The 56494-nt window shown below is 69.9% G+C and carries 54 protein-coding genes (1 of these 54 cut by a window edge); 19 read left to right on the top strand and 35 right to left on the bottom strand.

All coding sequences use genetic code 11. The annotated features are described in order from the left end of the window. Positions 1 to 1046 carry the 5' portion of an MFS transporter gene (locus tag CQ044_RS04150; RefSeq protein WP_105687080.1) on the bottom strand. The gene continues 538 nt to the left of window position 1, outside the view, so only the first 1046 of its 1584 coding nucleotides appear in the window; it begins with the start codon at positions 1044 to 1046; the stop codon falls past the left edge of the window. 130 nt (positions 1047 to 1176) lie between these two features. Between CQ044_RS04150 and CQ044_RS04145 the strand changes: the two genes are divergently transcribed. The 12 genes from CQ044_RS04145 to CQ044_RS04090 all read left to right on the top strand — a co-directional run bounded on the left by CQ044_RS04145 (position 1177) and on the right by CQ044_RS04090 (position 12254). Further along, on the top strand, positions 1177 to 1776 hold the full coding sequence (locus CQ044_RS04145) for a TetR/AcrR family transcriptional regulator (RefSeq protein ID WP_181158176.1): 600 nt from the start codon (positions 1177 to 1179) through the stop codon (positions 1774 to 1776). Between the two features lie 72 nt (positions 1777 to 1848). Continuing rightward, complete coding sequence (locus CQ044_RS04140; RefSeq protein WP_105687076.1) at positions 1849 to 3417, top strand: family 20 glycosylhydrolase; 1569 nt, start codon at positions 1849 to 1851, stop codon at positions 3415 to 3417. A gap of 109 nt (positions 3418 to 3526) precedes the next feature. Further along, a complete protein-coding gene (locus tag CQ044_RS04135; protein ID WP_105687075.1) occupies positions 3527 to 4195 on the top strand; it encodes a response regulator transcription factor in 669 nt (222 codons plus the stop codon). 40 nt (positions 4196 to 4235) lie between these two features. Next, a complete protein-coding gene (locus CQ044_RS04130) occupies positions 4236 to 5411 on the top strand; it encodes a HAMP domain-containing sensor histidine kinase (RefSeq protein WP_181158175.1) in 1176 nt (391 codons plus the stop codon). A gap of 77 nt (positions 5412 to 5488) precedes the next feature. Continuing rightward, positions 5489 to 6010 carry a hypothetical protein gene (locus tag CQ044_RS04125; RefSeq protein ID WP_105687071.1) on the top strand — a complete coding sequence of 174 codons (522 nt, stop codon included), beginning with the start codon at positions 5489 to 5491 and terminating at the stop codon, positions 6008 to 6010. Then, positions 6003 to 7157 (top strand): efflux RND transporter periplasmic adaptor subunit, encoded by a 1155-nt coding sequence (locus CQ044_RS04120; protein ID WP_105687070.1) that lies wholly within the window; start codon positions 6003 to 6005, stop codon positions 7155 to 7157. The genes CQ044_RS04125 and CQ044_RS04120 overlap by 8 nt, the downstream gene beginning before the upstream one ends. Further along, positions 7154 to 7843 (top strand): ABC transporter ATP-binding protein, encoded by a 690-nt coding sequence (locus tag CQ044_RS04115; RefSeq protein ID WP_105687068.1) that lies wholly within the window; start codon positions 7154 to 7156, stop codon positions 7841 to 7843. Before CQ044_RS04120 ends, CQ044_RS04115 begins: the two co-directional genes overlap by 4 nt. After that, positions 7840 to 9087 (top strand): ABC transporter permease, encoded by a 1248-nt coding sequence (locus tag CQ044_RS04110; RefSeq protein ID WP_105687067.1) that lies wholly within the window; start codon positions 7840 to 7842, stop codon positions 9085 to 9087. The genes CQ044_RS04115 and CQ044_RS04110 overlap by 4 nt, the downstream gene beginning before the upstream one ends. A 48-nt stretch (positions 9088 to 9135) precedes the next feature. Then, positions 9136 to 9720, top strand: a complete 585-nt coding sequence (locus tag CQ044_RS04105; protein ID WP_105687065.1) for a GNAT family N-acetyltransferase — start codon at positions 9136 to 9138, stop codon at positions 9718 to 9720. A 56-nt stretch (positions 9721 to 9776) separates the two neighbouring features. Further along, on the top strand, positions 9777 to 10502 hold the full coding sequence (locus CQ044_RS04100; protein WP_105687063.1) for a lysoplasmalogenase family protein: 726 nt from the start codon (positions 9777 to 9779) through the stop codon (positions 10500 to 10502). Beyond that, a complete protein-coding gene (locus CQ044_RS04095) occupies positions 10499 to 10900 on the top strand; it encodes an RNA-binding S4 domain-containing protein (RefSeq protein ID WP_105687062.1) in 402 nt (133 codons plus the stop codon). Before CQ044_RS04100 ends, CQ044_RS04095 begins: the two co-directional genes overlap by 4 nt. A gap of 79 nt (positions 10901 to 10979) precedes the next feature. Continuing rightward, positions 10980 to 12254 carry an HNH endonuclease signature motif containing protein gene (locus CQ044_RS04090; protein WP_105687060.1) on the top strand — a complete coding sequence of 425 codons (1275 nt, stop codon included), beginning with the start codon at positions 10980 to 10982 and terminating at the stop codon, positions 12252 to 12254. Positions 12255 to 12266: 12 nt separating this feature from the next. Here CQ044_RS04090 and CQ044_RS04085 read toward each other — a convergent pair whose 3' ends face one another. From CQ044_RS04085 to CQ044_RS04045, 9 genes are all read right to left on the bottom strand, one after another. Continuing rightward, positions 12267 to 13208 carry an NUDIX domain-containing protein gene (locus CQ044_RS04085; RefSeq protein WP_105687058.1) on the bottom strand — a complete coding sequence of 314 codons (942 nt, stop codon included), beginning with the start codon at positions 13206 to 13208 and terminating at the stop codon, positions 12267 to 12269. Positions 13209 to 13293: 85 nt separating this feature from the next. After that, positions 13294 to 14817, bottom strand: coding sequence for a ribosome biogenesis GTPase Der (der, locus tag CQ044_RS04080; protein ID WP_105687057.1), 1524 nt, complete (start codon positions 14815 to 14817; stop codon positions 13294 to 13296). After that, a complete protein-coding gene (gene cmk / locus CQ044_RS04075) occupies positions 14810 to 15505 on the bottom strand; it encodes a (d)CMP kinase (RefSeq protein WP_105687055.1) in 696 nt (231 codons plus the stop codon). The genes der and cmk overlap by 8 nt, the downstream gene beginning before the upstream one ends. After that, the gene (locus CQ044_RS04070; RefSeq protein ID WP_045272406.1) at positions 15498 to 16619 is read right to left on the bottom strand and encodes a prephenate dehydrogenase; all 1122 of its coding nucleotides are present in this window, start codon (positions 16617 to 16619) and stop codon (positions 15498 to 15500) included. The genes cmk and CQ044_RS04070 overlap by 8 nt, the downstream gene beginning before the upstream one ends. Then, positions 16616 to 17443, bottom strand: a complete 828-nt coding sequence (locus CQ044_RS04065; RefSeq protein WP_235281760.1) for a pseudouridine synthase — start codon at positions 17441 to 17443, stop codon at positions 16616 to 16618. Before CQ044_RS04065 ends, CQ044_RS04070 begins: the two co-directional genes overlap by 4 nt. Then, positions 17440 to 18021, bottom strand: a complete 582-nt coding sequence (gene scpB, locus CQ044_RS04060; protein WP_105687053.1) for an SMC-Scp complex subunit ScpB — start codon at positions 18019 to 18021, stop codon at positions 17440 to 17442. The genes CQ044_RS04065 and scpB overlap by 4 nt, the downstream gene beginning before the upstream one ends. Then, complete coding sequence (locus tag CQ044_RS04055) at positions 18011 to 18844, bottom strand: ScpA family protein (protein WP_045272404.1); 834 nt, start codon at positions 18842 to 18844, stop codon at positions 18011 to 18013. Before CQ044_RS04055 ends, scpB begins: the two co-directional genes overlap by 11 nt. Next, entirely contained in the window at positions 18828 to 19691 is an 864-nt protein-coding gene (locus CQ044_RS04050) for a ParA family protein (RefSeq protein ID WP_045272403.1), read from the bottom strand. Before CQ044_RS04050 ends, CQ044_RS04055 begins: the two co-directional genes overlap by 17 nt. Positions 19692 to 19771: 80 nt before the next feature. Further along, positions 19772 to 20800, bottom strand: a complete 1029-nt coding sequence (locus tag CQ044_RS04045) for a LacI family DNA-binding transcriptional regulator (protein ID WP_105687052.1) — start codon at positions 20798 to 20800, stop codon at positions 19772 to 19774. A gap of 146 nt (positions 20801 to 20946) precedes the next feature. Between CQ044_RS04045 and CQ044_RS04040 the strand changes: the two genes are divergently transcribed. The 5 genes from CQ044_RS04040 to CQ044_RS04020 are packed head-to-tail and all read left to right on the top strand — an operon-like array spanning position 20947 to position 27719. Next, entirely contained in the window at positions 20947 to 22233 is a 1287-nt protein-coding gene (locus CQ044_RS04040; RefSeq protein WP_105687051.1) for an ABC transporter substrate-binding protein, read from the top strand. Then, positions 22227 to 23126 (top strand): carbohydrate ABC transporter permease, encoded by a 900-nt coding sequence (locus tag CQ044_RS04035; RefSeq protein ID WP_105687049.1) that lies wholly within the window; start codon positions 22227 to 22229, stop codon positions 23124 to 23126. Before CQ044_RS04040 ends, CQ044_RS04035 begins: the two co-directional genes overlap by 7 nt. Beyond that, positions 23123 to 23950 carry a carbohydrate ABC transporter permease gene (locus tag CQ044_RS04030; protein WP_105687047.1) on the top strand — a complete coding sequence of 276 codons (828 nt, stop codon included), beginning with the start codon at positions 23123 to 23125 and terminating at the stop codon, positions 23948 to 23950. The genes CQ044_RS04035 and CQ044_RS04030 overlap by 4 nt, the downstream gene beginning before the upstream one ends. Continuing rightward, positions 23947 to 26568, top strand: coding sequence for an alpha-L-rhamnosidase (locus CQ044_RS04025; RefSeq protein WP_105687045.1), 2622 nt, complete (start codon positions 23947 to 23949; stop codon positions 26566 to 26568). Before CQ044_RS04030 ends, CQ044_RS04025 begins: the two co-directional genes overlap by 4 nt. Next, entirely contained in the window at positions 26562 to 27719 is a 1158-nt protein-coding gene (locus CQ044_RS04020) for a serine hydrolase (protein WP_105687043.1), read from the top strand. The genes CQ044_RS04025 and CQ044_RS04020 overlap by 7 nt, the downstream gene beginning before the upstream one ends. Here the strand turns inward: CQ044_RS04020 and CQ044_RS04015 are convergent. The 19 genes from CQ044_RS04015 to CQ044_RS03925 form a co-directional block, all read right to left on the bottom strand. After that, a complete protein-coding gene (locus CQ044_RS04015; protein ID WP_105687042.1) occupies positions 27716 to 28441 on the bottom strand; it encodes a gamma-glutamyl-gamma-aminobutyrate hydrolase family protein in 726 nt (241 codons plus the stop codon). The two genes, CQ044_RS04020 and CQ044_RS04015, sit on opposite strands and share 4 nt — an antisense overlap. Beyond that, a complete protein-coding gene (locus CQ044_RS04010) occupies positions 28434 to 29213 on the bottom strand; it encodes a 3-oxoacyl-ACP reductase (RefSeq protein WP_045272395.1) in 780 nt (259 codons plus the stop codon). Before CQ044_RS04010 ends, CQ044_RS04015 begins: the two co-directional genes overlap by 8 nt. Positions 29214 to 29275: 62 nt before the next feature. Continuing rightward, entirely contained in the window at positions 29276 to 30679 is a 1404-nt protein-coding gene (locus tag CQ044_RS04005; protein WP_105687040.1) for an aldehyde dehydrogenase, read from the bottom strand. Positions 30680 to 30713: 34 nt separating this feature from the next. Continuing rightward, on the bottom strand, positions 30714 to 32105 hold the full coding sequence (locus CQ044_RS04000) for a glutamine synthetase family protein (protein WP_258133157.1): 1392 nt from the start codon (positions 32103 to 32105) through the stop codon (positions 30714 to 30716). After that, positions 32102 to 32824 carry a FadR/GntR family transcriptional regulator gene (locus CQ044_RS03995; RefSeq protein WP_052680221.1) on the bottom strand — a complete coding sequence of 241 codons (723 nt, stop codon included), beginning with the start codon at positions 32822 to 32824 and terminating at the stop codon, positions 32102 to 32104. The genes CQ044_RS04000 and CQ044_RS03995 overlap by 4 nt, the downstream gene beginning before the upstream one ends. 7 nt (positions 32825 to 32831) lie before the next feature. Continuing rightward, positions 32832 to 34379, bottom strand: a complete 1548-nt coding sequence (locus CQ044_RS03990; RefSeq protein WP_105687038.1) for an amino acid permease — start codon at positions 34377 to 34379, stop codon at positions 32832 to 32834. An 88-nt stretch (positions 34380 to 34467) separates the two neighbouring features. Then, positions 34468 to 35706, bottom strand: coding sequence for an ABC transporter permease (locus CQ044_RS03985; RefSeq protein WP_105687036.1), 1239 nt, complete (start codon positions 35704 to 35706; stop codon positions 34468 to 34470). Continuing rightward, positions 35703 to 36371: an ABC transporter ATP-binding protein gene (locus CQ044_RS03980; RefSeq protein ID WP_045272390.1), complete on the bottom strand. Its 669-nt coding sequence runs from the start codon at positions 36369 to 36371 to the stop codon at positions 35703 to 35705. The genes CQ044_RS03985 and CQ044_RS03980 overlap by 4 nt, the downstream gene beginning before the upstream one ends. Then, on the bottom strand, positions 36368 to 37822 hold the full coding sequence (locus CQ044_RS03975) for a hypothetical protein (RefSeq protein ID WP_258133156.1): 1455 nt from the start codon (positions 37820 to 37822) through the stop codon (positions 36368 to 36370). Before CQ044_RS03975 ends, CQ044_RS03980 begins: the two co-directional genes overlap by 4 nt. After that, entirely contained in the window at positions 37822 to 38850 is a 1029-nt protein-coding gene (locus CQ044_RS03970) for a hypothetical protein (protein WP_105687034.1), read from the bottom strand. Before CQ044_RS03970 ends, CQ044_RS03975 begins: the two co-directional genes overlap by 1 nt. 88 nt (positions 38851 to 38938) lie before the next feature. After that, entirely contained in the window at positions 38939 to 39841 is a 903-nt protein-coding gene (gene xerD / locus CQ044_RS03965; RefSeq protein WP_105687033.1) for a site-specific tyrosine recombinase XerD, read from the bottom strand. A gap of 1 nt (position 39842) precedes the next feature. Next, the gene (locus CQ044_RS03960; protein WP_105687031.1) at positions 39843 to 40442 is read right to left on the bottom strand and encodes an NUDIX hydrolase; all 600 of its coding nucleotides are present in this window, start codon (positions 40440 to 40442) and stop codon (positions 39843 to 39845) included. Between the two features lies 1 nt (position 40443). Next, positions 40444 to 42129, bottom strand: coding sequence for a CTP synthase (locus CQ044_RS03955; protein ID WP_045272386.1), 1686 nt, complete (start codon positions 42127 to 42129; stop codon positions 40444 to 40446). 36 nt (positions 42130 to 42165) lie between these two features. Further along, complete coding sequence (locus CQ044_RS03950; RefSeq protein WP_105687029.1) at positions 42166 to 43080, bottom strand: carbohydrate kinase; 915 nt, start codon at positions 43078 to 43080, stop codon at positions 42166 to 42168. Then, entirely contained in the window at positions 43077 to 44528 is a 1452-nt protein-coding gene (locus tag CQ044_RS03945; protein ID WP_105687028.1) for a glycoside hydrolase family 32 protein, read from the bottom strand. The genes CQ044_RS03950 and CQ044_RS03945 overlap by 4 nt, the downstream gene beginning before the upstream one ends. Positions 44529 to 44566: 38 nt before the next feature. Then, positions 44567 to 45979, bottom strand: a complete 1413-nt coding sequence (locus CQ044_RS03940; RefSeq protein ID WP_105687026.1) for a glycoside hydrolase family 32 protein — start codon at positions 45977 to 45979, stop codon at positions 44567 to 44569. After that, complete coding sequence (locus CQ044_RS03935; protein ID WP_105687328.1) at positions 45976 to 46824, bottom strand: carbohydrate ABC transporter permease; 849 nt, start codon at positions 46822 to 46824, stop codon at positions 45976 to 45978. The genes CQ044_RS03940 and CQ044_RS03935 overlap by 4 nt, the downstream gene beginning before the upstream one ends. Positions 46825 to 46832: 8 nt before the next feature. Then, positions 46833 to 47771: a carbohydrate ABC transporter permease gene (locus CQ044_RS03930; RefSeq protein WP_219844916.1), complete on the bottom strand. Its 939-nt coding sequence runs from the start codon at positions 47769 to 47771 to the stop codon at positions 46833 to 46835. Then, positions 47771 to 49192, bottom strand: a complete 1422-nt coding sequence (locus CQ044_RS03925) for a sugar ABC transporter substrate-binding protein (RefSeq protein ID WP_105687024.1) — start codon at positions 49190 to 49192, stop codon at positions 47771 to 47773. The genes CQ044_RS03930 and CQ044_RS03925 overlap by 1 nt, the downstream gene beginning before the upstream one ends. 177 nt (positions 49193 to 49369) lie before the next feature. Between CQ044_RS03925 and CQ044_RS03920 the strand changes: the two genes are divergently transcribed. Beyond that, positions 49370 to 50386, top strand: coding sequence for a LacI family DNA-binding transcriptional regulator (locus CQ044_RS03920; protein ID WP_105687022.1), 1017 nt, complete (start codon positions 49370 to 49372; stop codon positions 50384 to 50386). Between the two features lie 20 nt (positions 50387 to 50406). Here the strand turns inward: CQ044_RS03920 and recN are convergent, their stop codons facing one another. The 6 genes from recN to CQ044_RS03890 are packed head-to-tail and all read right to left on the bottom strand — an operon-like array spanning position 50407 to position 55630. Beyond that, complete coding sequence (gene recN, locus CQ044_RS03915) at positions 50407 to 52092, bottom strand: DNA repair protein RecN (RefSeq protein WP_105687020.1); 1686 nt, start codon at positions 52090 to 52092, stop codon at positions 50407 to 50409. Next, complete coding sequence (locus CQ044_RS03910) at positions 52089 to 52997, bottom strand: NAD kinase (protein ID WP_105687019.1); 909 nt, start codon at positions 52995 to 52997, stop codon at positions 52089 to 52091. Before CQ044_RS03910 ends, recN begins: the two co-directional genes overlap by 4 nt. Then, positions 52994 to 53809 carry a TlyA family RNA methyltransferase gene (locus CQ044_RS03905; RefSeq protein WP_105687017.1) on the bottom strand — a complete coding sequence of 272 codons (816 nt, stop codon included), beginning with the start codon at positions 53807 to 53809 and terminating at the stop codon, positions 52994 to 52996. The genes CQ044_RS03910 and CQ044_RS03905 overlap by 4 nt, the downstream gene beginning before the upstream one ends. Next, positions 53806 to 53985: a hypothetical protein gene (locus CQ044_RS03900; RefSeq protein ID WP_045272377.1), complete on the bottom strand. Its 180-nt coding sequence runs from the start codon at positions 53983 to 53985 to the stop codon at positions 53806 to 53808. The genes CQ044_RS03905 and CQ044_RS03900 overlap by 4 nt, the downstream gene beginning before the upstream one ends. Before the next feature lie 38 nt (positions 53986 to 54023). Further along, positions 54024 to 55055, bottom strand: a complete 1032-nt coding sequence (locus CQ044_RS03895; RefSeq protein WP_105687015.1) for an HAD-IIA family hydrolase — start codon at positions 55053 to 55055, stop codon at positions 54024 to 54026. After that, positions 55052 to 55630: a hypothetical protein gene (locus CQ044_RS03890; protein ID WP_181158174.1), complete on the bottom strand. Its 579-nt coding sequence runs from the start codon at positions 55628 to 55630 to the stop codon at positions 55052 to 55054. The genes CQ044_RS03895 and CQ044_RS03890 overlap by 4 nt, the downstream gene beginning before the upstream one ends. A gap of 57 nt (positions 55631 to 55687) precedes the next feature. On the opposite strand from CQ044_RS03890, the gene CQ044_RS19380 reads away from it, so the two are divergent. Continuing rightward, positions 55688 to 56407 (top strand): hypothetical protein, encoded by a 720-nt coding sequence (locus CQ044_RS19380; protein ID WP_146116732.1) that lies wholly within the window; start codon positions 55688 to 55690, stop codon positions 56405 to 56407. Positions 56408 to 56494 lie beyond the last annotated feature (87 nt).

Raw genomic sequence — 56494 nt, 5'->3', positions numbered from 1 at the left:
ACGAGCGCGTAGCCCGTCAGCATCGTCGGGCGGGTCCCCGACCTCGTGACGACGCGCGCCGAGATCGGCGCCATGATGATCAGTCCGACCGCGGCGGGGATGACGGCCACTCCGGCGAGGAGCGGCGTGTAGCCGAGGATGTTCTGCATGAACTGCTCACCGACGAACATCGCGCCGATGAGCGCGCCGAACGCGATGGTCCCGGCGACGGCCGGCACCCAGAAGAGGCGGCGGCGCGCGACGCCGAGGTCGTAGAGGGGCGCGCGCGCCGTGCGCTGCCGCAGGGCGAATCCGGCGAGGACCACCGCTCCCGCGACCAGCAGCACGATCCCGGTCGCCGTCGCGTCCGGCGCGAAGACGATTCCGATCCCCAGCACGAACGCCGCGATGCCGACCGTGGAGAGTATCCCGCCGAGGTGATCCACCGGCTCGCTCGACTCGTCGACGTGCGAGGGCACGAAGAGCCACACCAGCACCACGCCGATGACCGCGACAGGCACGCTGAGCAGGAAGACGCCGTTCCAGGTCGCGACGGTCAGGATCACGCCGGCGACGATCGATCCCGCCACGCTCGCCATGCCGCTCACGCCCGACCACAGCGCGATCGCGCCGGTGCGCGCCGTGCCCTCCCGCCAGAGGGCCGTGATGAGGGAGAGCGTGGTCGGATACGCCATGCCCGCCGCGAGCCCGGTCGCCACCCGGGCGACGATCAGGAACTCCACCGAGGGGGCGAGTGCCGACATCAGGCTCGCGACGATGGTGAGCACGAGCCCGAGCATGAGCAGCTGCTTGCGCCCGTAGCGATCGGCCACGGCTCCGAAGTAGAGGACCGACATGGCCAGCCCGAGACCCGCACCGAGGCCGACGAGGTTGAGCTGGGTCTGCGAGGCGTCGAAGCTCGCGCCGATCGCGGGAAGCGCGACCGTCGCAGCCGCGATGTTGATGTTGCAGACGACCGCGGCGACGAGCAGCGCGGTGAGCACGAGGCCGGCACGGGGCGGACGATCGACAGCGGAGGCGTCGGTCGCGGGGAGGGGGCTGGTCATGGGGCTCCTTGGCTTATCTTCCACATGAAAGGTAGCGGATGTCGTGGCCGCCACGCCACCACCCGTCGGCGTCCGCGGGCGACCGTCCGGAACGGATGCAAGGATGAAGGACGCAGGGGAAGAGGGACGGATGAAGCGACGACTGACGGTCGAGGCGCGGCGCGCCGAGATCATCGAGATCACGCGGCGACGGATCGCGGAGGAAGGCGCCGCCGGCCTCAGCCTGCGCGAGGTGGCGCGCTGGTGCGACATGTCCGCACCAGGGCTCACGCACCACTTCCCCACCCTTCGCGACCTGATGGACGAAGTCCTCGCACGGCGCGACGCAGAGGACCTCCGCGGGATCCAGGCGCTCGCCCGCGCCGACGACCACCACCTCACCCTCCGGCGTCTCGCCGATGCCTCGGTGCAGTACTACGTCGAGCGCCCCGAGGAGACCCGGCATTTCGACACCCTGGAGGCGGAGGCGATGTCGCCCGCACATCCGGCGCACGCCTACTTCGCCGCGATCGACTCGCACACCAGGGGGCTCGGACTCACCCTCGCCCGCGAGGAGTACGAGGACCCGGAGACCGTCATCGCCGTGCTCAAGGTGGTCGTGGACGGACTGCGCAAGCGCTGGGTGCTCCTGCCCGAGAACGCCGATCTCTGGGGCGACTGGGTGCGCATCCGCGACACCGTCTTCGCCGGCTTCACGCCACTGCCCGACAAGGCGTCCGAAACGCCCTAGTCACGTTCGCCCCCGCCGATCTCCTGCTATCTTACAAGCGTAAGATATGAGTCCCGAGCAGGAGGAGCCCCTGTGCCCGTCGCCCTGATCCCGCAGCCGACCTCACTCCGCACCGGCGGACCACGCGGACACGAGGTGCGCCCCGGCGCCGCACTCACCGTGCCGTCCTCGCTCCGCGCCGCGGCATCCGCGCTCCTCCACGACCTCGTCCGCGACGGCGGCCCCGCCCTGCACCTCGACGACGGCGGCGCGATCGAGGCGATCGTGGATCCTGCTCGCGCCCGCGAGGAACCGGCGGCGGGTCTGCGACTCGGCGCCGAGGGCGCCGACGAGGGGTACCGGCTCACGGTGCGCCCGGAAGGGATCAGGATCCTCGCCGCCACCGACGTCGGCGCGTTCCGCGGTCTCACCACGGTGCGACAGCTCCTGGCGCTCGCGTCCCCGGGAGCCGACGGATCGATCCTGCTCGAGGCGGTGGAGATCGAGGACCGGCCTCGCTTCGCCTGGCGGTCGCTCCTGCTCGATGTCGCGCGGCACTACTACTCCGTTGCGGAGGTCTGCGAGGTGATCGACCTCCTCGCGCTCTACAAGTTCAACGCGATGCAACTCCACCTGGTCGACAACGAGGCGTGGCGGATCGAGATCGACGGCCACCCCGAGCTCACGGCAGCGACTCCCGAGCGATACACCCGCGACGATCTCGCCGCGATCGTCGCGCACGCCGCGCTGCGGCACATCCAAGTCATCCCCGACATCGACCTTCCTGGGCACTGCGCCGCCTTCATCCGCGCGCGCCCCGACCTGGGTGTGCTGGTGCACACCGGCGAGCGCGACGTCGCGTACGCCGATCCGGACGTCGACGGCCTCTGGGACCTTCTGCGCGAGATCTATCGGCAGCTTCTGGACATCACCGGAAGCCCGGTGATCCACATCGGCGGCGATGAGGCGTTCCGCATGCCCGACGACCTGTACGGAGTCTTCGTCCGCCGCGCACTGCAGCTCGTGCGGGACCTCGGTGCGCGCCCGATCGCGTTCCAGGAGGGATCGCGTGCCGGATTCGGCCCCGACGACGTCGCGCAGGTATGGATCGACTTCGCCGGCCCAGGAGGCGATCTCGACAAGCTCGAGGCGCTCGCCGCCGCAGGGCAGCCCCTCCCTGCGGGGATGCCGGCTCGGATCCTGCCCTTCTACCGCACGGCCGCAGGCGATCTGGCGCGGGCGCAGGAGCAGGGCGCCGGTATCCTCGTATCCCCCACGCGGGTCGCCTATTTCGACACCCCGCATGCCGAGCCCTCGCTCGACGATGCGCAGACCGTGCGCCGCCCCCATCTCGGTCTCGACGTGTACTCGCCCCGCACCCTGCGCGAGTTCTATGAATGGGATCCGGCGACGGCTTTCGCAGGACTGCGACCGGAACGCATCGCCGGCGTCGAGGCGACCATGTGGGCGGACACGATCACCGACACGGAGGAGATGCAGCTGCTGCTGACCACCCGGCTCCCCGGCTTCGCGGAACGCGCCTGGTCGCCGGCCGAGGAGGGCGTCTGGGACGAGTATCGCGATCGCCTGTCCCTGCACCCGCGCATCTGGAGCGCCCGCGGCATCGGCTTCTACCGCTCCGCACTCGTGGACTGGAGCTAGGCTTCGCTGAGCCTCCGGGCGGATCTCCGCGCCGAAGTGCTTTACGCCAACGTTATGGTCGCCGTGCTTGGCTTTGCAGGAGCCGACCGGCGCGAACTTTGGAGGAGCGGTGCGTGTATTGATCGTCGAAGACGAGCCGTTTCTCGCCGACGCGATCCAAACCGGGCTGCGCCGGGAGGGCATCGCGGCCGATGTCGTGCACGACGGCGACGCCGCTCTGGAGTACGTCACGATCAACGACTACGACGTCATCGTCCTCGACCGGGACATCCCGGGTGTGCATGGCGACCAGGTGTGCGGGCGCATCGTGGCCGAGCATCCTCAGGTGCGCGTGCTGATGCTGACCGCAGCGCGGACCCTCGACGACAAGGTCACGGGGTTCGAGCTGGGCGCTGACGACTACGTGGCGAAGCCGTTCGACTTCCCCGAGCTCGTTGCACGATTGCGAGCCCTCGAGCGCCGCAATCAGCCGGCCGCACCCCCGACCCTTGCCGACGGCGGAGTGCGACTCGATTCGTTCCGGCGCGAGGTGACGAGGAACGGCAGGCGCGTGAGGCTGAGCCGGAAGGAGTTCGCCGTGCTGGAGCTGCTCATGCGGGCGGACGGCGGGGTGCTCAGCGCCGAACGGCTGCTCGAGAAGGCGTGGGACATGAATGCCGACCCGTTCACCAACACGATCAGGGTGACCATCTCGACGCTTCGCAAGAAGCTGGGCGAACCGTGGATGATCCAGACCGTGCCGGGCTGCGGCTACCGGTTCGATGGCTCTCGTGGCTGACCGGTCCGTGTCGCGGAGCGTGCCTCTGTGGCGGCCGCGGATGACGATCCGTGCCCGGCTGACCCTCACGTACGCGACTCTCCTGACGGCGAGCGGCGCGGTGATGCTCGGAACGATCTACGTCTTCATGCGCTACGTGCCGACGTATGCGATCCTGCCCGCGGACACGCTGGAAGCCTCGGACCCGTCCTCTCCGCCACTCAACGCGGCCCCGGCGACGCCACTGCCCACCGGCGTCGACTCCACTGCCGCGCTTGAGCTCACGAGCGCCTCCGACATCCTGAACACCCTGCTCACCATCTCGATCCTGGCCCTCGTGGTGCTCGCCGTGATCGGCGCGGTCCTCGGCTGGGTGATCGCAGGACGGGTGCTGCGTCCGCTCACCGAGATCAACTCCGCCGCGAAGCTCGCGGCGACGGGAGCGCTCGATCACCGCATCGGAATGCGGGGGCCAGGCGACGAGGTGCACGACCTCGCCGACACCTTCGACGACATGCTGGAGAAGCTCGACGGAGCGTTCCAGTCCCACCGCAGGTTCGCGGCTAACGCCTCCCATGAGCTGCGCACCCCGCTCGCGACCAACCAGACGATGCTGGAAGTCGCGCTGGCCGATCCCGACCTCGACACGGAGTCGCTTCGGAGGGTTGCCGAACGGGTCTATCAGACGAACAGGCGCAACATCGAGACCGTCGATTCGCTGCTCACCCTCGCCGAGATCGGTGCAAGGGGAACTCGGAACGAGAAGATCGACCTCGCGCGGATCGCGGCGGACGTGCTGCAGGACCTCCGTGAGGAGATCGCCTCCTCCGGCGTGCGGGTGGAGACGGATCTCGAACCGGCGGAAGCCCTGGGAGATCCGGTGCTCCTGCATCGGGCGGTGGCGAACCTGGTCCAGAACGCCCTCCGTCACAACATCGAGGACGGCACGCTCCGGCTGACAACGGGCCATCGCTCGAACGGCGCGCAGGTGCAGGTCGCCAATACGGGTCCCGTCGTGACGACGAGCACCGTCGCTTCGCTCACCGAACCGTTCGTGCGCGGCACGGGCCGCACGGGCGGACATCGGCACCACGGGCTCGGACTGGCGATCGTCGCCAGCGTCGCCGAGGTCCACAGCGCCGGACTCGCCATCGTCGCGAACCCGCGGGGCGGGCTCACCGTGACCTTCACCCTTATCCCGCCCGCGACGTCAGCAAAACCTAAAGAAGCGCCTTAACGCGGTCACAACGGGCAGTTCGCTGAACTGGTTCCAGAAGAGCAACGCCAACGGGAGTTGCTCCGAAAGGAGAGACCATGTTCCTCACGAAGAGGTCGCGTGTCGCGCTGGCCGCCCTGGCTGCTGTGCCCCTGACGATCGCCATCCTGTCGGGCTGCAGCGCCGGAGGCGGCGGCCAGCCGAGCAGCGACGGAGCCGAGAGGCCCTCAGCCGAAGCCCAGAGCTTCGACGACTGGCAACTCGCGTTCGCCCGGTGCATGCGCGGCGAGGGTCTCGATTTCCCAGATCCCAGCAAGGGCGGTCTCGGCGTCACGATCGATCAATCGAACGCCGCCGCCTTCGACAAGGCGAGCACCAAATGCCGGGAGAAGCTCGGCAATCCTCCCGCCGCCCCCGGCGACGAAGGCAAGACGGACGAGCAGCTGCAGGAGGAGGCGCTGAAGAGCGCGAAGTGCTTCCGCGAGAACGGCATCGACATGCCGGACCCGAAGAACGGAAGCACGGCGGCCATGCCGATGGACGTCCCCCCGGAGGTGCTCAAGAAGTGTCTGCCTGGCGCGGGCGACGCCGACAGTGGAAGCGCGCGACCCAATGGCTGAGACGACCTCAGCGGCCGAAGCCGCAGAGCACGATTCGGCGCCCGCACCGGGAACCCAGGTCGACCTCGCACGCAGAAAGCGGCGACGTCGGCGGGCGATCGCCGGTGCTGCCGCCGGAGTGGTTGTTCTCCTCGGCGCCGGCGCCGGGGCCTATGCCTTCGGCGCGACGCCTTCCTCTCCGCCGCCCGTCAAGAAGACCCTGCACGTCGAATCAGCGCCGATCGAGCGGGGCACGCTCACCGGAACGACGAAGTCGACCGGCACGCTCGCCTACGCGGGCGCCCGAGACATCGTGAGCGGGGTCGGCGGAGTCATCACCTCGCTGCCGGCCCCCGGCACGCAGATCGCCCTCGGCCAGGCGCTCTTCGCCGTCGACAATGTCCCCGTGTTCCTGTTCCACGGCGATCTCCCGGCGTGGCGGGCCTTCGAGGAGGGGATGTCGAACGGTCCGGATGTCGCACAGCTCGAGCGCAGCCTTGCCGCACTCGGCTATTTCTCCCGCGAACCGGATGAGGAGTTCACCGCGCGCACCGCCGAGGCCATCCGGGCCTGGCAGAAGGCCACCGGTCAGGAGAAGACCGGCGTCATCGACCTCGGCCGCGTCGCGTTCTCCGCCGGCGATGTCCGGGTCGCCGCCGCGAAAGCGACGGTCGGCGCGCAGCTCGGCCCTGGCTCACCTGTGCTCGGGGTCACAGCGCTCGACAAGAAGGTGGATGTCGATCTCAAACTGGCCGACCAGCAGCTCGCGACGGTCGGCGGCAAGGTCACCATCGATCTACCCTCGGGCAAGTCCACAGACGGCACGGTCGCCTCGGTGGGTGTACCGACCGAGAAGGAGAGCGGCGCAGGCAAGACGGTGGTGATCCCGGTGGTGGTCGCCCTCTCCGACCCGTCTTCGGTCGGCCCCCTGCAGCAGGCGAGCGTGACCGTGAACTTCCCGTCGGAGGCCCGCGAGAACGTGCTCTCCGTCCCCGTCGGAGCGCTCCAGGCGCTCGACGGGAACCGTTTCGGAGTGGAGATCGTCGATCCCCGGTCCGGCAAGACCACACGCGTCCCTGTGACGACCGGCCTGTTCGCCGGAGGGCGCGTCGAGATCACCGGACCGGGGATCGACGAAGGACAGAAAGTCGTGGTGCCAGGATCATGAGCGACATCATCGTGCTCCGTGACGTCGAGCGCGGCTACGGCGAACCCCCCGCCCTCGCCTGCGCCGGAGTGAACCTGACCATCCGCGAGGGCGAATTCGTCGCGATCGTCGGCCCGAGCGGCTCCGGCAAGTCGACCCTGCTCAACCTGATCGGCACGCTCGACAGGCCCACCGCCGGCACGGCACTCATCGAAGGCGTGGATGTGAGGAGCCTCTCGGATCGTGCCCTCTCGGCGCTGCGCGCCCATCGAATCGGTTTCATCTTCCAGCAATTCCACCTGGCGGAGGGCGTGACCGCTCTGGACAATGTCGCGGACGGGCTGCTCTATGCGGGAATCCCGCGGCCTGAGCGACGGGAGCGTGCGCGCGCTGTGCTCGACCGCGTGGGGCTCGGCCATCGGCATGGCCATCGTTCGCACCAGCTCTCCGGCGGAGAGCGGCAGCGCGTCGCCATCGCCAGGGCGATGATCGGCGAACCGCCACTGCTGCTGGCCGACGAACCGACCGGCAACCTCGACTCGATGGCCGGGGCGAGGATCATCGAGCTGCTGCACGAGATCAATGCCCGGGGAACCACCGTCGTGGTCATCACCCACGACGCGGAGCTGGCGGAGCGACTGCCTCGACGGATCGCGATCCGCGATGGCCGCGTGCTCTCCGATTCGGCGAGCAGGTCGATCGCATGAGCATCACAACGGCACCGGCGGACGCCGCCACGACCACGGCCGCGAACCCCTCAGCGCCCCCACCGCGTTCCCGCTCGCGACTGCTCGCGAGGGACGCCGTGCGCCTGGGCACCGTGGGCCTTCGCACCCGGCCTGCTCGCGCGATCCTGTCGGCGCTGGGCATCGCCATCGGGATCGCCGCGATGATCGCCGTCGTCGGCATCTCCGCATCGAGCCAGGCGAAGCTCAACGCCCAGTTGGCGAGCCTCGGCACCAACCTGCTGACCGCCCAGGCGGGGAAGAGCGTCTTCGGTCAGGATACGAAGCTCCCTCCGGACACGATCGCGAAGGTCGGGATGCTCGACGGCGTCGAGAGCGCCAGCGGCTACGGCGACCTGTCCGTGAGCGTCTATCGCAGCCATCTGACGGATCCGTCCGAGACCGGCGGAATCACAGTGCGGGCGGCCGACCTGCGGCTGCCAGGCACCACAGGAGCGAGACTCGCGGCCGGATCATGGCTGAACGCCGCCACCGCGAACTTCCCGGCCGTGGTGCTGGGCGCGAAGGCGGCCGAAAGACTGGGAGTGGCCTCCCCCGGAGCGCAGGTGTGGCTCGGCGGCCGGTACTTCACCGTGGTCGGCATTCTCGAGGCCGTCCCTCTCGCGCCCGAACTGGACACGTCCGCCCTGATCGGCATGCCGATCGCCCACGCGCAGTTCGGCTACGACGGAAGCCCGACCATGGTCTACGAACGATCATCGGACGCGGCCGTGGAGTCGGTGCGCACCCGTCTCGGTCGTACCGTCAGCCCGCAGGCACCCGACCAGGTCACCGTGTCCCGTCCCTCCGATGCCCTCGCCGCGAAGAACGCCGCGGACCAGGCGTTCACCGGTCTTCTCGTCGGGCTCGGCTCCGTCGCGCTGCTCGTCGGCGGCATCGGAGTGGCGAACACGATGATCATCTCCGTGCTGGAACGCCGCCGCGAGATCGGCCTGCGACGCGCGCTCGGCGCGACTCGGGGCCACATCCGCACGCAGTTCCTCTCCGAGGCGCTGCTGCTCTCGGCACTGGGCGGAGTCCTCGGCGCCGCCCTCGGTGTGGCGGTGACCGCAGGCTTCGCCCTGCTCAGAGGATGGCCAGTCGCCATCCCACCCGTCACCCTCGCCATCGCGATCGGGGCCACGCTCCTCATCGGCGCCGTCGCAGGCCTCTATCCCGCAGTCCGAGCCGCCCGCACCGACCCGACCACCGCGCTGGGCGGGTGAAGTCCCCCGTTCCGCGCCGCTGTCCGAACCGCCGCGTAGGGTCGGACCATGTCAGCGATCACGACGAAGGCAGCGACGCTCACGGAGTGGGAGGACGTGCAGCGCACGCTCACCGGAGGCGGCGACGGCGCCTCGTGCCAGTGCGTATGGCCGGTGCTGCGCAACAAGGACTGGAACGCCACGACGAAGGATCAGCGGGTCGGGATCCTCCGGGACGAGATCGCGACCGGTCCCCCGCCGGGCATCGTCGCGTACCGGGACGGGGAGGCCGCGGGCTGGATCCGGATCGGCCCGCGCCCGGGACAAGCCAGGCTCGCGTACACCCGAGCGATCGTGGCCGCCACGCAGCTACCGCTCGAGGACGACGCCGTGTGGGCGGTGACGTGCTTCTCCGTGCGACGCGATCATCGCGGGCAGGGGTTGAACGCCGCCCTCCTCGCGGCCGCCGTCGACTACGCCCGCGAAGCCGGCGCCCGCGTCGTCGAGGGCTACCCCGTCGACACGGCTGCGGTGAAGGTGTCGCCGAACGAGCTGTTCCATGGAGCACTGTCGACCTTCCTCGCCGCGGGGTTCTCGGTCGTCGGCGAGCTGCGGTCAGGACGCCCCCTGGTCAGCCTCGACCTCGCGGGATAGCGGTGACCGCCGATGCCACGGCGAGCCGCGCGTCCTCTCGCTCCTACGATGGAGGGATGCAGAGCCGCACCCGACTTCGCGCCCTGTGGCCGTTCGCGCCGTACATCGTCGTCGCCCTGGTCCATGTGATCGCGCTCGCTGTCCGGAGCCCGCTCGCGGTTCCGACGAAGGCGCTGCTGATGCCCCTGCTCGCGATCCCCGTGGTGCTCGCCTGGAAGAGTCTGGCGCCACGGGGCGCTGCTGTGCTCCTGGCGGTCGCGCTGCTCTTCTCCTGGCTCGGCGACGAGGCGGGGCTGTTCTTCCCGTTCGCGCCGGAGCTGCCGCTCATGCTGGGCTTCTTCGCCCTCGCGCACGTCGCCTACATCCTGCTGTTCCTCCGCCATCTGCGCGTGCGCCGGCTGCCACTGTGGACCGTCGTCTACGTGCTGTGGTGGCTGTTCATGATCGCCGTGCTCGGGCCGCACACCGGTTCCCTGTTCGCGGCGGTCGCCGCGTACGGCATTGTGCTCGCCGGGACGGCCGCGACCTCGGTGCGCTGCCGCGCGACGATCGCCTGGGGTGGCGTCTTCTTCCTCTCGAGCGACTCGATCCTGGCTTTCCGCCTGTTCCTTCCCGACGCGATGCCCGACTGGACGAGCCCCGCCGTCATGGCCACGTACACGATCGGGCAAGGGCTGATCGTCGCCGGCGCGCTCCTGGCCCTGCGCCGCGGCGAGAACGGCCCGGCACCGGCCGACGCTCGCGCCGATGCCGTCGACCGAGGCACGGAGTCGCTCGCATGAACACGGATCCCTGGGCCAGTGGTCCCGTCCGCATCGACAGCTGGCTCTGGGCCGTGCGGGTGTTCAAGACCCGCTCCGCCGCGACGACCGCGTGCCGCGCCGGCCACGTGCGGCTCAACGGCGATCGGGTCAAGGCCGCGCAGACCGTGAAGATCGGCGACGAGCTGCGGATCAGGATCAGCGGATTCGATCGGATCCTGATCGTCCGCCAGACCCTGGTCAAGCGCGTCGGTGCTCCCCTCGCGGCCGTCGCCGCCGAGGATCGCACGCCACCGCGGGATCCGATGGCCGCCGCCGGTCTGCGGGACCGCGGAGCAGGTCGTCCGACCAAGCGCGAACGCCGCGACATCGACCGGCTGCGCGGGCGCGATCAGGGCGGGGACCACAGCGACCGGTGATCGAGAATTCGCCTGTGATCAGGGGGAAAAGTTTTCCACACCCCCTCCTGTGATCGAAGCTCTGTTCTATACTGGGAGCATGACCGATGCCCCGCTCCCTCCCGTCGCAGCTCGCGGCGCGCTGCTGGATGCGTGGGTGGCGAAGCGGGCCGAGATCGCACGGCTCGAGGGCGAGGCGTCCGAACTGCTGGCCGCTCGGGAGGAGCTCTTCGACGCGGACGTCCGCGCCGATCCCCAGCACCGCGACATGATCCGCCGGTCGATGATCGCGGAGTACTCGGCCGCCGGGCACATCTCCAAGACCGCCGCCGAGCTCGGCTTCAACGATGCGGCCGCTCTGAGCGAGTTCTTCCCCGCGCTGCGTCGTGCCCTGCGGCAGGGTGACATCACGGCCCAGCACGTCCGCGTGCTGGTCGCCGCGGCCGCTCCCGTTCGCGAGGCGGTGCTCAACGGCCACCTCGACGCCGAGACGCTCACGGTGTATGAAACCGCCGCCCTCACCATCGCCGAGCATGAGACACCGGCGCGCACGCGGCCGCACGCTCGGCAGATCGCGGCCGCGCTCGCCGGGGATAGCATCCGGGAGCGCCACGCCAGGGCGGCGTCCGAGCGTCAGATCACGATCCGCCCCCTCGACGACGGGCTGGCACTGCTGACGGCCGTGCTGCCAGAGGTCTACGCCGTGGCGATCATGGATCGCCTCCGCAGTCTCGCCACGGCCGTCGCCGCCACGGTCGCGCCCGACGCCCGGCCCGAGTTCGTCGCAGCGGACGGCCGGACTCGTCGCGAGATCGAGGCCGACACCTTCATCGACCTGCTGCTCGCCGCGACGCCCTCCGAAGTGCTCGGCACCGGCCTGGATCGGATCACCGCGACGGTACAGGTGACCATCGCCGGCAGCACCCTCGCCGGGGAGGACGATCGGCTCGCCGAGCTCGACGGACACGGTCCGCTGCATCCCGACATCGCCCGCGATCTCGCCCGTCGCGCCAGCGGATGGAACCGGCTGTTCCTGGATGACGCCGGAATGGTCACGAAGGTCGACCGCTACACGCCGACCACCGCGATGAAGCGGTTCCTGAGGGCGAGGGACCAGCGCTGCCGCTTCCCGGGATGCCACACGCCCGCCCGCCGCTGCGACATCGATCACAACGAGGACTACGCCCTGGGCGGGCTCACCGAGATCACCAACCTCAGCGACTTCTGTCCAGGGCATCACGCGCTCAAGCATCCCGATATCGATGCGGGTCATCGCTGGACCGCACATCAGCTCTCCGATGGAACGCTGCGCTGGACGAGTCCGATCGGTCGCGCCTACGACGACCGTGCGCCACGACGCGTCATGTTCGTCTGAGCCCTGCCGGTACTACTCCTCGGGCAGCTGATCGAGCAGCCAGCGCACGGGCTGCACCTCGGCCGGACCGCCGTCACCCGTCAGCGCCTCGATCCGCGCGGTCAGGCCGCGGTCGCTCGTGACGACGAACACCCGGTCGCCCGCCGCCACGCGCTCGCCCGCGACGTCGACGATCGCGTCGTCGCCCTCCGCGGGGGCACGCACGATCTCGACCGCGCACGCCACGTCGGCGCTGTCGGCGGGGTCGGCGACCTCTCGCGCCGCGCCTTCGGCGACGAGCACCACCCGCGGGTGCCAGCGCGTCGAATCCAGCGCGACCCGCTCCGCCGAAACTCCGCGCCGAGCCCACGCGTCCAATCGGTCGCGAAGGCGCGCGGTCGCTCCCGCGCGGTCCTTCCACCAGCCGTCCGGCACGGATCCGACCACGTTCGCGGCGTCCACAACGACCACCGGCCGCACGTCCAGCAGCGCCCGCAGCTCGGGCCACGCCTCGGCGAAGCCGGGGTGCAGCGCGCGGTGGTCCACCTCGTCGACCGGGACCCATTGCAGCGCCAGGCTCTCCGGATCGCTGATCACGGGCTCGAACGGCGTGACCACGTCGGCGACTACGGTCGTATAGCTCCAGATCCCGAGGTCCAGCACGCTCTCGAACTGCGCTCTGACGGCACCGTCCGGCACGCCGGCCTCCTCCTGCGCCTCGCGGATCGCGCCCTCACGGGCGGACTCGCCCTCGTGCAGCGCCCCGCCGGGCAGTGCCCAGGTGCCGCCATGGTGACTCCAGGCGACCCGGTGCTGCAGCAGCACGCCGCGCTCGCGATCGTGGGCGAGCAGCCCCGCTGCGCCGTAGCGGCCCCAGTACCGCTCCCCCGTCGGCGCCACCACCCAGGCATCGCCGCTGTTCAGCGGCCCCTGGGGGCGCCGAGGTTCACCGGGTTCCGGGGGAACGATCGTCACCCCTCCACCCTTTCACACGCCGTCGACGGATGGCTCCGTGCGGCGGATCGTTGCGGCGCCGACCCTGAGGTCGGCGCCGTAACCGTCAGCGCTGCCGGCGCTCGCGCACCCGCATGTTGATCACGATCGGGGTGCCCTCGAAGGCGTACAGCTCGCGCAGGCGCCGCTGGATGAACCGGCGGTAGCCGGGGTCGAGGAAGCCGGTCGTGAACAGCACGAATGTCGGCGGACGCGTGGTCGCCTGCGTGCCGAACAGGATCCTCGGCTGCTTGCCGCCCCGCAGCGGGTGCGGGTGGGCGGCGACGAGCTCGGAGAGGAAGGCGTTGAACTTGCCGGTCGGGATCCGGCGGTCCCAGTTCTCCAGCGCCGTCTCCAGCGCCGGGACGAGCTTGTCCAGGTGCCGGCCGGTCTTCGCCGAGATGTTCACGCGCGGGGCCCAGGCGACATGCGCCAGGTCCTGCTCGATCTCCCGCTCCAGGTACCGGCGGCGGTCCTGGTTCTCCATGTCGTCGTCGAACAAGCGGTCCCACTTGTTGAACGCGAGCACGAGCGCGCGGCCCGACTCGAGCACCATGTCGATGATGTTCAGGTCCTGCACGCTGATCGGCTGGCTCACGTCGAGCACGACCACGGCCACTTCGGCCTTCTCCAGCGCCGTCGACGTGCGCAGCGACGCGTAGAAGTCCGCGCCCTGCTGCAGGTGCACGCGGCGGCGGATGCCGGCGGTGTCGACGAGGCGCCACAGCTTGCCGCCCAGCTCCACGACCTCGTCCACGGGGTCGCGAGTGGTGCCCGCGAGCTCGTTGACGACGACGCGTTCCTCCCCCGCGGCCTTGTTCAGCAGCGAGGACTTGCCCACGTTCGGCCGGCCCAGGATCGCGACGCGGCGGGGTCCGCCGATCTCGCCCTTGGCGACGGCGGAGACCTCGGGCAGCTTCTCCATGATCGCGTCGAGGAGGTCTGCGACACCGCGTCCGTGGATCGCGGACACCGGGTACGGCTCGCCGAGGCCCAGGTTCCACAGCGCGGCGGCCTCCGGCTCCTGCCGGGCGTCGTCGATCTTGTTCGCGACGAGGAAGACCGGCTTGCCGCTCTTGCGCAGCAGCCTGACGACGTGCTCGTCGGTCGAGGTGGCTCCGACCATCGCGTCGACGACGAACAGCACCACGTCGCTGAGGTCGATCGCGACCTCGGCCTGCGCGGCGACCGACCGGTCGATGCCCTTCGCGTCGGGCTCCCAGCCACCGGTGTCGACCAGCGTGAAGCGCCGGTCCATCCACTCGGCCTTGTACGTGACGCGGTCGCGCGTGACCCCGGGGGTGTCCTCCACGACGGCCTCGCGACGGCCCAGGATCCGGTTCACGAGCGCGGACTTGCCGACGTTCGGCCGTCCCACGATCGCGACGACGGGAAGGGCGGGCAGGAACTGGATCCCGTCCTCGCCCTCGACGAGGCCGGCGAGCAGCTCGGCGTCCTCATCGTCCAGGTCGTAGTCCTCGAGGCCCGCACGCAGGGTCGCGGCGCGCGACTCGACGAGCTCCTCGTCCATCGCGTCCAGCTTCTCCGCGAGGCGGTCTTCGCCGCCCTCGTATTCTTCTTCGTCAGCCATTGTCGGCTCCTCGCTGCGCTCCGGGCGCACGTCGCTCGATCACCGCGATCACGGCATCGATGGTCTCCTCGAAGTCGAGGTCGGTCGAATCCACGACCTCGACTCCTTCCGCGGCGGTGAGGAAGTCCACCACCGCGCTGTCCTTGGCGTCGCGGTGATGCAGAGCGGCGGCGACCGCCCCCGCATCCTCCGCGTCGAGCTCCGCGGCCCGGCGCGCTGCGCGCACCTCGGGAGCCGCGGTGAGCAGGATCCGCACGGGGGCGTCCGGGGCGACCACGGTCGTGATGTCGCGCCCCTCCACCACTACGGCGGGGTATTCGGCCTCTCGCGCGATCCGGCGGAACGCGTCGTTCACCTGCTCGCGCACGGCGGGCACGCGTGCCACGCCGCTCACGGCGCCCGAGACCCGCGGTTCGCGGATCGCGTCCGTCACGTCCGTCGCTCCGACGTGCACGAGACGGTCGTCGGGGTCGAGCCCCTGTGCGAACGGGAAGTCGGCGGCAGCGGCCAGCACCGCAGCCTCGTCGGCGGTGTCCTCGCCGCGGTCCAGGACGTGCCAGGCCAGCGCGCGGTACGCGGCGCCCGTGTCCAGGAAGCCGTAGCCGAGGCGTCGTGCGACGGCCTTGGACACGCTGGATTTGCCGGATCCGGCAGGGCCGTCGATCGCGACGATGAACGACTCAGTCATCGGGCATGCTCGCAATCCGCCATCCCCTGGCCTCGAGACCCTCGACCGCGCCGCGGAGGGCGGCCGGCGTCACGCTGATCTCCGCCAGGCCGAACTGCGCGCCAGGCGAGTGCTCCAGGCGCAGGTCCTCGACGTTCACCTCGAGCTCGCCGAGCTCGCCGAAGAGACGGCCGAGCTGGCCGGCGGTGTCGTCGATCATCACGACGAACGACTCGAACCGGCGGTTCTGGCCGTGCTTGCCCGGCAGCCGCTCGACGCCCTCGTTCCCGTGCCGGATCGCCTCGGCGACCGTGCGCCGGGACCCGGTGCGGTCGGGGTCGCGGAGCGCGTCGGCGACCTCGGCGAGCTCCGCCGCGAGCGCATCGAGCACCGAGACGACGGGCGCCGCATTCGCGCCGAGGATCTGCACCCACAGCTCGGGGGCGGAGGCGGCGATGCGCGTGGTGTCGCGCACGCCCTGTCCGGCGAGGCGGAGCGAGCCGTCCTCGGCGTCGGCGAGGCGGGCGGCGAGCAGGCTCGCGACGACCTGCGGAACGTGCGAGGTCAGCGCGACCGCGCGGTCGTGCTCCTCCGGAGTCATCTCCAGCGGCATCGCCTCGAGGTCGAGAGCCAGGCCTTCGACGAGCGCGAGATCCGCCGCGCGGGTCTCCTCGTCGCGGCAGACCACCCACGGTCGGCCGATGAAGATGTCGGCGCGCGCCGAGATTGCTCCCCCGCGCTCGCGACCGGCCAGCGGATGGGATCCGATGTACCGGGTCAGGTCGACGCCGCGCTCGCGGAGCACGCGCAGCGGCTCGAGCTTGACGCTCGCGACATCGGTGATCACGGCGTCCGGGAATCGCGCCAGCTCTGCCTCGATGACATCCGCCGTCACGTCCGGCGGGACGGCGACGACCACGAGCGAGGGGGCGTCGTCCTCCCGGGCGGCGCGGCCCGCGCCGTAGTCGATCGCGAGCCGCAGCTGCGCGGGCGAGGTGTCGGCGAGGGCGACGTCGACGCCCTTCGCGGTCAGGGCGTGCCCGATGCTGGCGCCGAGAAGCCCCGCGCCGACGATCCGGATGGTTCCGGACAGCCGCGCGGCACGCTCGTTCGGCGTCCTGCTCGTGTCGCTCACTCGTTCTCCTGCGCGTCTCCCCGGTCGGCCGCCGGCGCATCCGAGGCGCCCTCCGCAGGGGAATCCTGGCGCGACAGGGTCAGAAGCGCGCCGAGTTCGATTTTAGTCAGTTCGCGGGACTTCCCCGCAGGGAGCGTTCCCAGGTGCAGCGGGCCGAACTGACGCCGCACGAGTTCGGTGACCGGATGCCCGACCGCCGCCAGCATCCGGCGCACGATGCGATTGCGCCCTGAGTGCAGGGTGAGCTCGACGAGGCTGGATCCCGCGGACGAGTCCAGCAGGCGCGCCTTGTCGGCGACGATCAGCCCGTCCTCGAGCTCGATGCCCTTCGTGAGCTTCGCGATCGTCTGCGCGGTGACGACGCCCTCGACCTTGGCGATGTAGACCTTGGTCACGCCGAAGGAGGGGTGCGCGAGCACGTGGGCGAGGTCGCCATCGTTCGTGAGGATGAGCAGCCCGCTGGTCTCGGCGTCCAGGCGCCCGACGTTGTAGAGCCGCTCCTCGTAGTCCTTGGTGAAGCGGCGCAGATCCGCCCGCCCCTTCTCGTCCTTCATCGAGGAGACCACGCCGGTGGGCTTGTTCAGCATGACGTAGCGCTTGCCGGTGTCGAGCTGCACGGCCGTGCCGTCCACGTCGACCAGGTCGTTCTCCGGGTCGATCCGCCGGCCGAGTTCGGTGACGACGGATCCGTTCACGCGGATCCGTCCCTCGACGATGTACTGCTCGATCACGCGCCGCGATGCGACGCCCGCGTTCGCGAGCACCTTCTGCAGGCGCACGCCGTTCTCTGAGAAACCGGCAGGGGGTGTTTCGGTCGACATCATGCCCTTTCGCTGAATCCTTCTGAGCCGTCGTCGAGCAGCGGCGAGATCGGCGGCAGCTCGTCGAGCGAGTTGATGCCGAGGTTCTGCAGCAGCGCGTCCGTCGTGCCGTAGTTGATCGCACCGGTCTCGGAGTCCTGGAAGAGCTCGGTGATGAGCCCGCGCCCCACGAGCGTGCGCACCACGGAGTCGACGTTGACAGCGCGGATCGAGGCGACCTGGCTGCGGGTGACCGGCTGCTTGTACGCGATCACCGCGAGGGTCTCGAGCGCCGCCTGCGACAGTCGTGCCGGAGCCTGCCCGCCCACGAAGTCCGCGACGAGGTCGTCGTAGTCCTCGCGCACGTAGAGCCGCCAGCCTCCGCCGACCTCGCGCAACTCGAAGCCGCGCCGCGGGCCCTGTCCCCGGCCGTCGTACTCGTCGACGAGGGACTCGATCGCCTGCCGCACCGCAGGCACGGGGGCGCCGACGGCGGCGGCGAGGGAGACGAGGCTGTGCGGCTCGTCGATGATGAGCAGGATCGCCTCGAGCTTCTCCGTGAGCGGCTGCTCGGTGTCATCGGTCGTGGTGTCATCGGTCATAGTCGGCTCCCAACGTCGCCAGCATCTCGTCGGTCCACTGCTCGGCCGACCATCGCAGGGTCAGCTCGCCGAGCGGCTCCAGCTGCTCGAAGGAGAGCGCCGCGTGCCGGTACAGCTCCAGCACGGAGAGGAAGCGCGCCACCACGACTCCTGGCTCCAGGGCCCCTGCCACGATCTCACGGAAAGTCACGGATTCCCGGCTGCGCAGCAGCGTGACCACGATCGCGGCCTGTTCCCGGATGCTGACGAGCGGCGCGTGCAGGTGGTCGAGGCCGACCGTGGGGATCTCCTTCGGCGCGAACGCGAGCAGGGCGAGCGTGCCGAAGTCGGCCGCGCTGAGCGTCCACACCAGCTCCGGCGTGCGCGCGCGGTGCTTCTCGTCCAACCGCACCGCGCGGGCGTGACGCCGGTCCTCGTACTGCAGGCTGCGTGCGAACCAGGTCGACACCTCTTTGAACGCCCGGTACTGCAGCAGCCGCGCGAACAGCAGATCCCTGGCTTCCAGGAGCGCGACGGACTCGGCGTCCACCAGCTCCCCCTGCGGCAGGAGCCCTGCGACCTTCATGTCCAGCAGGGTCGCCGCGACGACGAGGAACTCGCTCGTCTCGTCGAGGTCCTCGTCAGGTCCGAGTTCGCGCAGGTACGCGATGAAATCGTCGGTGACCCTGCTCAACGACACCTCTGTGATGTCCATCTCGTGCTTCGAGATGAGGTTCAGCAGCAGGTCGAACGGCCCGTCGAAGTTCGACAGGGACACACGGAACCCGGATTCGGGTTCAGGGATCGGGGCGTCCTCGGGGATCGCGTCAGGCGACGGCGCCACGAGCGACCAGCTCCCGGGCCAGTCGCAGGTACGCCTGTGCGGCGGGGTGCTCCGGCGCGAACTCGGTGATCGGCACGCCCGACACCGAGGCGTCGGGGAACTTGACGGTGCGCCCGATCACGGTCTCCAGCACGTCGTCGCCGAACGCCTCGACCACGCGCTCCAGCACCTCGCGGGAATGCAGGGTCCGCGCGTCGTACATCGTCGCGAGCAGGCCGTCGAGGGTGATCGAGGGGTTGAGGCGGTCGCGCACCTTGTCGATCGTCTCGATGAGCAGCGCGACACCGCGCAGGGCGAAGAACTCGCACTCCAGCGGGATGAGCACGCCGTGCGCCGCCGTGAGGGCGTTCACCGTGAGCAGGCCCAGCGAGGGCTGGCAGTCGATGAGGATGACGTCGTACTCCCCCGCCACCTGGCGCAGCACGCGGGAGAGGATCGTCTCGCGGGCGACCTCGTTGACGAGGTGCACCTCGGCGGCCGACAGGTCGATGTTCGCGGGGATCAGATCGAGCCCCTCGACGTGCGTGTGGACGATCGCCTCATGCACGTCGCGCTTGGTGTCCAGCAGCAGGTCGTAGACCGTGGGGATCTCGTGGGTGGGGATCCCGAGGCCCGCCGAGAGCGCGCCCTGCGGGTCGAAGTCGACCGCGAGAACCTTCCGCCCGTACTCGGCGAAGGCTGCCGCGAGGTTGATCGACGTCGTGGTCTTGCCGACGCCGCCCTTCTGGTTGCAGAGGGCGATGATCCGCGCGGGACCGTGCGCCTTCAGCGGAGCAGGGATGGGGAAGCCCTGGTAGGGACGCCCGGTCGGCCCGATCGGGGTGTCGTCCTTCGTCTTCTTCGCCACGTTTCTCCTGCTCGTCGTGCTCGATCGATCATAGCCGCCGAGGAGGTTCCGGCCCCGGCCCCACACGCCGGACCGCCGGATCAGCGGGCGTCGCCCTGGGACGACGCACGGACGACGAGCCGCGGTGTCGTCACCACATGGCGGGCCTCGGTGCGCCCGTCGAGCCGCTCCAGAAGCAGCGCGGCGGCACGACGCCCCATCTCGAAGCCCGACTGGTCGACGGAGCTCAGCCCGACCGGCGGCAGCGCCGCCGTGGGCGTGTTGTCGTATCCGACGAGGGCGGGCCTCCGGTCGCCGGCGTCGGTCCACAGCTCAGCCATGAGGCCGAAGGCCGCGATGTCCGCTCCGGCATGGATCGCCGTGGGCTGTCGGTCTCTGCCGCGCAGCAGCTCCCCGGCCCGCCTGCCTCCCTCCAGGCTCCACTCGGCCGGGACCACATCGATGAACTCGTCCAGCCCGTGGGCGCGCATGGCATCGAGGTACCCGCGCTCTCGGACGAGTTCGGGGCGCCTGTGGTCATCCGGATCCGGTCCGGAGTGCGTCACGTACGTGATGCGCTGGTGCCCCTGCGCCACCAGATGGTCCACGATGAGGCGCGACCCCAGCGCGTCGTCCCCCGCCACGGTGTCGAAGGAGTCGGCCGGACCATGGCGACCGATCACGACGGTCGGGATGTGCCTGGCCACGTCCTCGAGGTCGTCCTCCCGCAGATGGGGCGCGATGAGCACGAGTCCGTCCATCTGCCGATCCCGCATCGCCTCCAGCATCCTGCTCTGCGTCGCGCGCGTCGGACCGGCGGGGCCGACGAGCGGCTCGTAGCCGGATCCGGCCACGGCGGCCGCGACGCCGTCGAGGAGCATGCCGAAGAACGGGTTCTGGATGTCGGAGACGAGCACGCCGAGCGTGAACGTCTTGCCGCGCATCCCTCGCGCCGATGCCATCGGGCGGTACCCGAGTTCCTTCATCGCCGCCTCGACGCGCTGCCGGGTCTCATCGCTGATGCCCGGCGCCTTGCGCAGCACCAGCGAGGCGCTCGCCGTGGAGACCTGGGCCCGCGCGGCGACGTCGCGGATGGTCGGCCTGCGCTCAGCGGGCTTGGTGTCGGTCATACTCCCTCTTCATCCTCCCCGGTACTCGATGGATCGAATGCTTGACAGCGAGTCGGCGGCTTCCCTAGATTATGCCACTAGAACGGTCTAGAAGAACGTTCTAGTCAATCTTTGAAACCCGACCGCTGGACCCAACGGAGTGACCAATGAAGACTCGCGTACTGCTCGCCGGGGCCGTAGCCGCCGGCGCCTCCCTCGTGCTCGCCGGGTGCACCGCGCCCGCTGACGGCGGCACGGAGCCGACATCGCTGACGATGTGGCACAACTCCGCGGACTCCCCCGCCCTGCTCCAGCTGTACAAGGATTTCGAGGCCAAGACGGGCATCGCGATCGAGCTCGTGGACGTCCCCTCCGACTCGTTCGAGACGACCATCCTCACCAAGTGGGCCACCGGAGATCGACCCGACCTGCTCGAGTTCCATCCGACCGTCGCCAACCTGCTCACGCTCAATCCTGAGAAGAACATGCAGGATCTGACCCAGATGGAGTTCGTCAAGGCATCGGGAGACCTGTACGCGTCCATGGGATCCCTGGACGGCACGGTGTACGCGGCCGTCACCGGCTTCCCCTCGGTCTTCGGGATCTACTACAACAAGGCCGTGCTCGCCGATCACGGCCTCCAGCCGCCACGGAGCTTCGACGATCTCAGCACGCTCTGCACGGCGCTGAAGCCGGCCGGAGTGGCGCCGATCTGGGAGTCCGGCGGGAGCGTGTGGCCCACCCAGGTCCTGCCCCTGCTCTACGTCGCCGATCACAACTCGGGCAACGAGTACGGCGCGGCCATCGGAGGCAACAAGGAGGCGCTGGACGCCGCGGGCAGCCCGTTCCTCGCGGGCCTGACGGCGTACGCCGGACTCCGTGACGGCGGCTGCTTCAATGCGGACGCCACCTCCGCGACGTTCGAGGACGGCCTGAAGGCGGTCCTCGAGGGCAAGGCGGCGATGACCGCACTGCACTCCGACACCTACGCGTCGCTCCTCGCCGATGCCGGCGGATCCCCTGACGCCCTCTCGGCGGCCGTCGGCTTCGTCCCCGTGTCGTCGTCGTCGCCTGTGGCCTCGTGGGCGGGCGGGCCCCTGGGCACCTACTACGCGCCCAAGACCGGCGACGCCGCCAAGGAGAAGGCCGCGCTCTCCTTCATCGAGTACGCGACGGGGGCGGGCTACCAGAAGCTCGTCGACAACGGGAATTCGTTCCCCGTGATCGACACCGCGAAGACGCCGAAGGGCTTCTCCGAGCTCCAGCTGAGCTACCAGTCGGCCTATCAAGGCGACTCCAGCATCGCCTTCAACTCGAATGTCGCGGGATTCGGCGCGCTGGCGACCGAGACCTCCAAGCTCCTGGCCCGCCAGACGACGCCGGAGGACGCCGCCCGCACCGTGCAGGCCGCGGTCGAGCAGGCGTCGACGGCGGCTGGTCTGCCCGGATGGTGATCGCCTCGGCGCCCCGCTCGGCGGCGGGCCGCACTCGCCGCCGAGCGGGCTGGATCTGGTTCGCACTCCCCTCTCTCGTCCTGGTCGTGCTGTTCTTCCTCATCCCGTTCGTGCTGAACCTGCCGTTCGCGTTCTCGTCCTGGAGCGGCTATTCGAACGACATCCGCTTCACCGGATTCGCCAATTGGATCCTGCTGTGGCGATCCGGAACTCTGAGCAACGCGATCATCATCACGCTGGTGTACGCCGTCATCGCGATGGTGATCCAGAACGTCGTGGCGCTCTCCCTCGCCAACGCCCTGCGCGAGACGACGCGCGCCAACGCCTTCTTCCGCTCGCTGTTCTTCCTGCCGGTGCTCATCTCGCCCCTCGCCGCCGGATACATCTGGCGCGCGATCGTCGCACCGAACGGGGTGCTCAACGATGCGATCGGCGTGTTCGTCCCCGGGTTCGACCTCGCATGGCTCGGCGATCCGGTCGCCGCTCTCGTCACAGTCGCCTTCATCGACGCCTGGAAATGGTCCGGTATCGCGACGCTCGTGTACATCGCAGGCCTCAACAGCATCCCCGCGTCCCTGCTCGAGGCCGCGGAGATCGACGGCGCCTCTCCGTCGCAGCGGTTCTGGCGCATCGTGTTCCCTCTTCTCGCACCGGCCTTCACCTTCAACGTGGTCACGACGCTGATCGGAGCCCTGAGCGCGTACGACATCATCGCGTCGACGACCTCCGGCGGTCCCGGCGTCTCGACGCAGACCCTCAACGTGGCCGTCCAGCAGCAGTTCGGGCAGTCGTACTTCGGGACGGCGAGCACGCTGAGCCTGACCGTCACGATCCTGGTGGTGCTGATCGCCCTGCCCCTGGTGGCCTGGCTCCGTCGACGGGAGATCGCATGATCCGGTTCCGCCTCATCCTGAAATACACCGCGATCTCGCTCTTCGCCGTTCCGTGGATCGTCATCCCGTTCTGGCTCCTCGTGGTGAACTCGTTCAAGTCACCGGCGGAGGCGGCGGACCTGTCTCTCGCGCTGCCCGAGCAGTGGGCTCTCGTGGAGAACTACGCCGCGGTCTTCACGAAGGGTCACTATCTCGTCGGCCTGCGCAACAGCGCCCTCGTGGCCGTGCCGACGATCGTCGTCGTCCTGCTGCTGGGGGCCATGGCCGCCTGGGGCTATGCGCGCAGCACCCGTCGCTCGTTCCAGGTCTTCTTCTACATCACCTCGCTCTCGATCCTTCTGCCTCCCGCGGTGATCCCGACGCTCTTCCTGCTCTCCACCCTTCACCTGGACGGGTCGATCGCCGGATACGCCCTCATGATGATGGGCACCAGGATGGGGCTGATCGTCTTCCTGACGACGGGCTTCGTGCGCAGCATCCCGGTGGAGCTCGAGGAGGCCGCCGCGATCGACGGCGCCCACCGCCTGCGCATCTTCGTCTCGGTGATGCTGCCGCTGCTGCGGCCGACGCTGTTCGTGGGCGGCGTGCTCCTGGTGATCCAGGTGTGGAACGACTTCTTCTTCGCGCTGCTCCTGCTGAAGACCTCTGCGAACGCGACTCTGCCCCTCACGCTGTTCTCGTTCGCATCGGCGTCGACCACCACGCTGAACTGGAACCTCGTGTTCGCGCATGTGATCATGACCAGCCTGCCCCTCATCGTCGTCTACCTGGTCGCCCAGCGCCGCGTCCTCGCCGGGCTCACCGAAGGCGGGGTGAAGGGATGACCGCGCCGGTCCGCGATGATCTCGCGCCGTCGCCCATCCGCTTCGAGCACCTCGGACCGAATGTGCTGGGCATCGGCGAGCGCCGGCCTCGACTGTCATGGACGCGGCCGATCCACCCCGACCGGGCTGCGGCCGTCTCGTGCGAGCTGCGTGTGGCGGACGCCGGGGAGGAGGCGGTCTTCGTGCTCACCGGCTCTGCCGGAGTCCTGGAGCCCTGGCCGGCGCAGGACCTGACTTCGGGCGAGCGACGCTCCCTCCAGGTGCGCGTCGTCTTCGACGACGGCACGGTCTCGCGATGGAGCCCGCCGTCGTTCGTGGAGGCGGGCCTGCTCGAAGCGGGCGAATGGGTCGGATCCTTCGTCGGCGCTCCGACCACGTCCTCGGCCGAGCCCCCTCCCGTCGTGCGGCGCATCTACGAGGTCCACGGCGAGGTCGTCCGCGCCCGGCTGCGCTCGAGCGCCCACGGCCTCTACACCGTGACCGTCGACGGGGCGCCCATCGACGACGCCCTCCTGGAGCCCGGGTGGCAGAGCTACCACCACCGGCTGCGCTACCGGACCCACGACCTGACCCGCTGCGCACGGGAGGGCCGCCTGACGATCGGTGCGCTCCTCGCCGACGGCTGGTACCGCGGCAGACTGGGCTTCCCGCTGATCGCCCGCGAAGAGGTGTACGGCTCCCGGCTCGGATTCCTCGCTCAGCTCGAGCTCGACTTCTCGGACGGCCGCCGCGAAGTGCACGGCACCGACGGTTCCTGGGAATGGCGCTCGGGTCCCGTCCGCACCGCGGGGCTCTACGACGGCGAGACCTGGGACGCGCGCCTCGATGTGGACTGGACCTCCGCCGACGGCTGGCGGCCGGTGACGGTGCACGAGGCCCCTTCCGCACGCCTGGTCGCTCCCAGCGCGCCCCCTGTCCGGGCCACGGAGACGCTCGCCGCCCAGCGGATCTGGACGTCCCCGGCAGGGCGGACCCTCGTGGACTTCGGTCAGAATCTCGTGGGCTGGCTCCGGGTGCGGGTCGACGGACCGGCCGGCACGCGCATCGGGCTGCGGCACGCCGAGGTCCTCGAGGACGGCGAACTGGGGACCCGTCCGCTGCGCACGGCGTCGGCGGAGGACTCCCTGGTGCTCGACGGCCGCGGCGCCACCACCTGGGAGCCCCGCTTCACCTACCACGGCTTCCGGTACGTCGAAGTGACGGGCTGGCCGGGCGAGGGACCGGATGCCGGGGCGCTGGAAGCGGTCGTCGTCCACTCCGACATGACGAGGACCGGGTGGTTCTCCTGCTCCGATCCGCTGCTGAACCGGCTGCACGAGAACGTCGTGTGGGCCATGCGCGGCAACTTCGTGGACATCCCCACGGACTGCCCCCAGCGCGACGAGCGCCTCGGCTGGACGGGCGACATCGCGGTGTTCGCACCCACCGCGACCTATCTCTACGATTGCGCCGGCCTGCTCGGATCCTGGCTCGAAGACCTCTCCGCGGAGCAGAAGGAAGATGGCACGGTTCCGTACTTCGTGCCGGAGCTGCCCGTCCCCGACGACGTGCGGCACCTGCCAGGGCTCGATCCGCGGCCGGCCGCGGTCTGGGGCGATGCGGCGGTGATCGTGCCGATGGCGCTCTACGAGGCCACCGCGGACGCGGGACTCCTCGAACGCCAGTACCCGAGCATGTGCGCATGGGTCGAACAGGTGCAGCGGCTCGCCGGTGCGGAGCGGGTGTGGGACACCGGCTTCCAGTTCGGCGACTGGCTCGACCCGAGCGCGCCCGCGGATGACCCGGCTGCCGGGCGCACCGATCCCGCCTTCGTCGCGACGGCCTACTTCGCCCGTTCGGCCCGGCTCCTCGCCGAGGCCGCAGAGGTGCTGGGATGGCACGAGGACGCACGCCGTTGGGCCGCCCTGGCCGATGAGGTGGTCAGGGCGCTCCGGCGGCGCTTCCTCGACGACCGATCAGGGCTGCTTCTGCGCCCTTCGCAGACCGCGTACGCACTGGCGCTCCACTTCGATCTGCTCCCGAGCCGCCTGCGGGCGAGGGCAGGGGCCGAACTGGTGCGGCTCGTGCGCGCAGACGGCCATCGGATCGGCACCGGCTTCGTCGGCACCCCGGTCGTGCTCCACGCGCTGAGCGCGGTCGGAGCGCACGACGACGCGTATTCCCTGCTGCGCCAGACCGAAGCCCCGTCCTGGCTGTACGCCGTTCGGATGGGGGCGACCACGATCTGGGAGCGCTGGGACAGCATGCTGCCCGACGGAAGCATCCATCCCGGCGAGATGACGTCGTTCAATCACTATGCGTTCGGAGCAGTGGCGGACTGGATGCATCAGAACATCGGCGGCCTCCGTCGCACCGCCCCCGGTTGGTCGGAGTTCGTCGTCGCGCCGAGGCCGCACGAGGACATCACCGAGGGCGCCACGGCGCACCTGAGTCCGCACGGGCGGATCGCCGTGTCCTGGCGGGCGGCCGACGACGTCCTCACTGTCGAGGTGCAGGTGCCGGTCGGCACCCGCGCGCTGCTGGACCTCCCCGGCGCCGCCCCCGAACACGTCGGCGCCGGCACCCATGTGCGCACCGCCGCGATCCGCAGCCGATCAGAAAGGAGCACCGCATGGTGATCACCGAGAAGAGAATCTCCGAGCTCGATGCCACCCTCGCCCGCGTGGTCGAGGAGAGCGGAGCCCCTGCCGCCCAGTACGCCTTGGCCATGAACGGCGGCGTCGTGCATGCGGGCGCGCTGGGTCACGCCGACGCGGACTCCCGTTTCTGCATCTTCTCGGCGAGCAAGCCCGTCTTCGCCTCGCTCATCCTGCACCTCTCGAGCGCAGGGACGCTCGATCTCGGCTCCCGCGTCGCCGATCTGTGGCCGGAGTTCGCCGCGGGCGGGAAGCACGACGTGACGATCGAGCAGCTGCTCCTGTTCACGGCGGGCATCCCGTCCTGCTGGCCGGCCCGCGACAGCGCCATCGACCCGGCACGTCGCGCAGCAGAGCTCGCCGCGGCGTCCCTCGAGACCGCGCCGGGCACGGCCTACGCCTATCACCCCGTCTCCGCCCACTGGGTGCTCGCCGAGATCGTGCGACGCACGACAGGACTCGACCATCGCGAAGCCCTGCGTCACCTCATCCTCGATCCCCTCGGGCTCGATCGCATGCAGCTGGGGGTGCCTCTCTCTGCGCAACACGGCATCGAGCCGGCCGAGCTGGTGGGAGCGTATGACCTCGCGTTCGCGGAGGCGACGCTCGGTCAGCCGCTCACCTCCGCCCAGCTGGACGCGGTGAACGCCCTCGCGCTCGGCATCGGGCGGGATCCCGCCCTCATCGCCGCGGGTGTGCCCGGCGGAGGCGTGATCTCCGACGCATCCTCGCTGGCGCTCTTCTATCAGGCGCTCCTGCACGGTCGTCCCGCGCTGTGGGATGACGACGTCCTGAACAGCGCGACACGGGAGAGCCGCAACGTCCTGGCCGATGAGGGACGCGGCGGCGCCCCTGCGAACAGGACGGTCGGATGCCTGACGATCGCCGGCGAGGGCGTTCCCTACGCGGAACTGCCCGCGCTCGGGCTCCGCCTTCCCGTGCGCCACCACGGAACGCGCACCTCGGCGCGCACCTTCGGCCACCCCGGATTCGGCGGGCAGCTCGGTTTCGCCGATCCCGACTACGGCTACTCGTTCGCGTTCCTGATCAGCGGAGCCGAGCGCGACGGCATCGCGGGAGCCCGACGTGATCGAGAGATCGCCGATGCCGTCGCCGGAGTCTTCTCCGGCTAGCGGCGCGCGGCGGCGCGTTCGCGTGCCGCCGCGACCAGCCCGTCGAACAGACCGGGATCGTCATCGGTCTCCGGATGCCACTGCACGCCGACCGCGAACCGATCGCCCTCGGCCTCCATGGCCTGCAGCACGCCGTCCGCGTCGTGCGCGACCGGGCGGTAACCGGGATGCTGCGCGACCGCCTGGTGGTGGTGCACGGGGACCGCGATCTCGGACGCCACCAGCCCGGCGACCCGTCCCTCCGCATCGACGCGCACCGAGGCCGAGCCGTACGACGTCGGTCCTCCCCCGTGCTGGTCGTGGCCGACCACGTCGGGAAGATGCTGCACGAGTGTTCCCCCGGCCGCGACCGCCATGAGCTGCATTCCGCGGCAGATCCCGAGGAGAGGCAGACGGATCCGCTCCGCTTCGGCGAGCAGCGCGAGCTCCCACGCGTCACGATCGTCGTACCAGCGCACCACGCTCGGGTCCGGCTCCTGCCCGTAGCGGGCGGGGTTCACGTCCGCTCCGCCCGCGATGAGGAGCCCGTCCAGGCGCGCGAGCACATCGCCCGCCGCCCCCGGGGCCGCCACCGGCGGCAGCAGCAGTGGCACGCCGCCGGCCCGCTCGATCGAGCGCGCGTAGTCGCTCGGGAGGAGGTCTGCCTCGACCTGCCGCCAGGTGCCCCAATCGGCGGCCTGGCGGTAGGTCGTGAGCCCGACGACGGGGCGCTGCTCAGTCAAAGTCCGAGTCCAGCGGCGTCACGTACGCGTTCGAGAGACCGCCGTCGACGAGGAAGTCCATCGCCGTGATGAAGCTCGATTCATCGCTGCCGAGGAACGCCACCGCGTTCGCGATCTCCTCCGGCTCGGCGAAGCGCCCCATCGGGACGTGCACGAGCCGGCGCGCGGCGCGCTCGGGGTCCTTCGCGAAGAGCTCCTGCAGCAGCGGGGTGTTCACCGGACCGGGGCAGAGCGCATTGACGCGGATGCCCTTGCGGGCGAACTGCACGCCGAGCTCACGGGTCATCGCGAGCACGCCGCCCTTGGACGCCGTATAGGAGATCTGCGAGGTCGCCGCGCCCATGATCGCCACGAACGAGGCCGTATTGATGATGGATCCGCTCCCCTGCTCGAGCATGTACGGCAGCACGGCTTTGCAGCAGTAGTAGACGCTGGTGAGGTTGACGTCCTGCACCAGGTTCCACGCGTCGATCCCGGTCTTGAGGATCGAATCGTCGGACGCCGGCGAGATCCCGGCGTTGTTGAAGGCGATGTCGATGCGACCGTAGGTGTCGTGCGCGACCTTGAAGAGGTTCTCCACCTGGGCCTGATCCGTGACGTTCACGGACACGAAGACCCCGCCGAGCTCCTCCGCGATGCGGGGGCCGTTCGCCTCATCGAGGTCGCCGATCACGACCTTCGCCCCCTCCGCCACGAACTTCTTCGCCGTCGCCAGTCCGATACCGCTGCAGCCGCCGGTGATGACGCCGACCTTGCCTTCGAGCTTTCCCATTCCTGTGTTGCCTTTCGCTGTGTGGGGAGGGTTCAGTACGTTTTGGATCCGTACGTCTTGGATCAGTACGTCGTGGAGATGAACACGTTCTTCACCTCGGAGAAGGAGTCCGGCGCGTCCGGCCCGAGCTCGCGCCCGAGCCCCGACTGCTTGAACCCGCCGAAGGGGGTCCAGTAGCGCACGGACGAGTGCGAGTTGATCGAGAGATTGCCGCTCTCGACGCCGCGGGCGACGCGCAGCGCCCGGCCGACGTCGCGGCTGAAGATGGATCCGGAGAGCCCGTACTCGGTGTCGTTGGCCTTCGCGATCGCGTCGGCCTCGTCGCGGAACGGCATCACGGCGAGCACCGGGCCGAAGAGCTCCTGCGCCCACACGGGATCGCTCGCGCTCCGCGGCAGCACGACCGCGGGGGCGAGCCAGAACCCGCCGTCCCAGTCCGCGCCCGCGGCGCTCTGTCCGCGGAACGCGATGTCGGCGCCGTCCAGGTGCGCCGCGACCGCGTCGCGCTGCCGCGCCGAGACCATCGGCCCCATCTCCGCATCCTCCGCGGACGGATCCTTGACCCGGAACGCCTCGACCGCGGGCTGCAGCAGCTCGAGGAACCGGTCGTACACGTTCTCCTGCACGAGGATCCGGGAGCGGGCGCAGCAATCCTGGCCCGCGTTGTCGAGTCCTCCACCCGGGGCCGCCGCGGCCGCCGCCTCGAGGTCCGCGTCGTCGAACACGATGTTCGCGTTCTTGCCGCCGAGCTCGAGCGTCACGCGCTTGATCTGATCGGCGCAGCCGCGCATGATCCCCTTGCCCACCTCGGTGGATCCGGTGAAGCACACCTTGCGCACGAGCGGATTCGTGACGAAGCGGTCCCCCACCACGCTGCCCTTGCCGGTGATGACCGTGAAGACGCCCTCCGGGAGTCCGGCCTCCAGGGCGAGCTCTCCGAGGCGCATCGCGGTCAGCGGGGTGAGCTCGGCGGGCTTGAGCACCACCGTGTTGCCCGCGGCGAGCGCGGGCGCGAACCCCCAGCCGGCGATCGGCATCGGGAAGTTCCACGGCACGATGATGCCGACGACACCGAGCGGTTCATGGAACGTGACGTCGATCCCGCCGTCCACGGGGATCTGCTTGCCGAAGTGCCGCTCGGGGCTCGCGCTGTAGTAGTTCAGCACGTCACGGACGTTGCCCGCCTCCCAGCGCGCGTTGCCGATCGTGTGGCCGGCGTTCGCGACCTCGAGGGCGGCGAGCTCGTCGATGTGCGCCTCGACGACGCTCGCGAAAGAGCGCAGCAGCCGGGCGCGATCGCCGGGGGCGATCGCCCGCCACGCGGGATAGGCGCGGTGGGCGCGTTCGATGGCCGCGTCGGTCTCGGCGAGGTCCGCGAGTCCGACCTCCCCCACCGGCTGTCCGGTCGCGGGGTTCAGGACGGTGAAGGCGCCGGCGGCGCCGTAGCGGGAAGAAGGGATCCTCATGCGCTCAGCCTTTCGAAATCTCCGATGAACCCGTTCACAGCCGCTCGAAGCCGCGGCGCAGCTCCCAATCGGTCACCGCCGCGTCGAAGGCCGCGATCTCGACGTCGGCGTAGTTGACGTAGTGGCGCACCACGTCCTCGCCGAAGACCTCGTTCGCGATGGCGGACTGCGCGAGCGCCTCGCGCGCCTCGTGCATCGTGGACGGCACCGTCGGGGCGCCGGACTCGTACGCGTTGCCCTTCGTCTCCGGCTCCAGCGTCAGCTCGTGCTCGATGCCGTACAGACCGCCCGCGAGCATGGCCGCGAGGCCCAGGTACGGATTCATGTCCCCGCCGGGCAGGCGGTTCTCCATGCGCGCGCCCTTGCCCTGTCCGACCAGGCGCACCGAGCTCGTGCGGTTGTCGATGCCCCAGGCCACCGCGGTCGGCGCGAAGGATCCCTTCACGAACCGCTTGTACGAGTTGATGTTGGGGGCGTAGAAGAGCGTGAAGTCGCGCATGGTCGCGAGCACGCCGGCGATGAAGTGGTCGTACAGCGCCGTGCGGACCCCGCGCTCCGCGTCCCAGAACACCAGGGCGTCGTCGTCCTTGCCGCGCAGCGACATGTGCACGTGGCAGGAGTTCCCCTCGCGCTGGTTCGGCTTCGCCATGAAGGTGATCGATTGCCCGTGCTGACGCGCGATGTCCTTCGACGCCGTCTTGTAGTACGTGTGGTTGTCCGCCGTGGCGATGACCTCGTCGTAGAGGAAGGCGATCTCGTGCTGACCGAAGTTGCACTCCCCCTTCGCCGACTCCACGTTGAGCCCCGAGGCGTACATCGTGTTGCGGATCTCGCGCAGCAGCGGCTCGACGAGCGTGGATCCGAGGATCGAGTAGTCGATGTTGTAGCGGTTGGCCGGCTCCAGGTCGCGATAGCCGGTGTCCCACGCCTGGTCGTAGGGGGTGTTGAAGATCACGAACTCGAGCTCGGTCCCGGCGAGCGCCTTCCAGCCGTGGGAGGCGGCGCGCTCTGTCTGCGCGCGCAGGATCTCCCGCGGCGAGACCCGCACGGAGACTCCGTTGGTCCCCGCGAGGTCGCACTGGATCATCACGGTTCCCGGCCGGTGCGGCAGGAGCCGGATGGTCGCGAGGTCCAGCACGAACTCCATGTCGCCGTAGCCGTCCGCCCACGACGCGTGCGCATAGCCGTCGACCGTGTTCATCTCGACGTCGACCGCGAGCAGGTAGTTGCATCCCTCTGTGCCGTGGCCGAGCACCGAGTCGAGGAAGAAGCGCGCGTGCAGGAGCTTGCCCTGCAGCCTCCCCTGCATGTCGGTGAACGCGAGGATCACGGTGTCGAGCGAGCCGTCGAGGATGCGCCCGCGCAGCTGGTCGACGGTGAGCATGCGGTCGTTGCGGGCGGGGAGGTCGAGTGGGTTGCGGGTCATTTCAGAAGTCCCTTGAGGAGTGCGGCGGTGGCGTCGCAGTGCGCGGTCATGATGTCGCGGGCCCGGTCGGCGGCGCCGGCCAGAATGGCGGCGACGATCGCGCGGTGCTCGGTCTCGGAATGGTCGATGTTGGTCTTGAGGAAGGGGATCTCGGCGAGCAGCTGATGGATCCGCACCTGCACGGCGCTGCAGGAGCGGGACAGTTCGTCGGATCCGCAGACCGTCGCGATGGCGAGGTGCAGCCGGGCGTCCGCCTGCCGGTAGTCGGCGGGCGTCTCGGCGGCGGCGAGGTCGGCGAGGCTGTCGGTGAGGAGCGTGCGCTGCGCCTCGTCCAGCGGAGTCTGCGCCGCCCGGTAGGCGGCGCCCGGCTCGATGACGGAGCGGAACACGATCACGTCGTCGATCTCCGCACGGCGCGGCGGGGTCTGGTCGGCAGGCCACCGCTCTGCGGCCGGCAGGACGACCGTGCCCCCGCCGCGCCCCCGGGTCGTCGTGACGAGCCCGGCGGCACGGAGGGCGCTGATGGCCTCTCTCAGGGTGGCGCGGGAGACGCTGAGCTTCTCTGCGAGCTCGCGCTCGCCGGGCAGCTTCGTCCCCACCCGGAAGATCCCGAGTCTGATGGCCGATCCGAGCTGCTCCACGCAGCTCTCGAAGGCCATGTGGCCGCGGACCGGATGCAGCGCCGCATCCACCAGAGGAGAGTCCATCGCGTCGGTCATATCGTGATCATTCCTCCAGGAGCTTGTCCGGCGCCATCGTGAGGTGCTCGGCTTCGACGCTGGACGCCATGAAGTCGCGCTTGCCGTACGCGAACCACAGCACGATCGAGAGGAGGGCGACCACGATGACCGCGACGGGCGCGTAGTTGAACGTGTCGATCGTGATCGGGTTCACCGGCGGGAGCACGAACAGGATGATGATGAGCACCACCCAGACGACGGCGATCCAGCCGACGATCGCGCTCCATCGCCCCAGGTTCCAGGGCCCGGGGACGAAGCCCTTGTCCAGTCGGCGCAGGAACACCGGTGTCACGTAGGCGATGTAGAGGCCGATGACCGCCACCGACGTCACGGCGAGGTACGCGGTGGTGTTGAACAGCGCCGGCGTGGTGAGGATGATCGACAGCACGACGCACAGCCAGATCGAGTTGGTCGGCGTGCCGGTGCGCTTGTTGACCTTCGCCCAGATCCGCGATCCCGGGATCGCGTTGTCCCGCGAGAAGGCGTAGCTCATCCGGGAGTTCGCCGTGACCGAGGCCATGCCGCAGAAGAACTGCGCGCCGCAGACGATGAACAGCAGGAACTTCGCCATCGTCGGGTTGTTCAGCGCGTCCAGGAAGATCTGCGCCGGAGGCAGTCCGGTCTCGGAGCCGAGCAGGCCGGCGATCCCCTTGTCACTGCCGTCCTGGATGGCCGCCGTGATCGAGAAGAGCAGGATCCAGCCGCCGATGATCGAGATCACGACGCTCATCACGATGCCCCTGGGGGCAGCGATCGAGGCGTTCTTGGTCTCCTCGGCGACGTGAGCGGAGGCGTCGTAGCCGGTGTACGTGTACTGCGCCATGAGCAGACCCATGAGGAACACGTACGGACCGAACGACCAGCCCGTGCCGTTGTACCAGTGCGTGAAGGTCCACCCCACGTCCTGGTGCTGGGTGGGCATGATCCACAGGGCGCCGACGATGACGAGCACGCCGACGATGTGCCACCAGGCGGACACGTTCGAGAGCAGGCTCACGATGTTGACGCCGAAGGTGTTCAGCAGACCGTGCACCACGATCAGCACGACGAAGAGGGCGAAGGTGGTCTGCGGCGTCGGCTCGATGCCCCAGACGAGGTTCGCGAACGCCATCATCGTGGTCGCCGCGCCGAAGTCGATGGCCGCGGTCACCGCCACTTCGCCGAGGAAGTTGAACCAGCCCACGGTCCACGCCCACTGGCGCTTGTTCCGCTTGGCGAGGCGGCCGGCCCAGAAGTACAGACCGCCGGCGGTCGGATACTTCGAGCAGACCTCCGCCATGGCGAGGGCGACCATGAGCACGAAGACGCCGACGACCGGCCAGCCGATCGTGATCGCCGAAGGGCCGCCCGAGTTCAGGGCGATGGCGTACGAGGTGATGCACCCCGCGAGGATCGAGATGATCGAGAAGGAGACGGCGAAGTTGCTGAACCCCGACATCCCCCGATGCAGTTCCTGTTTGTAGCCCAGGGCGGCCAGGGCTGCGGCGTCGTCGTCGATCGGGTGCGAGTCCGGCGCCTTTGTCGTTTCGCTCATGGAATGCTGCCTGCTTTCAGTGGAGGGAGCGTGTGCAGCGATTCTGGCGGTCCCGCCCCTCAACTGTCAATGGTCTGACTTCAAACCATTAGCCGCGCAGCGCCTCCACCGGCTCGATGCGCGATGCCCGCCGCGCGGGATACCAGCCCGACAGCGCACCGACCAGCACCCCGACGCCGACTCCGGCGATCGCGATCAGCGGATCCACGACCGGCGCCCAGCCCTGCAGCGCCGCGACGAGCACGACGGCGTTGACGCCGACCGCCGCGCCGATCACGCCGCCCACCAGCCCGATCACCAGGGACTCGACGAGGAACTGCCGCCCGACCTGCCGGCTGGTCGCCCCGAGCGCCCGGCGCAACCCGATCTCGCCTGTGCGCTCCATGACCCCCAGCAGGGTCACGTTCGCGATGCCGAAGCCGCCCGCGAGCAGGACCACGCCGCCGAGCAGCAGGAGCACCAGGTTGACGTCGCCCTGCACGTTGCGACTGAGATCTCCCCTGCCGGACGGCGCCTGCGCCTGCAGTCCGTCCGGGGCATCGGGCTGAAGCGCGACGACCGCCTGCTTGGCGAGCTGGGGGCCCGCTCCCGGCACGATCCTGATGTCGAGTTCGCTGGGCGCCGCCAGGCGGAAGTCGCTCCGCGCCGTCCCCACGGGGATCAGCACGGCATCGGCGAGATCCGACCGCTGCATCGAGCCCAGCACACCGATGACCGCATAGGCCACCCCGTCGATGAACAGTGAGGGGCGGGCGCCGACCTCGGCGATCCCCAGCCGCTTCGCCGCCTCGTCCCCGAGCACGGCGACCCGGTCCGCCCTCGCGTCGTGCCCGTCGTCGAAGAACCGCCCCGAGACGACCTCGGCCTCGAGCGCGTCCGGCAGCCCCGCCGATGCGGCGAACAGGGCCGGCGAGGAGACCGGCGCCGCCGAGGGGTCGTTCACCGGCACGGCCGTGATCGAATCCGAATCCCCCAGCGCCACCTCGGCGATGAGCGCGGAGGCGAGAACACCCGCCAGGCGATCGACGCGCTCCGCGCCGTCCCACGGGATGCGCCCTGTCGCCACGCTCTTGCTCTGCGAGCCGCCGGTCTGCGCCTGTGCGGGAGACACCACCATCTGGGTGCCGGCGGCGGTGTCGAACTGCCGCGCGATCTGGGCCGAGGCCGTCTGCGCGAAGCCGACGGTCGCGACCAGGGCGCCGATCCCGAGCACGGTGCCCAGGATCGTCGCCAGCAGGCGTGCCGGGCGGGATCCCAGGTCGCTCGTGGCCTCCGCCACCAGATCCTGCACCGTGAAGCGGTCCGCCCGCGGCACCGGAGGGATCATCGCTCGCTCACCCGCCCGTCCGCGATCCGGATGCACCGCCGCGCACGCTGCGCGACCTCGGCGTCGTGGGTGATCACGACGAGCGTGAGCCCATCCTCGCCGAGGTCCTCGAACAGCCGCATCACCTCGCCGGTGGTGTGCTGGTCGAGGTTGCCCGTCGGCTCGTCCGCGAGCAGGAGCTGCGGTCCGGAGACCACCGCGCGCGCGACCGCGACGCGCTGCCGCTCTCCGCCGGAGAGCTCGGTCGGCAGGAACGACATCCGGGCGCCGAGCCCGACGCGTTCCAACGCCGCGACGGCCCGTTCCTCGCGCTCCGCGCGCGGCACGCCGCTGTACAGCATCGGCATGAGCACGTTCTGCAGCACCGAGCGACGCGCCATCAGGTGGAAGGACTGGAACACGAAGCCGATGAACCTCGCCCTCATCGCGGCCCGTTCATCCTCGCCGAGGTCCCCGGTGAGGGATCCGGCGAGCCGATATGTCCCGACGCTGGGACGGTCCAGCAGCCCGAGGATGTTCAGCATCGTGGATTTGCCGGACCCCGAGGGGCCGACGATCGAGAGGTAGTCGCCCGGTTCGACGGTCAACGAGACGCCCTTCAGCGCCTGCACCTCCGGCGGTCCCGGAAACGACCGCGTGACGTCGCGCAGCTCGATCAGCGTCATCGGCCGACCACCACGAGGTCGCCCTTCTCCAGCTTCCCCTCGACCGCGGTGACCTCGACCGCGCCGCGGGCCGCCAGCCCGGTCTTCACGACGACCGTGCGGGTCTTCGCGCTGTCGCCCTCGCGCGGATCCGACTCCACGACCTGCACCCGGCTCTCCCCGCCCGGCCCCGCGGTCAGTGCGGCGAGCGGGACGGAGAGCACATCGCCCTCCGTGGCGCCGACCGCGACGGACACCCGCACATTCGAGCCCTGCAGCGCCGCCACCTGTTCCGGCGTGAGCGGCTGGGGCTCGAACAGCACCTGCCAGCGTCCTCCGGCCGCCGGTTTCGTACCGCTCTTGCCCCCGGGGGATCCCGCACCACCGGCGGCGGGGGCGTTCGTGACCTCGGTGATCGTCGCCGTGTGCGCGGTGCCGTCAGGAAGGGAGAAGGTGCCGGTGGTGCCGGCCTTGAGCAGGCGAGCATCGGCTTCCGCCGCGCTCCCGGTCAGGCGGACGGTCGCCCCCGACACGGTCATCGCCGTCCCCTGCAGCACGCTCCCGCGCTTGGCCTTCACCGCGTCGACCCGTCGGGGCAGCGCCGTGAGGAACAGCACCTCGCTCGACGGCAGGTACGGCAGCGTCTGCAGACGCGCGCGCTCGGCCGCGTTCTCCGCGGAGCCGAGCTGGCTCCGCGCGGCGTCGACGGCGTCCTCGAGAGCACCCTGATCCGCATCCGGCGTCTGCCCGGCGGCCTCGAGCTGCCGGCGCGCGCTGCGCAGCGCCGTCTCGGCCGAGCGCACCGACTCCTGCGCCGCCCGATAGGACTCCTCGACGCCCTCGCCCGGACTCGGTGCAGGGTAGCCGGCCTGCGCGTAGAGCTGGGCGATGGCGGCCGTCGCATCCTCGTCGAGGATGTTCGAGGCCATGTCTCCCGGATCGATCCCCACCGCGGACAGCGCCTGCTTGAGCTGCAGCACGTCGGGGCCCGAGACGCCGTGTCGCAGGCTCCGGTAGGCCGGCAGCTCGCCCGGCAGCACGATCACGGGTCGTCCGACGACCTCGAGAGCGATCGAGAGCGACGAGAGGGTCGCCCCCTCTGCGGGGACCTGCCCTGTGACGACCGCCGCGCCGGAGACCGTGCTGGTGTCGATCGTGACGTCCACGGCATCCGCGTAGCCGACGTCGGCGCGCAACGTCACGTCGTTGCTCAACGGTCCGAACTCGACCGGCGCCGTGATCAGGCCGGGTTTGGGCGCTTTCCCGCCGGCGCTGGCGGGCGCCAGCACGAACGTCCCGACGAGAAGCCCGCCCACGAGCGCGGCGAGCGCCACCACGGCGCCGATCCAGAGCGCACGATTGCGCCGGAACACGCGCCCCCAGCCGGCCACCTGCGAGGTGCCGGTGCGCGGCGCCTCCTCCCCCTCTGCGACGAGAACGTCGAAGCCCGCATCCTCCGTGTCGCCCGGCACTACTTCTTCTTCTCCTGCGCCAGAGCCTTCTCCCCCGCCACCTTGAACGCCTCGAGCTCCTTCTTGTTGTCCGCGACGAACTTCTCCTCGCTCGCGAACTGGATCTTCAGCTGCGCGTCACGGTACGAGGTCTTCTCCCGGCAGGTGAGATCCTTGAGCGCCAGCGCGCGCTCCGTCTCGCCGAGCTTCTTCATCTCCGCGCTGTCCGCGGGATCCTGGTACGCGCTGGGGTCCTGCTCCGGATCCATCGGCGCCTGCTGCTCGTAGATCTTGTCCATCGCGTCGTAGATCGACTGCTGAGCCTCCTGCTGCTTGCGGAATCCGCTCTCACCGGCATCGCCCATGCACGCGGCCCAGGCCCCATCGAGCTTCTTCAGCTCCGAACCGTCCTGCATCTTCTCGTAGAACTTCTGGATGCGGTCCACGAGCGGCTTGAACTCGTCGCTCTGCCACGGCTGATCGGCGGACACCTCGTGCTGCGCCCACCCCTGGCAGCCGGCGTCCTCCCACTTCCACTCGACGGGTCCATCCTCCTGCGGGTCGGGATCCGCCATCTTTCCGTAGAGGGTCCCCTGATAGGCCTGCTGCTCAGCCTCGGAGAGGCTCTGCAGATACTCCTGGTTCGGGTCCTCGACGGGCTGCTCTGGCTCCTTGCCCTTCATCTGCTGCGACATCGGGTTGTCGACGGCGCCGTACCCGTACTTCTCGACCCAGGCCCGCTCCTCCGGCTCCCACTTCACGTCCTCGGACGAGGCGAACGACATGTTGCCGGTGAACGGCTTGTACTCGAAGCCCTCCTTCGCCATGCATTCCGCGGTCAGCGCCTCCTGCTTCTTCTGCTGCTCCTTGGCACGGCGCTCCTGTTCCTTCGGAGAGGCGTCGCGGTCGTAGCCCGCGCTCAGGTACTCGGACAGCGGAGAATCCTCCGGCTTCAGGCTTCCTCCGCCCTGCGCGCAGGCGGTCAACGCGATCGTCGACAGCGCCACGATCGCGAGGGCGAGGGGAAGACGAGACTCGGCGGTCGGCATCGTTGCTCCTTCAGTTTTCGAGAAACCCTTTTCGCCAGACCCTACAGGTCGAATCCGCCCAGTGCCTCCTCGGGAGAGATAACCACCGTCAACGCGCCCGAGGATGCGCGGTCGCGTAGACGTCGCGCAGCGTGTCCACGGAGACGTGGGTGTAGATCTGGGTGGTCGCGACCGACGCGTGCCCCAGCAGCTCCTGCACGACGCGGACATCCGCGCCGCCCTGCAGCAGATGCGTCGCGAAGGAGTGCCTCAGCGTGTGCGGAGACACCTCCGCCGTGATCTTCGCTCCCTCGGCGGCCGCGCGGATGATCAGCCATGCGCTCTGCCTGCTGAGCGGTGCGCCGCGCGCTCCCAGGAAGAGCTTCGCCGACGCGTGCCCCTTCGCCGCGAGCGCTGGCCGCACCCGGGTGAGGTAGGCGTCGACCGCCGCGCGCGCGTACGACCCCACGGGGACGATGCGCTCCTTGGATCCCTTTCCGCGCAGCCGCAGCACGTCACCGTGCGCGAGGTCGTCGACGTCGAGCGACACGGCTTCCGAGACGCGGGCGCCCGTGGCGTACAGCAGCTCGAGGAGCGCCCGATCCCTGATCCCGATCGGATCCTCGGCGGACGGCGCGCCGAGCAGGTGCTCGACCTGATCGATCGTGAGCGCCTTCGGCAGCCGCTGCGGCTGCTTCGGCGGACGCAGCCGCGCGCTCGGATCCGCCTCGGCGATGCCCTCCCTGGCGAGGAAGCGATGCCAGCCGCGCACCGAGGACTGCAGTCGCGCGAGGCTCGACGCGGCGGGCGGCGGCTCTGCGCCCGCCCGCTCGGCGGCGAACGCGGCGACGATCTCCACGGAGATCGCGTCGGTGTCGGCGATGCCCTGCTCCCCCAGCCACGCCACGTACCCGCCGAGGTCGCGGCGATAGGCGGAGAGGGTGTGATCGGCCAGCCCTCGCTCGATCGTCACGTGCCGGAGGTACGCGTCGAGCGCGCGGTCGAGCTGCACCTCAGGCCCCGCGGCCCCGCCGCCCCGTCGGCGACAGGCGCCGTTCGGCCGCGAGCACCCCGGCGGCGAGGATCCCGTTGCGCAGCCGCCCGGCCAGCACGCCGTGGGCGGCCTCGGACAGCGGCACCCAGGCGAGCCGGATGTCGGCCTCCTCATCCGTCCGCGCGAAGGCCGCGTCAGCGGGACTCAGCTCGGTCGCGAGATAGATGTGGACGATCTCCGAGTTGCTGCCGGGCGTCGTGTAGGTCGAGATCAGCGGCTCCCAGGCGCTCGCGACGAGATCCGCCTCCTCGGCGAGCTCCCGCCGCGCGGCGTCCATCGGGTCCTCCCCCGCCACGTCGAGCAACCCCGCGGGCAGCTCCCAGTCGCGCTGCCTGATGGGATGCCGGTACTGCTGGATCAGCAGCACACGGCCGTCCTCGTCCATCGCGACGACCGCGGCCGCACCGGAGTGGGCGATGTACTGACGCACGATCTCGCCGTCCCCGTAGCGGACGCGGTCCTCGCGGACCCCCCACACCGCGCCGCGGTACACCTCGGCGCTGGAGAGCACCTCGGGGTCGAACGCCTCGTCGCGCAGCGCGGTGGTGGAGTCGGTCACGTCAGTCCTCGTCGTCGAACAGCTCGCTGGAGCGGTGCCGCTCGATCGCGGCGCCCACGAGACCGCGGAACAGCGGGTGCGGGTCGGTCGGGCGCGAGCGCAGCTCGGGGTGCGCCTGGGTGGCGATGTAGAACGGGTGCACCTCGCGCGGCAGCTCGACGTACTCGACGAGGTCGAGTTCGGGGTTGAGACCGGAGAACGAGAGCCCGGCGTCCGCGAGACGGCCGCGGTAGGCGTTGTTCACCTCGTACCGGTGGCGGTGGCGCTCGGACGCCTCGGATGCGCCGTAGAGCTCCGCCGCGAGCGACCCCTCGCCGAGCGCCGCCTTGTACAGCCCCAGGCGCATGGTGCCGCCCAGATCGCCGCCGTCCAGGATCTCGACCTGCTCGGCCATGGTCGCGATGACCGGCTCCGCGGTGTCGGGGTCGAACTCGCTCGACGACGCGCCGGAGATGTCGGCGACGTTGCGCGCGTACTCGATCACCATGCACTGCAGGCCGAGGCACAGGCCGAGGGTGGGGATGCCCTGCTCGCGCGCGAACCGGAGAGCGCCCAGCTTGCCCTCGATGCCGCGGATGCCGAAGCCGCCCGGCACGCAGATGCCGTCGACGTCGCTCAGCGCCTTGGCCGCGCCCTCGGGCGTCTCGCAGGAGTCGGACGGGATCCAGCGGATCTTGACGGCGACCTCGTGCGCGAACCCACCGGCCTTGAGGGCTTCGGTGACCGAGAGGTAGGCGTCGGGCAGGTCGATGTACTTGCCGACGAGGCCGATCGTGACCTCGTGCTTCGGGTTGTGCACGGCCTGAAGGACCTTCTGCCAGCGCGACCAGTCCACGTCTGCGGCCTTGTCGAGACCGAGCACGTCGACGATGTAGTCGTCCAGGCGCTGGTCGTGCAGCATCGTCGGGATGTCGTAGATGCTGGGCACGTCGATCGCGTTCACGACCGCGTCCTCGTCGACGTCGCACATGAGCGCGATCTTGCGCTTGTTGGACTCGGTGACGGGGCGGTCGCTGCGCAGCACGAGCGCGTCCGGCTGGATGCCGATCGAGCGCAGGGTCGCGACGGAGTGCTGCGTCGGCTTTGTCTTCTGCTCGCCGGAGGCGCCCATGAACGGCACCAGCGACACGTGCACGAAGAACACGTTCTTGCGGCCGAGCTCGTGGCGGATCTGACGCGCCGACTCGATGAACGGCTGCGACTCGATGTCTCCGACCGTGCCGCCGATCTCGGTGATGATGACGTCGGGGCGGGGCGTCTCGTCGGCCTGCAGGCGCATGCGGCGCTTGATCTCATCCGTGATGTGCGGGATGACCTGCACGGTGTCGCCGAGGTACTCGCCGCGGCGCTCCTTGGCGATGACCTGCGAGTAGATCTGACCGGTGGTGACGTTCGCGGCCTGGCTGAGCTCGATGTCGAGGAAGCGCTCGTAGTGCCCGATGTCGAGGTCGGTCTCGGCGCCGTCGTCCGTGACGAAGACCTCGCCGTGCTGGAACGGGTTCATCGTGCCGGGATCCACGTTCAGATACGGATCCAGCTTCTGCATCACGACGCGCAGTCCCCGGGCGGTGAGCAGGTTGCCGAGGCTGGCTGCCGTCAGGCCCTTGCCCAACGAGGAAACGACACCGCCCGTCACGAAGATGTGCTTGGTGGTGTCGTTGTCTGTCCGCGCGGCTGAGTTCTGCATCACGGGCTTTAATCTTATCAGCGCGATCGCCCTGCGTCACTCTCGCGACGCGCGGAGCGCCTCGTCCAGTTCCGCCGACGCCGGAGGGTTCGCTCCCGCGCGGGCCACGGTCAGCGCAGCGCTGGTGAGGGCCGTCTCCAGGGCCGCGCGCACCGCGTCGTCCGGCAGAGGCTCCCCCACCGCGAGCAGACGGTCCGTCCCGTCGCGCAGCAGAGCGTGCAGCAGCCCGGACATGAACGCATCGCCCGCGCCGATCGTGTCCGCGACGACGACCGGCCGTGCCGGCAGGGAGAACCACGAGCCGTCCACCAGCGCCAGGCACCCCTCGGATCCGCGCGTGGCGACGACGAACCGCGCACCGTGCGCGGCGAGGTCGGCGAGGACCTCCTCGAGCGTCGCGTCCGGGGCGAGCCAGGCCGCATCCTCGTCGCTCAGCTTGACCACGTGGCACAGCGCCGCGAGGTCGGCGACCCGACACAGCACCTCGTCGCGCGTGCCGATCACGTCGGGGCGGATGTTGGGATCGAGCGTCAGGAGCGTCCCGCCCCCGGCGGATCCCAGCGCCGCTCGGACCGCCGACGCGCCCGGTTCCCGCAGCGCGCCGATCGACCCGGTGTGCACCAGGCGGGCGCCGGTCGCGTCCGGTGCGGGGATGTCCCAGTCGATGTCGAACTCGTAGCTGGCCTTGCCGTCGGCGTCCACGCGCGCGATCGCCGTCGACGTGGAGCCCGTGACGAGAGTGCCGGGCCCGAGCGTCACGCCCGCCTCGTCCAGGTGCGCGCGGATCAGGTCGCCGTAGGCGTCGGCGCCGATCCGCGCGTGCAGGGTCGTGGGATGCCCCAGCCGGGCGAGCCCGACCGCGATGTTCATCGGCGATCCGCCTGGATGCGTCTCGCCGCCCTCGACGACGTCGACGAGGGCCTCGCCGATCACCTGGATCTGGTCCGTCACGCCGTCCGCCCCTTCACCTCTGTCGCGCTCACCGCGCTCACCACGAATCGCTCGATGAGAACGCTACCGCCTCGCCCCGCGATCGAGGCGCCGGCGCCGTCGCGCTCCGGCAGCAGGTCGGTGATCGTGCAGGTGCCACCGGATGCGAACACCTCGATCGAGTCGCGGTCCAGCCAGATGACCAGCTCGACGCGCTCGCGCGCACCGAGGCGCACCTCCTCGATACTGCCGAATCCATCTGGCATCGCGCCGGCGGCGGGTCGTCGATCCAGGCGCAACGACCCGCTGTCCGCCGAGTAGTCCAGGATCGCGGTGCCGCCCAGATCCAGGGCGAATCCGTCCGCGCCGTCGAGGCGGGCGCTCAGCTCGATCCGGCACCGCTCCGGCAGCTCCTCGATCAGCGTCGAAGGCGCGCCCGCACGCACATCCGCGAGCTCGGCGATCGTGGTCGTCTGCGGCCCGATCGGCTCCTGGCGAAGGCGCACCCGCCCCTCGGCGCGGACCAGGGTGAGCCGGCGCGCGAGCGTCATCGCGCCGCGCTGCGGGGCCTCGGCATCGACGGGCAGACGGCCCGCGTAGTCCCAGTTGCTCATCCAGGCGATGAGGATCCGTTCCCCGTCGGGAAGGCCGGAGAACGTCACCCCCGCGTAGCAGTCCCGTCCGTGGTCGAGCCAGTCGCACGCCTCAAGCGGCGCCGCCGGAGGCATCGGCTCGTCCGGGGTGAATCGCACTCCATCGAAGGAGCCGATCACGTACTGCGTCCCGGATCCGCCGGCGATCCCGCCCGGGTTGAGGCTGATCAGCAGCACCCAGCGCACCTCGGACGGATCGCCGTCGACCGCGAGCGGGAACAGGTCAGGGCACTCCCAGACGCCGCCCGTCGCCCCGCGCGGCCCGTAGTCGGACAGGTACGTCCACGTCTTCAGGTCGTCCGAGCGATACAGCACGACGCGGCGCTCGACCGCCTCGACCGCGACCATCACCCAGTACGCGCCCGCCGGCCCCGCGTAGCGGAACACCTTCGGGTCCCGGAAGTCGGCCGAGCCGCGGTCGAGCACGGGATTGCCATCGTACGGCCGCCAGGTCAGGCCGCCGTCGAGGCTCGATGCGATGCCCTGCGCCTGGAGACGTCCCACCTGGTCGGCGAGCGTGAACACCGCCACGAGGGGCGATTTCTCCGGCGAGCCGAGCCCGCTGGTGTCGTGCTCGTCGAACACGACGGAGCCCGAGAAGATCTCGTGCTCCTCCGTGTAGCGGATCGCGACCGGATGCTCCTCCCACCGCACGAGATCGGTGCTGGACGCATGCCCCCAGCTCATGAAGCCGTGGGTCGCGCCCTCTGGGTTGTACTGGAAGTAGAGGTGATACCGGCCGTCGTGGAACACGAGCCCGTTCGGGTCGTTCATCCAGTTCTGCGCGGGACGGAAGTGCAGGGGTGATCGGGTCATGGACGGTCCTCCGGGGACGATGACGGGGGCGGTGTTCCTCACGACCGCGTGCGGACGACGAGGGAGAGGAGCTCGGCGGCGCCGCCGTTGACGAAGAACCCGATGCGCTCCCCCGCACGACGGTGCAGCCGTGTGCTCAGAGCGATCTGTCGGTCCACGACCGCGACGAGGATGTCGCCCTCGGCGATGATCTCGATACGGTGGCGCCCCGGGGCCAGCCGGCAAGGGCGTTCGAGGACGAACGGCACGTCGCCGGAGATCTGCCACTGCTCGCCGCCGATCCTGGTCCGGGGCCAGCGGTCGAAGACGACCCTGTCGCGCCGCGGCTCGAGCCGGATCGCTCCGCCCTCGTCGCCGTCGGCGGAGGCGCGCACGAGCAGCCCGACTTCTTCTGTCCCCTCTGCGATGTCGATCTCGGCGGTCAGCAGATACGCGTCGGGCAGATCCACGTCACCGACGATCTGAGCGAACCGGTCCGCGCCGACCAGCGACGCCGGAAGGGCGGGCAGGCCGGACTCCACCCGCACGGAGAACGATGCCAGGAGCTCGTCGGGCAGACGGAACGCCAGAGTCCCGTCGGGGTTCTGATCGGCCTCGAGCGCCGACATCGTGCCGGCCCACTGCCACGCCCCATCGTCCGAGTCGCCCTCGCGCGTCGAGATCCATCCGACGAAGAACCGCCGTCCGTCGCGTTCGACGGTCTTGGCGGCGTAGAACGCCCGCGCATCGACCGTGTCCTGCTCGGGTGCGAGCCAGGGACCGTCCGGCGATGACGCCATCCGATAGCGGGTGCAGAACGCGTCGGAGAATTCCGAGTACACCAGGTACCACCACTCGCCCCAGCGGAACACGTCGGGGCACTCGTGCGCGATGTACCGGCGGGGATCCCAGAACGGCCTCGTCGGCGTCCACGACTCGAGATCCGTCGAGATCAGCTGCGCGATCGTGCCGCGCCGCCGCTCCGGGCCGTTCGCATGACGGGCCGCGACGAGCATCCGCCACACGTCGCCGTCGCGGAAGACGAAGGGATCCCGCCAGTCGCCGGATTCGAATCCTTCGGTCGCGCCGAAGGTGTGCTCGGGGTGCTTGACCCACTCGCTCAGACCGTCCGCGCTCGTCGCGTGGGCGACCAATTGCAGCGGGCGCCCGTCCGCCCCGAGCCGGCGAGGGTTCTGCGCGGTCGAGAAGAGGTGCGCGAGCCCGTCGTCGTCTCGCACGACGGAGCCCGTGTAGACGTTGAAGTCCTCCGCGTCGGGTCCGCCGCTCGGCACGGCGAGGCCGTGATCGACGAAGTCCACGAAGTCGGTGGTCGTGACCAGGTGCCAGGGCATTCCCGTGCTCGGCACGGCGCGATCCTCGTACAGGTACCAGAGGTGGAAGACGCCGTCCTGTCGGAAGGGGATGACATCGCCCACCCACGCGCCCTCGGGGCGGAAGAAGACGCGGCTCATCGGGACGAGCCCGCGGTGACGCCGGCGATGAAGTAGCGCTGGGCGAAGATGAACAGCAGCACGCTCGGGATCATCGACAGCACGACACCCGCGAGCACGACCGAGATCGAGCCCGTGCCGAGGTTCCCCTGGAGGCCGACGAGTCCGAGGGGCAGCGTGAAGTTGCTCTGGGACTGCAGGAAGATCAGCGGCCGATAGAACTCCGCCCAGAATCCCGAGAAGTTCAGGATCGCGAGCGTCGAGATCGCGGGAGCCGCCATCCGCGCGTAGACGTGCCAGAACACGCCGAACTGCGTGGCGCCGTCGATGCGCGCCGCCTCGCCGAGCTCTCGCGGCATCTGCATGAAGTACTGCCTCATGAGGAACGTGCCGAACGCGCTGCCCAGCGCCGGGATGATCAGCGAGGCGAGGCTGTCGGTGAGTCCGAACGACTTGATGATGAGGAAGACCGGGATGATGATCGTCTGCAGAGGCACCATCATGGTCGCCAGGAACGCGCCGAAGATCACGTTCTTGCCGGGGAACGAGATCATCGCGAACGCGTAGCCGCTCAGGGTGCAGGTGATCGTCTGCCCCACCACGATGAGCACGGTCACGATCATGCTGTTCAGGAAGAACTGGCCGATCGGAACCTGCTCGAACACGGCGGCGTAGTTGCCGAAGTCGGGGTTCCACGGGATCCACTGCGGCGGATTCTCGAACGCCTGCGCGGGAGTCCGCAGCGAGGTCGTCACCGCCCACAGCAGCGGGCCGAGCGCGAACACGGCGGCCAGCATGAGCGCGATCAGTCCCGCGATCCTGCCGACGCTGAAGGCGCGGCGACGCCGCCCGGCCGTGATCGTCATCGTCGTGCTCATTGGTAGAACACCACCTTCCGTGCGGCGAGGAACTGGATGCCGGTGATCGCCAGGATCAGCAGCAGGAGGACGATCGCGATCGCCGACGAGTAACCGAACTGCAGGTTCTGGAACCCGGTCTGGTACATCGAGATCGTGGCCGTCGTCGTCGCGGTGCCAGGGCCGCCCTTCGTCATGATGAAGGGCTGGTCGAACAGCTGCATGGCGTTGATGAACGCGATGACCGCGGCGAACAGGATGGTCGGACTGATCAGCGGGATCTTGATCCGGAACAGCGTGCGCAGCGGGCCGGCGCCGTCGATCGACGACGCCTCGAGCACGTCGGTCGGCACAGCCATCAGCGCCGACACGAAGAGCACGAACGTGAAGCCCACCTGCTGCCAGACCACGATCAGCACGATCGTCGCCTGGGCGCCGATCGGACTCGACAGCCACGGCACCCCGGAGATCCCGAGCAGTCCGAGGTAGTAGTTGATCGCGCCGAACTTGGTGTCGAACAGGTACCCCATGAAGATGGCCACCGCGGCGGTGGAGGCGAGCAGCGGCAGATAGAACGCGGTGCGGAAGAAGGTGCGGCCGAACCGCGTGGTGCGCTGGTTGACGAGCACCGCGAGGAAGAGTCCGAGGGTCAGCTGCAGCACGACGATCGCGATCGCCATGCAGATCGTCACGCCGAACGACTGCAGCACCGGCCCGTCGGTGAAGAAGCGCTCGTAGTTCGCCAGCCCCGCCCAGGTCGGCGGCGAGATGACGTCCCAGTCGAAGAACGACAGGCCGAGCGAGGCGAGGATCGGGGCGAACGTGAAGACCGTCACGAAGAGCATCGCGAGAGCGATCATCGCGTAGCCGAACGCCGCCTCACGCCGGGCCGTCCGTCGCGCGCCGGGGCGGCGGCGAACGGCCCTGAGCGGCTTCGAGAGGGCAGGAGAAGACATCAGCTGCCCTTCGCCACCTTCTCGAGGTCGCTCTGCATCGCGTCGAGAGCGGCTTTCGCGTTGCCCGAGGAGATGGCCTCGGTGGTCCTCTGGTTCAGGGAGGTCGCGAGGGCGTTGTAATACGACGGAGCCGAGATCGGCACGGATCCGTCGAGCTGGTCGTAGAACACGGACCAGTTCTTCGGTCCGGTGGTCTTGTACCGTTCGGCGGTCATGAGCGACTTGCGCCCCGGCGTCGTGACATTGCCCGGGAAAATGATGTCGAAGCTCTCCGGCTCGATCATCATCTTGATGACCTCCCATGCCGCGTCCTTCTTCTGCGAGGACTGGAAGATCGAGTAGCCGCCGGTGCCGAACAGCGACTTGTTCCCCTTCCAGGTCGGGAAGGCCTGCACGTCGAAGCTGCCGTCCTGCATGCCCGCGTTGTGCAGGCCACCGGCCCAGAACCCGCCGCCGATCGTCATGCCGATCCGTCCCGAGGAGAACAGTCCCTGCAGGGTGCCGCCGCCGCCCACGTCGGGCGAGGGCGAGAAGCCGGCCTTCTGGAGGTCGATGACGTACTGCAGGGCCTCGACGGAGGCCGACGAGTTCGCGGTCGGCGCGCCCCATTTCCAGCCTCCCTTGCGCCCCGCGACGCTCGCGCTGCCCGAGTCGTAGGCCTTGCCCCACAGCCAGTCGCCGCCGTCGTACTTGCCTTCCTCGAGCAGGTTGCCGCCGTTCGCGTAGAGGAAGGAGGTCCAGCTGCCCCACAGGCGCACCACCCAGTCGAAGGGCAGGATGTCGCCGCCGACCTTCGAGATCTTCTCGGCCGTGCTGTGGAAGTCGTCGATCGTCCACCCCGCGGTGGGTGCGGCGGCACCGGCCTTCTGCAGCACGTCGTTGTTGAAGAACATGCTCCCGGCGTTGAAGCTGTCCGGCATGTTGTAGAGGTGCCCGTCGACCATCATCGCCTCGATGAGCGCCGGGTGGATGTCGTCGAAGTACCCCGACTTGAGCGCCGACATGTCCTTCGTGACGTAGTCGTCCAGCGGCACGATGAGCTTCTTGCCCGCCATGAGCTGCAGGCCCTCGGTCGCCACGCTCACGATGTCCGGAGCCTGCCCCGCGGCGATGAGCGTGAGCACCTTCGCCAGGAAGTCGTTCCAGTCGGTGCCGTTGATCGCCGTGATCTTGAGGTTCAGGTCCTTGTCGATCTTCTTGACCTTCGGCTGCAGCGCGTTCTGCAGGGTGGTGGCGGCCTTCTGGTCACCGAAGTACAGCATGGTCAGTGTGCCGCTCGTGCCCCCGCCGCCACCGCCCGCGGACGGCGCGCAACCGGTGAGGCTCGCCCCCATACCCACCAGGGCGGCGCTCGCGAGGCCGTAGCCTCCCAGTCGCAACAGGTCGCGTCGGCCCAGGACGGGCCCGAAATCACGTGCCATCAACGTCTCCTCTCTGAGAGCGAATCGGCCTGCACCGGGTGTGCATGACAGCACTTGCTGAACCGATTTAACAGAAGCTAACACCCGGGAGGCAAGTCATGCAAGCGAGGAAGATAAATTGATTCATCTTCCTACTCCATCCGTTAGATTGAGGAGGGAGAAAAGGAGGTGCTGCTCATGGCCGCCACCCCGAGACCGACGCTCGCCGATGTCGCACGCTTGTCCGGCCTGTCCAAGACGGCGGTCAGCCTGATCCTCAACGACCGGCCGTCGCGGCTCTCCGCGGATGCCGTCGAGCGTGTGCGCACCGCTGCGGCGCAGCTCGGCTACAAGCCGAACCCCGCCGCGCAGAGCCTGCGGTCGGGGAAGACGCGCTCGATCGGCTTCATCTCCGATCAGGTGACGATCACGCGCTTCGCATCGGCGATGGTGCGAGGCACGCTGCGAGCCGCGAAGGAACTCGACCACACCGTGCTCATCGCAGAGACCGGCGACGACGTGACGCAGCTGGCCGCCGCCTTCGACGAGATGATCGACCGCCGGGTCGACGGCGTGATCGTCGGGCTGATGGCCGCGCGCATGGTCGATGTCCCGGCCGCTCCGCGCGGCGTACCCGTCGTCATCGTCAACGGCCGCACCCCCGATGATCTGCCCAGCGTGCTGCCCGACGAGTACACGGCCGGGTGCACCATCGCATCCGTGCTCCTGGACGCCGGCCACACGCGCATCGGCTTCATCGGCGACATCCCGCACATCGCGGGCGACCCTCGTCGCTCCGTCACGATCGCCCGGCGCCTCGCCGGGATCCGGGAGACCTTCGCCGCACAGGGCGTGCAGGCGGTCGAGGTGGAGATCGAGGACTGGCGGACCTCGATCGGATTCACCCAGGCGCATGCGCTGCTGGACGCGAACCCCGACCTGACCGCGTTCATCGCGGCGACCGACGGCGTGGCATTCGGCATCTATCAGGCGCTCGCGGAACGCGGCCTCCGCGTGCCGGAGGACATCTCGGTCGTCTCCTTCGATGACGAGGAGCTCGCGTCGCTGGTCCGGCCCGGCCTCACGACCGCCCGCCTCCCCTACGAGCAGATGGCTCGGCTCGGGGTCGAGATGCTGCTCGGCGAGCGGGATCTCGCCCACGAGCTCGTCCCCATGCCGCTCATCGTGCGCGATTCGGTCCGCGACCTGCGCTGAGCCGCCCGGCTCGGCCCGGCTCAGTCCTCCCGCAGGGCGAGCAGCTCGCGAGCGTGCTCGAGGGCCGCGCCGGAATCGGCGAGCCCGGAGAGCAGCCGCGCCATCTCGGCCTCGCGCTCCTCCCCCGCGAGGCGGCGGACGCTGGACGCGGTGACCTGCCCGTCGTTCGCCTTCACGACGCTGAGGTGGTTGTTCGCGAACGCGGCCACCTGGGCGAGGTGCGTGACGGCGATCACCTGGGAGGTGCGCGCCAGGCGGGCGAGCCGCCGCCCGACCTCGATCGCCGCCGCGCCGCCGATGCCGGCGTCGACCTCGTCGAAGACGAAGGTCGGGACCGGATCCGTGCCCGCGATGACGACCTCGATCGCGAGCATCACCCGCGACAGCTCACCGCCGGACGCGCCCTTCGCGACGGATCGCGGATCCGCGCCCGGATGCGGAGCGAGGAGGATCGCGACGTCATCGCGCCCGTGTGCGCTCTCGGTGCCCTCGGTGACCGCGACGACCAGGCGGGCGTCCGGCATCGCGAGGGCGTGCAGCTCCTCCGTGACCGCGGTGCCGAGCCGTCCCGCCGCCTCGGTGCGGGTGGCGGTGAGTGCGGCGGCGGCCTCGTCCAGAGTCGCGCGTGCGGCATCGAGCTCGATGTTGAGTCGTTCGATGTGGTCGGAGTCGTCATCCAGCTCGGCGAGGCGCGCGGATCCGGTGTTCCAGAGCTCGAGAGCGGCGTCGAGCGTGCCGTGGGCGCGCACGAGGGCGGCGAGAGCCGCACGGCGCTCCTCGACGGCGGCCAGCTCGTGCGGACCGGACTCGTCGAGATCGGCGAGATAGCCGCTCAACTGCGCGGCGATGTCGGTGGCGCGGTAGCCGATCTCCGCGATGCTCTCGGCGATCGCCGTCAGCTCCGGGTCGCCCGCGCGTTCCAGGGCGCGCCGGGCCTCTGCGGCGAGCGTCGTGACGTCGTTGTCGCCGTCCTCATCGGAGAGCGCCGCCCGGGCGATCGCCGCGGACTGGCGCAGCTCCTCGGCGTTCGCGAGGCGCTCGGCGCGCTCGGTCAGAGCGTCGTCCTCCCCCGGCTGCGGATCGGTCGCCTCGATGAGCCCGAGCGCCTCACGCAGGTCGTCGGCCTCTCGCCGGCGCCGTTCCTGGTTGCCGCTGATCTCCTCGAGCTGAGCGGACAGGGCGCGCCAGCGCTCCCATGCGCCCTCGTAGTCGGCACGCAGCAGCGCAATGGCGGAGCCGCCGAAGCGATCGAGGGCGTCGCGCTGCGCGGCCGCGGACCGCAGGCGCAGCTGCTCGGACTGTCCGTGCACGACGACCAGGTCGTCGGCGAGGTCGGCCAGCACGCCGGCCGGGGCGGCGCGTCCGCCGACGCTCGCACGGCTGCGCCCCTCGGCGGTGAGCGTGCGGGAGACGTACAGCTCGCCGCGCTCGTCGTCGTAGGGCTCGAGCTCGCCACCCGCGTCGGCGACGGTGTCGGCGACGGATCCCGCGCTCGGCACGATCCACACGCCCGCCACCGAGGCCTGCGCGGCACCGGCGCGCACGGCACCGGAGTCGGCCCTCGCCCCCAGCAGGAGTCCGAGACCCGTCACGACCATGGTCTTGCCGGCACCGGTCTCGCCGGTGATCGCGGTGAACCCTGGGCCGATCGGCAGGACGGCCTCTGCGATGACGCCGAGGTCGCGCAGGCGCATCTCCTCGATCATGCTTCGGCCCCCCGCCAGCCCGAGACCGGCAGCTGGAACTTGCGCACCAGACGGTCGGTGAACACGCTCGGGTGCAGCCGCGCGAGACGCACGGGGCGCGAGGAACGGCGCACGATGACCCTCGCGCCGCGCGGAAGCTCGTGCGAGCGCCGCCCGTCGCACCAGAGGATCGCGGTGCCGTCGTTGCGGTCCAAGAGCTCGATCGCGACGGGAGCGCCCGGCGCGACCACGAGCGGCCGGGCGAACAGGGCATGGGCCGACAACGGCACCACGGCGATGGCCTCGACACCCGGCCAGATCACCGGTCCGCCCGCGGAGAAGTTGTAGGCGGTCGCGCCGGTGGGCGTGGACACCACCATGCCGTCGCAGCCGAAGCTCGTCAGCGGGCGCCCGTCGATCTCGACGACCACCTCGATCATGCGCTCGCGGCTGGCCTTCTCGACCGTCGCCTCGTTCAGCGCCCACGTGCTGTAGACGACGGAGCCGTCGGCGTCCTTGACCCGCACGGCGAGCGCCATGCGCTCCTCCACGGAGTAGTCGCGATCGATGACGCGCGCCACCGCGGCGTCCATGTCGTCGCGCTCGATCTCGGCGAGGAAGCCCACATGCCCCATGTTGATGCCGAGGATCGGCGCCGTCCCTTCGCGGACGAGCTCCGCCGCGCGCAGAATGGTGCCGTCGCCGCCGAGCACGATGGCGAGCTCGATGTCCTCGACCGGGATGTCCGTTCCCAGCACATCGACGTCGGCGAAGAACTCGTCCTCCGCCGTCAGGTCCGCACGGTCGTCCGCCGAGAGGACGGGCCGGGCGCCGGCGACGCGGAGGGCCGTGACGACGCGTCTGGCAGCCTGCACGGTCTCGTCCCGGCGCGCATGTGCGACGACGAGGATCCTGCGCTCGTTCATCGGCCTCCTGCCATCTCGTCGATCCTGCTCATCCATTCTGTCGGATTGCCTCCGCCGCCGCGGGAACGGTCCCCCGCCCGCAGATGCACCAGGTACTCGGCGTTGCCGTGCGTCCCGAGGATCGGCGAAGGGAGGAGACCGCGCACGCCGAACCCCTGATCCCACGCGCTCCACAGCACGCGGGCGACCGCGTCGGCACGGATCGCGGGGTTGGTCACGAGACCGCCCCGCACCGCGGTGCGGCCCACTTCGAACTGCGGTTTGACGAGCAGCACCACATCGGCGTCCGCCTCCGCCGCCGCCGCGATCGCGGGAAGCACGAGCGTCAGGGAGATGAAAGACAGGTCACCGACCACGAGCGACGGCCGAGCGCCCTCCCCCGTCGCCGCGGCAAGGATCTCCGCGTCCATGTGCCGGACGTTGAATCCCTCCACGGCCACGACGGCGGGATCCAGGCGCACCGACGGGGCGAGCTGATCATGCCCGACGTCCACCGCGAGCACGCGACGCGCCCCGCGCTCGAGGAGCACCTGGGTGAAGCCGCCTGTGGACGCGCCCATGTCCAAGGCCAGCCGGCCCGCAGGGTCGAGGCCGAATCCGTCCAGCGCGGCGATGAGCTTGTGCGCGCCGCGGCTGACGTAGTGATCGGCGCCGGCCACATCGATCGCGTCGCCGTCCTCGACCTTGGTGGAGGCCTTGACCACGGGCTTCCCGTTGACCGTGACGAGACCGCCGTCGATGAGGGTCGCCGCATGTGTGCGCGAGCGTGCGAGGCCGCGTTCCGCCAGAGCGGCGTCCAGTCGGGCCGTCATCCGCGATCGGTACCCGGCTGCGCGGACGCGTCTCGCGGAGCGCTCTCCAGCCGACGTGCCAGGTCGTCGTGCAGGGCCTGATATGCGGCGGCGCGGGAGTCGAGCGGCTGCCCCTCGATCAGGCGCAGCCGGCTCCAGAGCCCGTCCGAAGGATCCGGTTCCGTGTTCTCGCTCACCTGCTCAGCCTACGGCGACAGGGCGCGGTTCCGACGGATCACGGCCGGTGGAAGGGATCCGCGTACAGGCGCTCCGGCACACGGAAGCCGAAGATCTGCCGGCCGGTGCGCCAGATCGCGGCGGCGCCGGCGCGCACCAGGTCGATCGGCCGGTCGCCCTCGCTGAGGATCGTGACGTCGGGACCGTCCACGCGGACGGAGGCGCCACGTACCGTGACCGTGTCGCCCTTGATCTGCGTCTGCGGGTACGGCTCGTCCAGCTCACGAAGGTCGCCGAGGATGTACGTCGGACGCGATCCCTCCGCGGCGGCGAGAAGGTGCTTGGGACGATCGATGCCCGTGAGCACCAGGACCGACTCGATGCCCGCGCGGGACGCCCCGGCGATGTCTGTGTCGAGGCGGTCGCCGATGAACAGCGGGTGCTTCGCACCGAACCGCGCGACGGCCTCCTCGAAGATCGGCGTCTCGGGCTTGCCCGCGACGGTCGCGAGACGCCCGATCGCCGTGTGCACGGCGGAGACCAGGGTTCCGTTGCCGGGGGCGACGCCCCGCGACTGCGGAATCGTCCAGTCGGTGTTGGTCGCGATCCAGGGGATCCCGCCCTCGTCCTCGGGGAGCTTCAGGGCGAACGCGGCCTCGGCCAGGTCCGTCCAGCCCACCTCGGGCGCGAATCCCTGAACGACGGCTGCGGGAGCGTCGTCGGCGCTGCGCGTCACCCGGAACCCTGCCTTGTGCACCTCGTCGACGAGCCCCTCTCCGCCGACGACCAGGATCGTGGATCCGGCGGGGATCAGGCCGCTGACGAGACGCATCGCGGCCTGCGGACTGGTGACGACCTCGTCGGGAGCGACCGTGAGGCCGAGCTCCGTCAGATGCGCCGCCACCGAGGCATCGGTGCGGGAGGCGTTGTTGGTGATGTAGCCGAGGCGACGCGACGCCTCGACCTTCTTCAGGCTGTCGATCGCGTGCGGGATCGCGCCGGCGCCGGCGTACACGACGCCGTCGAGATCAGCGAGCACGACATCGACATCGGTCAGCGGCGTGCGCTTGTCCCGGGAGAACAGGCTCACTCGGACTTCTCCGCGTCCTCCGGCTCGGTGCTGTCGGGCTCGGTATCGTCGGGCTCGGCGTTGTCCGGCTCAGCGATCTCCGGCTCAGCGATCTCGATGCCCATCGGCTCTTCTGCCAGGTCCTCGTAGGCGTCCTCGATGATCAGTTCCTCGTCATCGCCATGGCCCAGCGCCGCAGAAGCCACTTCCGCGCGCTCCTGCCAGAACGCCGCCTCCTCCTCGCGACCGAGGTCTTCGAGCACCGCGGCACGGGCGGAGAACAGGGCGGGGCTCCAGTCGAACGCGAGGTCCGGGTTGAGCTCCGGGATCTCGAGCTCGCCGAGCGCCAGTTCGGTCTCGCCGCGATCCAGACGGGCACCCGACATCGCGATCGCGAGAGCAACGCGCGTCGCGGTCGGCAGCGCCGCCCGCTCGACTGAGCGGGCCTCTTCCAGCGCGCGGTCGGGACGTCCCATGCCGCGTTCGCTGTCAACGATCAGCGCGATCTGGTCGTCGCTCCCGGAGATCCGGCGGTAGGTGCGAAGCTCACGCAGCGCCAGGGCGAAGTCGCCCATGGCGTAGGCGGTGATGGCCACGGACTCGCGGACGACCGCGACGCGGCCGGCACGACGCGAGGCCGCCAGCGCGTGCTGGTGAGCGAGCTCAGGATCCTCGTCGATGAGCTGGGCGGCCATCGCGAGGTGACGCGCGACCTGCTCGGCGTTCTCCTTGCTGAGGGTCTTCAGCTCATTGCGCGCAGAAGGGTGCAGATCGCGGGCCGTGATCTCATCGGGAAGCTCGGGATCACGCGGCCGATCCGCTGCGAACGTGTCGCGACGCGGGCGGTCGCTCGTGCGGTGCGGACGATCGTCGCCGCCGCGGTACGGACGGTCCCCATCCCGGCGAGGACGGTCATCGCCGCTCCGGTACGGGCGGTCCCCATCCCGACGCGGACGGTCATCGCCACTCCGGAACGGACGGTCGCCATCCCGACGGGGACGATCCGTGCGGTCCGAAGATCCACGGTAAGGACGGTCCCCATCACGACGCGGACGATCATCGCCACTCCGGAACGGACGATCACCATCACGACGCGGACGATCCGTGCGGTCCGAGGATCCACGGAACGGACGGTCACCCTCACGACGAGGGCGATCCGTGCGCTCGGCAGAGCCACGATAGGGACGGTCACCCTCACGACGCGGACGATCGCCGTCATTGCGCTGCGGACGATCTCCGCGCGCAGAGTCTTTGCGGAAAGAACGCTCGGAACGGTCGCCGTCGACATAGCGTCGAGGCTGCCTCGCGCCATCATCCTTGCGGTCGCGCGCGGGCTTGCCTTCTTCGGCCATGTCGGGACTCCTTCCGTTTGAGCATGTTAACGCAGAAAGGCCACCCTGCGTTGGGTGGCCTTTCTGTTAAAGGAAGTCCGGCGGTGTCCTACTCTCCCACAGGGTCCC

Source organism: Microbacterium sp. MYb64 (assembly GCF_002979495.1).
GTDB classification, from domain to species: Bacteria; Actinomycetota; Actinomycetes; order Actinomycetales; family Microbacteriaceae; genus Microbacterium; species Microbacterium azadirachtae_A.
This window is presented reverse-complemented; position numbering and strand designations above follow the sequence as displayed.

What these genes read in the sequence shown, in the direction of transcription:
- CQ044_RS04145 (WP_181158176.1), top strand. Translation starts at nt 1,177, where the DNA reads ATGAAGCGACGACTGACGGTCGAGGCGCGGCGCGCCGAGATCATCGAG.
- CQ044_RS04130 (WP_181158175.1), top strand. Translation starts at nt 4,236, where the DNA reads ATGACGATCCGTGCCCGGCTGACCCTCACGTACGCGACTCTCCTGACG.
- CQ044_RS04125 (WP_105687071.1), top strand. Translation starts at nt 5,489, where the DNA reads ATGTTCCTCACGAAGAGGTCGCGTGTCGCGCTGGCCGCCCTGGCTGCT.
- CQ044_RS04120 (WP_105687070.1), top strand. Translation starts at nt 6,003, where the DNA reads ATGGCTGAGACGACCTCAGCGGCCGAAGCCGCAGAGCACGATTCGGCG.
- CQ044_RS04115 (WP_105687068.1), top strand. Translation starts at nt 7,154, where the DNA reads ATGAGCGACATCATCGTGCTCCGTGACGTCGAGCGCGGCTACGGCGAA.
- CQ044_RS04110 (WP_105687067.1), top strand. Translation starts at nt 7,840, where the DNA reads ATGAGCATCACAACGGCACCGGCGGACGCCGCCACGACCACGGCCGCG.
- CQ044_RS04105 (WP_105687065.1), top strand. Translation starts at nt 9,136, where the DNA reads ATGTCAGCGATCACGACGAAGGCAGCGACGCTCACGGAGTGGGAGGAC.
- CQ044_RS04100 (WP_105687063.1), top strand. Translation starts at nt 9,777, where the DNA reads ATGCAGAGCCGCACCCGACTTCGCGCCCTGTGGCCGTTCGCGCCGTAC.
- CQ044_RS04095 (WP_105687062.1), top strand. Translation starts at nt 10,499, where the DNA reads ATGAACACGGATCCCTGGGCCAGTGGTCCCGTCCGCATCGACAGCTGG.
- CQ044_RS04090 (WP_105687060.1), top strand. Translation starts at nt 10,980, where the DNA reads ATGACCGATGCCCCGCTCCCTCCCGTCGCAGCTCGCGGCGCGCTGCTG.
- der (WP_105687057.1), bottom strand. Translation starts at nt 14,817, where the DNA reads ATGGCTGACGAAGAAGAATACGAGGGCGGCGAAGACCGCCTCGCGGAG.
- cmk (WP_105687055.1), bottom strand. Translation starts at nt 15,505, where the DNA reads ATGACTGAGTCGTTCATCGTCGCGATCGACGGCCCTGCCGGATCCGGC.
- CQ044_RS04065 (WP_235281760.1), bottom strand. Translation starts at nt 17,443, where the DNA reads ATGATGTCGACCGAAACACCCCCTGCCGGTTTCTCAGAGAACGGCGTG.
- scpB (WP_105687053.1), bottom strand. Translation starts at nt 18,021, where the DNA reads ATGACCGATGACACCACGACCGATGACACCGAGCAGCCGCTCACGGAG.
- CQ044_RS04045 (WP_105687052.1), bottom strand. Translation starts at nt 20,800, where the DNA reads ATGACCGACACCAAGCCCGCTGAGCGCAGGCCGACCATCCGCGACGTC.
- CQ044_RS04040 (WP_105687051.1), top strand. Translation starts at nt 20,947, where the DNA reads ATGAAGACTCGCGTACTGCTCGCCGGGGCCGTAGCCGCCGGCGCCTCC.
- CQ044_RS04035 (WP_105687049.1), top strand. Translation starts at nt 22,227, where the DNA reads ATGGTGATCGCCTCGGCGCCCCGCTCGGCGGCGGGCCGCACTCGCCGC.
- CQ044_RS04030 (WP_105687047.1), top strand. Translation starts at nt 23,123, where the DNA reads ATGATCCGGTTCCGCCTCATCCTGAAATACACCGCGATCTCGCTCTTC.
- CQ044_RS04025 (WP_105687045.1), top strand. Translation starts at nt 23,947, where the DNA reads ATGACCGCGCCGGTCCGCGATGATCTCGCGCCGTCGCCCATCCGCTTC.
- CQ044_RS04020 (WP_105687043.1), top strand. Translation starts at nt 26,562, where the DNA reads ATGGTGATCACCGAGAAGAGAATCTCCGAGCTCGATGCCACCCTCGCC.
- CQ044_RS04010 (WP_045272395.1), bottom strand. Translation starts at nt 29,213, where the DNA reads ATGGGAAAGCTCGAAGGCAAGGTCGGCGTCATCACCGGCGGCTGCAGC.
- CQ044_RS04005 (WP_105687040.1), bottom strand. Translation starts at nt 30,679, where the DNA reads ATGAGGATCCCTTCTTCCCGCTACGGCGCCGCCGGCGCCTTCACCGTC.
- CQ044_RS04000 (WP_258133157.1), bottom strand. Translation starts at nt 32,105, where the DNA reads ATGACCCGCAACCCACTCGACCTCCCCGCCCGCAACGACCGCATGCTC.
- CQ044_RS03995 (WP_052680221.1), bottom strand. Translation starts at nt 32,824, where the DNA reads ATGACCGACGCGATGGACTCTCCTCTGGTGGATGCGGCGCTGCATCCG.
- CQ044_RS03990 (WP_105687038.1), bottom strand. Translation starts at nt 34,379, where the DNA reads ATGAGCGAAACGACAAAGGCGCCGGACTCGCACCCGATCGACGACGAC.
- CQ044_RS03985 (WP_105687036.1), bottom strand. Translation starts at nt 35,706, where the DNA reads ATGATCCCTCCGGTGCCGCGGGCGGACCGCTTCACGGTGCAGGATCTG.
- CQ044_RS03980 (WP_045272390.1), bottom strand. Translation starts at nt 36,371, where the DNA reads ATGACGCTGATCGAGCTGCGCGACGTCACGCGGTCGTTTCCGGGACCG.
- CQ044_RS03970 (WP_105687034.1), bottom strand. Translation starts at nt 38,850, where the DNA reads ATGCCGACCGCCGAGTCTCGTCTTCCCCTCGCCCTCGCGATCGTGGCG.
- CQ044_RS03955 (WP_045272386.1), bottom strand. Translation starts at nt 42,129, where the DNA reads ATGCAGAACTCAGCCGCGCGGACAGACAACGACACCACCAAGCACATC.
- CQ044_RS03945 (WP_105687028.1), bottom strand. Translation starts at nt 44,528, where the DNA reads ATGACCCGATCACCCCTGCACTTCCGTCCCGCGCAGAACTGGATGAAC.
- CQ044_RS03940 (WP_105687026.1), bottom strand. Translation starts at nt 45,979, where the DNA reads ATGAGCCGCGTCTTCTTCCGCCCCGAGGGCGCGTGGGTGGGCGATGTC.
- CQ044_RS03935 (WP_105687328.1), bottom strand. Translation starts at nt 46,824, where the DNA reads ATGACGATCACGGCCGGGCGGCGTCGCCGCGCCTTCAGCGTCGGCAGG.
- CQ044_RS03930 (WP_219844916.1), bottom strand. Translation starts at nt 47,771, where the DNA reads ATGTCTTCTCCTGCCCTCTCGAAGCCGCTCAGGGCCGTTCGCCGCCGC.
- CQ044_RS03925 (WP_105687024.1), bottom strand. Translation starts at nt 49,192, where the DNA reads ATGGCACGTGATTTCGGGCCCGTCCTGGGCCGACGCGACCTGTTGCGA.
- CQ044_RS03920 (WP_105687022.1), top strand. Translation starts at nt 49,370, where the DNA reads ATGGCCGCCACCCCGAGACCGACGCTCGCCGATGTCGCACGCTTGTCC.
- recN (WP_105687020.1), bottom strand. Translation starts at nt 52,092, where the DNA reads ATGATCGAGGAGATGCGCCTGCGCGACCTCGGCGTCATCGCAGAGGCC.
- CQ044_RS03910 (WP_105687019.1), bottom strand. Translation starts at nt 52,997, where the DNA reads ATGAACGAGCGCAGGATCCTCGTCGTCGCACATGCGCGCCGGGACGAG.
- CQ044_RS03905 (WP_105687017.1), bottom strand. Translation starts at nt 53,809, where the DNA reads ATGACGGCCCGACTGGACGCCGCTCTGGCGGAACGCGGCCTCGCACGC.